The organism is Virgibacillus sp. M23 (assembly GCF_034190895.1).
Taxonomy (GTDB): Bacteria; Bacillota; Bacilli; order Bacillales; family Amphibacillaceae; genus Virgibacillus; species Virgibacillus salarius.
Genome location: NZ_JAWDHA010000019.1, coordinates 1 through 57,671 on the forward strand (window position 1 = coordinate 1; position 57,671 = coordinate 57,671).

Below are 57,671 nucleotides of genomic sequence, written 5' to 3' on the forward strand. Positions count from 1 at the left end.
TTCATAGTGAGACCTCTCCTTGGTATTTATTAATTTCGGGGTCAATGCGCATTGACACCCTGTACTATACCAAGGGGGCTCTTTTTTGTTCAACCCTCAAATTTCTTCATTACAGGAATGCTCCTATATCATTTTTTTACATCTTAACATACATACAGTATGTATGTAAACGAGAAATAAAGTGAACCTTCAAAATTAATAAAATACTATTTTTATCCCAATCGGAAGAAAATATAGTACATACTATATGTTAGTAACAGGTCTAACGTATTAATAAACGACGTGCTTTACCTCCGTATCGTTTATCTGATCTAGGTTCTCCTATACCAAGTAAATTTCTCAAATATACTGGATAACATTAAAAGAACGAAAAATTGATGATATCCGTTTTTTTCATTATACTTAGTGGAAATGAAAGGAGATTACAAAATGGAACAAATAAAGCTTAAATCTGACGTTTTTTCTATTTTGAAGGATAAAATTCAACTCATACAAAAGAATGAACGTGCTATATATTTAGTTGGACCAATTCAACTACCTGTAAATCTAGATGGAGAGACAACTGTATTCCAGTGGTATTGCTGGCTAAATTATGATCAAATTACAGAGGACTATGAAGAAATCATTAAAAAATTAGCTTCCTCTAATTTGGCTGACTTCCAACAATCCAGTGTTTTAGTATATGGGGATTTCGCTAATGCTGAAAATGCCTTAATTCGTATGCATTCCATCTGTCATACTGGCGATATTTTTGGAAGCAAACGCTGTGATTGTGGCTTTCAATTAAAGGAATCCATGAAGCGAATTAAAGAAAATGGTGCAGGCGCACTATTCTACTTATCGAACCATGAAGGAAGAGGAATTGGCTTATTTAGTAAAGCAATGGCTTACCTCCTTCAAGAAAACGGCTATGATACCGTTGAAGCCAATGAAGCTCTTGGTTTTGTTAATGACTCTAGAGATTATGATGACGCTATTCTAGTCTTGAAAAAATTACGTAACAAATCAGTTACCTTAATTACAAATAACCCGAAAAAGCTTGAAGCGTTAGAAAAAGCTGGGCTACCAGTCTCAGGGAGAACCCCATTATGGGGTGATGTTTCTGAATACAACCGTAAATACTTACAAACGAAAGTGACAAAGTCAGGGCATTTGCAAGCAGAGGGGAATTGCTTCAATGACTAATCATGAATTTTATATGGATATTGCATTAAACAACGCCCGAGCTACGAAAGGACAAACGGACCCAAACCCTCTAGTGGGGTCCGTCATTGTTAATCATAATCGAATAGTTGGCCTAGGCACGCATTTGCAAGCTGGGGAGCCACATGCGGAAATTCATGCATTGCGAATGGCTGGAGAGCAGGCAAGGGGTGGAACGATTTATGTTACACTTGAACCATGCTCACACCATGGTCGAACAGGTCCTTGTGCCGAAGCAATTGTACAAGCAGGGATTAAAAAGGTTGTTATTGCAACCCTAGATCCAAATCCAATTGTTTCTGGAAATGGAGTTTCTATTTTAAAAAAAGCAGGTATCGAAGTGGAAATCGGTATTCGTGAAGCAGAAGCAATTAAAATGAACGAAGTATTTAATACGTATATTGTACAAAAGAGACCTTTTATTACTTTGAAAACTGGAATCACTTTAGATGGAAAAGTTGCTAGTCATACGCTTAGCAGTAAATGGATTACATCTGAAGAAGCCAGGAAGGATGTTCATCAACTACGAACCGAACATATGGCGATTCTTACAGGAATAAATACCGTATTAAAGGATAATCCCGCGCTAACAGCAAGGATTCCAAATGGTCGTAACCCTCTAAGAATTGTTATGGATTCTTCCTTGAGAATTCCTTTAGATTATCAGATTGTTCAGGATAAGCAGGCAAACACTTGGATTTTTACAACCAAAAATCATGATAGACATAAGCGAAAAGAATTAGAAGGATTTGGTGTTACTGTTATTAACACAGGCGATTCAACCGTTGTTGATCCAGGGAAAGTCATAACATATCTAGGGGAACATGGTATATCATCATTACTAATTGAAGCTGGAGGAGTAATCAATGCCTCCTTTATTGAAAATAGATTGGTAGATAAAACGATTATTTATATGGCTCCAAAATTAATCGGTGGAAAACATGCTCCAACTTTTCTTGAAGGGACTGGCATAGATAAGATGGAACATGCAATTGAACTGAAGGATATAGAAATAACACAGATTGGTAAAGACTTTAAATGGACGGGATATCCTGCCTACAGGGATATGAGGGATGTATAATGAACTTTGGATTTGATATTGATGATACGTTACTTAATTTACGAGAACATGCCTTTAACTTGTATAGAGAGAAATTAAATAAACATGTACCTATTAAGGAATTCTATCGTTTAACCAGGGTAGAAATTCACGAACCTTTTGGACTTACAGATAAAGAAGGAAAAGAATTGTGGAGAAGCTCGTTAGAATCTATTTATTATACGGATTGTCCTATCTTTCCAGGAGCATTAGAAACAGTAAAATGGCTTAAGCGTGAGGGACATGATATATATTATATTACCGCCCGTCCTTCTCAACATGGCGAACGAACAAAAAAATGGTTAAGCGAACGTGATTTCCCTATCGATGATGGTAACTTTTATTATGGAATGAAGGATCATGAAAAAATAACCATCATTAACGAATTAAATCTCGATTACTACGTAGATGACAAGCCAACTGTCCTTAAGACATTGTTAGATAGTGACACAACGCTTCTATTAAAAGATCAGTCCTATAATAGGAATTTTACAGAGGCTATTCGACTATATGATTGGTACGAATTGAAGGAGTTATTGGATACACTACCGTAAATTTATACGAGGTACACTCACTGTCGCTATAACGCTTTTTTACATTGATCGTGATGAAAAAAAATGATAAAATTCATTTAGAAGATTGATCAATAATTAATTATACATTTCGATTACGATATAGCAAACATCGAACTTGTCAGTAAAGAAAGGAGTATGCATATTATGAAGAAAAGATCACTTGAATTTTTATCTTTAGGATATGGATACTCTACTGCTGTTTTTTTCTAAGATACATTTCCTAGGGTGGAGTGTGTCTAAATGCCTTTTAGAGAAAACTGCAGATACTAATAAACATGACGAGGTCGATAAAAATGAAAAATAAAATAACTAGAAAAAACCCAGCAAACATGCCGGAACCAGTCGGTAATTACACTCATATAACCAAAATACCTAGGAACTCGGAACTTTATGTAAGCTCCGGACAGGTCGGAGTAGATCAGAATGGTTCATTCCCAGAAAGTTTGAACGCACAGATTAACAATACATTTCATAACATTAAAACATTACTAGAATCTGAACAGCTAGAAGCAAATAATATTATAAAAGTAAATGTTTGGGCAACTGAAAAAATTGATTGGGATTACCTGTATTCCGAATGGGGAGAATTATTCGGTAACAATTACCCTGCAATGACTATCGGGTACATTACAGAATTAGGTTTGCCAGAAATAAAAATAGAACTAGAAATTTGGGCAGCTAAAGTATAAAAATAACGACACACTTCATTCTTGCGAACCCCCTTTTGAAGAATTATCTCAAAAGAGGGTTCCTTTTATATTAAACTATAAAGGATCATCTCATTAATCATTATTACAAAAGGGTGATCCGAAACTAGTACGAGATACTGCTATAACAAATTCCTCTCTAATTCTTTCATTTCATAGAAGTATCCACGCTTATCCATTAGCTCCGTAAAGGTTCCTTTTTCTACTACTCGTCCTTGATCCATCACAATGATTTGATCCATACGTTCCATACCAGTTAAACGATGACTGATCAAAACAACTGTATCATCTGCTGCTTGTTGAAAAAGGTGGTTATATACAATCTGCTCTGTTACAGCATCAAGTGAAGAAGTAGGTTCATCCAACAACCAAAAACATCCCCTTTTAAGCATTGCTCTTGCAATTGCTAATCGTTGTTTCTCTCCGCCAGATAAATTTTCTCCTTTTTCAAATACATGACTATCTAAATCAAAATGATCTAATTGAACTTTCTTAAGCATGGCATGCATCTCATTCTCTGTTACTCCATCATTCGCTAATTGCAGATTATCTCTAATCGTACCATAAAAGAAATGATTTTCTTGGAGAACGACACTTGCAGCCTCCCAGATACTCTCCTGTTGGATCTGGTCGAAATTCGTATTATTCATGGATAGTTTACCTGTATCTGTCGTGACCAACTTTAATAGTAGCTGTAGTATGGTTGATTTTCCGGAACCACTTGGACCAACTATTGCTGTTTTGGAACCAGCTGAAAGCTGCAAATCTACTTCATGTACAGCTGGTCGCCCTTCATTTAAAAACGTATAGGATACACCTTTCATGTTGATAGTAGGTGCAGTTACGATTTGCTGAAATAAACTTGATTCCACCATTTTTTTATCCTTTTTCTCAACTATAGAAAATAATCGATTCGCTGCTCGTCTACTATCATTAAAATGAATCGGAAATACAGCCATGGGTGATACATCTTCAAATACAGTAATAGAAAGCATAACCAACATAGCTAATAACACACCATCTAACTGTCCTTGCCCAATCAAATAGGCGCCAACAGCCAAAACGCTCCACGTTACCAGTAATGAAACAAAATTATTAATTGACTGATTATACAAGGTGTTAATCCCCTCATGCTCCTGTTCCATGATATAAGTATTAGATGTCTCTAAAAGTTGATTTCGCTTATTATCCATTTGCTGATAAATTTTCAAATCACGAAATCCATACAGAAACTCGGTTACTTCTGTTGATAACTTTGCTCGCTCATCTCGTACTTGGCTGTTGATTGTTTGTTGACGTATAGCAAAAATAGCAGGTATTACAACTGCTGTGAGTAATAGTCCAATGAACAGAATAATGGCTATATGGATAGAGTAAAAGCATGTAAAGAAAATTGTGCTAAGAAACACGAGCCCTAAAACAATTGGTGGGTAGACCACACGCAGGAAGAAATTTTGTAGACTCTCTACATCCCCAACAATTCTTGCCAAAAGATCCCCACTACGATACTTATTAAATATACCCGGTGCTAATGGCTCTAATTTTTGATAAAAAGTCATTCTCAAATTACTAAGCATCGTAAATGTACCCCGATGGGAAACAAACCGTTCTCCATATCTACTGAACGCTCGAATAAAACTAAGCAATTTTACAGAAGCAATCAGAATCATTAACGTATAAAACGGCGGCTGTAATGCTGCTTTTGAAATTAAATATCCGCTAGCCGAGAACAGTAATACCGTAGCTAGACCAGCAATAAACCCTAAAAAAATGGAAAGGAGAATATCTCTTTTTTCCTTCATCATAAGCCTGGTCACAATTACTAGATCTCTCATTCAGCCTTCCCTCCCCGTTGTACAGATACCATTGTTCGGTATCCGGGAACCGTTTGTACTAATTGTTCATGTGTTCCTTCTGCAATAAGCATTCCATCATCAAGAAACAGGATCTTATCCGCATCTTTAATCGTGTGCAATCGATGAGCTACTGTAATAATCGTGGCGGTTCTCGCAAGCTTTTCAATGGAAGACTGCAAGATTCGTTCTGTCTTTAAATCTAATCCAACGGTCGGTTCATCAAATAGTACAATAGATGGTTGCTTTAAAAAGGCTCTTGCTAAGGCTAGACGTTGCTTTTCTCCCCCAGACAAGCCTCTTCCACCTTCTCCTACTACTGTGTCATAGCCATGCTCAAATGAAGCGATTGTATCCGAAATACCTGCCTGTTCTGCTGCTTCTTCTATTTCTTGTTTTGTTGGTTGTTGATGGTTACTTCCAATAGCAATATTATCTGTAATTGTCCCCGAAAAAATATATGGATCCTGTGAAATATAGCTAAGTCTATGAAACCAGTCTTCCTCTTTATATTTAGTTAAAGGCACACCATCAATAGCTATACCACCTCCGTGCGTTGGGATAATACCTGCAATCATATGCAAGAGCGTCGTCTTTCCAGATCCTGTTTTACCAACAATCGCATTCTTGGTTATTGGTGAAAAGCTTGTATTAATTTGTCTTAATGCAAATTGATCTTCTCCATATTGAAAGCCCGCATTTATTAATTCCAGTTTTACTGGGATATCTGTTTTCGGAATCGGCTTATCTCCCCAGTGAACAGCTGGTCCATCCACTAACTCTTCTTCAATTTTTCTTATAGCTCCCATACTGCTTCTTCCATTATGGAAAGCCGTTCCTAGCTCACGTAGTGCTGTGAAAAATTCAGGAGCTAGTACGAGCACGTAAAATGCCGTAAAAAAAGATATTCCATCAAAAATAATTAGTTGCAGCGCAACTTCCAATGCGATGATCCCGATTGCCAACATAGAAATCAGCTCTAACATAAAAGATGATGCAAAGGCTACTTTTAAAATATCCATCGTAGCATCCCGAAACCCTAAACTGCTTTGTTGAATAGCTTCTTTTTGCTGCTTAGCTTTGCCAAATAATTTTAGAGTAACAAGACCTTGAAGCGTGTCTAAAAACCGACCTGAAAATACAGCCAATTTCTCCATTTGTTCTTCTGACTTTTTCTTTGTTTGCATCCCAATTATAACCATGAATAATGGGATAAATGGGAATGTAATAAGCATAATTAAACCAGTATTTACATGCTGGGTAAATACAACTATTAATATCATAACTGGAATAATTGAAGAGCGAATCACTTGAGGGATATATTGACTAAAATAGCTATCTATCTCATCAGTGGCGTCCATGGTGACACTAACCTTTTGACCTGCCTGCCCCTTAAGTGAAGCCTGAACAGGGTTTTCTGTATAATTCGCAAGCAATATATATCGAAAATATCTTTTTGCATTTGCTCCCAGTCGAACACCGACCCTACCGCTCAGGTAAGTAAACATAGTCCTTACGAAGAGAATGATGAGTAATCCTCCCAATAATGGGAGGATTTCTCGAAAGGTTAGATCATCCAGAAAGACACCATCGATTATGCTGACGAGTAGATAAGCTTGTCCAATAATTGCTCCACACGTTATGAAAGCAAACACCAATAAATAGATCATGCTAAATTTTTTGCTATTTAAAAATTCTTTTACATCGCGCATTATTTAGCTCCTGTTCAACAGAATCTTTTGTAGCTCCTCATTTCTTTCCCTTCACATAATCTGCATTAAATAAGAATAAGCGCATGAGTAAAATTAGCGAAGGAATTAGCAAAAATAAGCCTAAGATAAATACGACAATCAATGCAATCCCTGTTGCTTCATGCGTCGCATTTTCGTAAATCGTAATATAAGGATCCAAAATATATGGAAGATGACTAGCACCATATCCAAAAAAGGCAAAGAAGAATTGCAGCATCACACTTATAAATGCTAATCCATAACGTTTTCCTTCATAAATTAACCACATGGCAATCATAAAGAACCCAACGGATAGACCGAACATCCACCACAAATCAAACATATTCTGATAATGACGTTCATTATGCTGACCTAAAGCAATAAATGTAGTCAGCGCAGCAATAATGGTCGGTGTAGCCCAGAATAATGCGTATTTACGAACAAGCTTTAACGCTGCCTGGTCGTTCGCCCTTGCTGCATAAAATGTTAGAAACGCTGCGCTAATAAATAGCACGGATACAATAGCAAGAAATACAACGCTCCATGAATAAGGACTTGTAAATAATGCAAGATAGTCTAAAGAAACAACACCATTCTCTTCTAAAATAAAACCACCTTCAGACATCGTTAGAGCAGTAGATAATGATGCCGGAATTAATAAACCCGTTGCTCCATATAAGAACATATACACATTGCTTTTTTTAGATCCGTAATTTTCAAAGGCATAAAAGGAGCCACGTATGGCTAGCAATATTATAGCAATACTTCCTGGAACTAACAGTGAAGTTCCATAATAGTAAGCCGAGTCAGGGAAGAACCCGACGATGCCCACAAAGAAAAAAACAAAGAATACATTGGTTACTTCCCAGACAGGGGACAGATATCTTGAAATCAATTGGTTGATAATATGATCTTTTTTTGTGATTTTTGCGTAATACGCAAAAAAGCCAGCGCCAAAATCGACAGATGCAACAATAAGATAACCATATAAAAAGATCCACAATACGGTAATCCCAATTATTTCATAACTCATGTGTTATCACCCTTTTCTATCGTCGGGTATTTCTTCTCTAGTTCTTCTTCAGCCGGATTATTTTTAAAAAGCTTCCTTAATACAATAACACCTAGTACTCCTAATACGATATATAATCCAAGAAATAGTAGAAACATCAAACCTACATATGGAGATGTCGTTGCCGCATCCTCTACTAACATATAACCCCGTAATATCCACGGCTGTCTGCCTTCTTCTGCAAATATCCAACCGAATTCAATAGCGAGCATCGCTAATGGTCCACTAGCTACGAGTAGCCATAGCATCCATTTATTATGTTCATTCCACCGTTTAATTTTCCACGATAAAATATATAGTAAGGACACTCCTAATAAGAAGAATCCGATTACCACCATAAAGTCAAACATATAGTGAATCCATAAAGGTGGACGTTCCTCTTCAGGGAATTCTTCAAGTCCGGTTACCTCACTCTGAAAATCCCCATAAGCTAGGAAACTTAAAAGCCCAGGGAAACGAAGTACACCAGCAGGTGTATTCTCATCACCTAACCAACCAAACAGGACAAGATCTGCTCCTTCCTCTGTTTCAAAATGCCATTCTGCAGCTGCCAATTTTTCGGGCTGATGCTCTGCCAAAAATTTTGCGGACACATCTCCAGCAATTGCTGTCAAAATTGAAAAGAGAAAGGTTAATGTAACCGTTAATTTTAGTGCTTTTTTATGATATTCTGTTCTTTTCTTCCGTAGCATACTGAATGCAGCGATTGCTGCAAGAATTGCAGCCACTGTCAAATAAGCAGAAGTTAAAACATGAAATACCTTTGAAGGCATAGCAGGATTAAACATAGCATCGATTGGATTTATGGCCGCAAAACCACCTGCTCCTGTCGTAAAGCCTTCAGGTGTATTCATAAATGCATTTACTGAAGTAATAAATACAGCAGAAAGTGCACCTCCAATTACAATTGGAAGAGAAAACCACCAGTGGGTCATCGGATTTTTAAATCGATCCCACGTATAAAGGTATATTCCTAAAAAGATGGCTTCAAAGAAAAATGCAAATACTTCCATAAAAAGCGGTAAGCTAATAACATTTCCAGCTACTTGCATAAATTGCGGCCAAAGCAATGATAGCTGGAGTCCTATAGCTGTACCTGTTACAACACCAATTGCTACAGGAATAACGAATCCGCGTGTCCAGCGCCGTGCTAGCATTGAATAGTGTGGATCATTCTTTTTAATTCCAATAAATTCAGCAATAGATATCATTAATGGTACTCCGACACCAAGAGTAGCGAAGATAATGTGAAATACGAGTGTTAGTGAAGTTAAAAGTCGACTCACTAGCACCGGATCCATATCCATCATAATTCGGTTTTTCCTCCTTTATTCATGCAAGCTCTCAACTTGCTCAGTACTGATCAAGCGAATATCTATTCATATACATCCTTATCCTTAGACTGATTTAAGCATGTTATTGTTATCCACTTTACTGCTAGTATAAACTATTCTTATATAGAAAAAAGATGATTACCATGACAAAACATTGACAAACCAAAGACAAAATTATGTCTGTCTACATTTAGATAATTCCCTATTGTAGACAAATTACACCTCAAACTGAGATTTTTCATTGCAAAAATGATGAAAAACCCCTACACACAAGTTAAATGTATGCAGGGAATCAATAGTTCATAGCTTATTTTAACTCCTCTTTATCTAAGCGCTGAAAGAATTTTTCATTATGAAGTACTTGTGAATTGGTTGGATTATATTTTTTTGTTATGACATGATTATGATAGGCATCTTTTTTATTCCCTAATTGCCAGTTACAATAGCACATCTGTAAATGAGGATACCAAGTGGAAAATGCTGTATTTGTAAATCCGCTATCATTTTCAGGTTCTAATGTAAGTGCCAAAGCATACCAAATATTTGCCTTTTTGAATAATCCGTTTTCTTTAAAATGGTCCCCTACCCTACATGAAACCTCAGGGCGCGGCAAGTCAAATTTTAATGTTTGTAATAAAGCCTCCAATTCTTTATCTGACTCCTGTTTCGCTTTAAAACAGTCAGCCATATAGATGCATGCACGTATTTCATCCTCCACCCATCCTTGCTTTGTATTTAAGAAGCGCTGATAGTACGTAATTGCCTCATCTATTCGCTCGTGATCCTTTAGCTCATTAGCATAGTAAAACATATCCCTTGGAGTAAACGCTTTGCCCTTTTCCAATTGCCTTTCATAAATTTTTAAATTGCGATCCCCCTTGTTCGAAGTATTATTCTTCTCATATTTCCGGTGAGTTACAGCTATTTGTGAAGGAATAATATTTCCGCCTACCTGTAAATACTCATGGACTACTCCAAACCATTTAAATTGATTACTTCTTTTTACAAGCCGATTTCTTCGATATTTAAAAGTAGGATTTCCTTGTTCATCAAATGCAGTGTGATAATACATGGAAACTGCATCTATGCCATCATGGAGCTCTTTTTTTAGTTCTTTTAACTTTTCCATATCCTCAGGAAGCAAAATATCATCTGCATCTAACCACATGATAAAATCCTTCGTTGCATAGCTAAAGGCTTTATTCCGTGCAGCTGAGAAGTCTTCGATCCATTCAAAATCATAGACTTTGCTTGTATAACTGGAAGCTATCGCTTTAGTATTATCCTTTGATCCAGTATCTAGAATAATTATTTCGTCACAGACCGATTCCACACTTCTTAAGCATTGTTCTAATATTTCTTCTTCATCCTTTACTATCATGCATAAACTAATTGTTTTCATTCATTTCACCACCTTATCTAGCTACCATTACTATATGATTTATATCCATGCAATTGTTCATAACGCTCCTACAGCATCTAATACTTTCATTCTCAGAATTTCTGTTATATTCTATAAGAAGAACGAAGAATCTTAAGTTTGGGGCGATATAAATGACAATGAAAAAAACCTTAACTCTTGCTGGCTCTGATTCTAGCGGTGGTGCTGGAATTCAGGCGGATCTGAAGACATTCCAAGAGCATGATGTTTACGGTATGACAGCACTTACCTCAATCGTGACAATGAATCCTGATGGTTGGAGCCACCATGTTTCACCCATTGATGTTAATATTGTAGAAAAGCAATTGGATACCATTCTATCCGTTGGCGTTGATGCTATGAAAACGGGTATGCTAGGTTCTGTTGATATTATTGAATTAGGTGCAAGAAAGATTGAAGAATATCAACTGCGTAATTATGTTCTTGATCCTGTGATGGTATGTAAGGGAGATGACGAGGTCCTTCAGCCAGAGAACACGGACGCAATGCGCGAACTTTTACTACCACATGCAATTGTCACAACACCAAATTTATTTGAAGCAGGACAACTTGCACAAACAGGACCGATTAAAACAGTTGATGGTATGAAAGAGGCTGCTGTAAAAATCCATGAACTAGGTGCTAAAAATGTCATTATTAAAGGTGGAAAAGCATTTGATTACGAAAAAGCGTTAGACCTTTTTTATGATGGAAACTCCTTTACACTTTTGGAAAAGGATAAGATTAATACAACTTATAATCATGGTGCTGGTTGCACATTTGCTGCTGCTATTACAGCAAATTTGGCTAAAGGAAAATCCGTTGAAGATGCTGTCAGAGATGCAAAGGACTTTGTAACAGCAGCAATTACTTCTGGATGGAAATTGAATGCATATGTAGGACCGGTTATGCATGGAGCCTATAATAAATAATGTAATAAAAATGCCATGGAGCTACTAGTCTCCATGGCATTTCTTGTATTCCATTAAGTCTATAGCGTAATTAAAGTCATCCATGCCAACAGACAATTTGGAATAAACTATAACTGACTATTAAATAGATTGAGCATAATCAAGGCTACGCTCCCTGAAATTTTTAGTTACTTTCTATATCTATAGCTATATCGATCGATTCATCTTCCACGTTAATTGTTTTCATGGTGTCTTTTTTTCCAAATTCCATTGACTTTACCAATAAATTTCTTTCCATAATTCCCCGAAATTGAGTAATAACTTCCCTTACATTGTCTGAAGCATCGAAGATAAGGTGTACACGTTTATCAACTGGTAAATTCAATTCTTTTCGATATAGCTGTACAGCACGAATAATTTCTCTGGCCATTCCCTCTTGTTGAAGTTCCTTCGTTATTTGCGTATTTAAATATACAGCATAGCTTTCATTTGTAGCCATCTCTATTCCCTCTTTTGTTACCTGTTGAATTAAAAGATCTTCTGCTTCTAACTGTAAAATCTCCCCTGATAAAAGCCTTACCTGGAAATCACCTTCCGCAATCTTTTTTGCTTCTTCCGTAGATAATTGCTGCAACCGTTTTTGGACCTCCCCAATTTTCTTGCCTAACTTCGGACCAGCAACTGGAAAATTCAATTTAACTTCATATCGAACAGAAGCTATTGGTTGATTTAGTACATTAACCTGCTTCACATTTATTTCATCCTTGATAATATCTTGATAGTTCATTAAATAATTCGTTTGGATATCGGCACCTACTATTAATAATTCCGACAGTGGTTGTTTTGTTTTCATACCTGACGTATTTCGAGCATGACGTGCTAATTCAACTACCTGTAGGACACCACCCATTTCTTTCTCCAATTGTTTATTAAGTAAGTTTTTATCGACGTTAGGAAAATCTGCAACATGGACACTATTACCAGTAAGATTAACATGTACATCTTCTGTAATGAACGGCATAAATGGTGCAAGTAGACGACTAGTTGTCGTCAAAATTTCATATAGCGTATGGTAAGCTGCAAGTTTTGAATTGTCCATTCCCTTACCCCAGAAACGATCTCTGGAACGGCGAATATACCAATTACTCACCTGTTCAACAAATACAGCTAGCTCTCTTGTAGCAGAAGTAAAGTCATAGCTATCTATATATAATTGTGATTCTGTTATGGCTGTCTGTAGACGAGAAAGGATCCAGTTATCAAGTATGGATCTCTCTCCAGCTTGGTGCAAGCTTGGATTAAACTGATCAATCTTCGCATATAACGTATAAAATGAATAAACATTCATCCATGTATCAACCATTTTCGACTTCGCTAAAGCAACAATATTTGAAGAAAAACGCTTATTATTCCACGGAGCACTATCCGCCAATAATGACCAGCGCAATGCATCAGCGCCATATGTTTCCACAAGTTCGATTGGGTTTATAACGTTTCCCTTACTCTTTGACATTTTTCTTCCGTCTTCATCTAAAATATGCCCTAACGATAATACACGTTTATAGGAAGGCTTCCCTGTAAATAAGGAAGATACCGTCAATAGACTATAAAACCAACCCCGCGTTTGGTCAACTCCCTCAGCAATTACATCCGCTGGAAATTGCTTCTCAAAAAGCTCCCTATTCTCAAAGGGATAATGATATTGAGCAAACGGCATGGAGCCACTATCAAACCAAACATCAATCACTTCACTTGTTCGATACATACTACCCTTACATTTCGGACAGTTTAGCGTAATTTTATCAACATATGGTTTGTGTAGCTCCAGATCATCTGGAATAGCTTTTTCTGCATGTTCTCTTAATGCTTGAACACTTTCTGGCACAAACTCGTGCTGACAGCTATCACAAATCCACACATTTAAAGGAGTGCCCCAATAACGATTTCTCCCTAAATTCCAATCCACCATATTTTCTAGGAATTTACCGAATCGCCCGTACTTCATATGCTCTGGATACCAATCGATGGATTCATTGTTCTGTAGAATAATATCTTTGATAGCAGTAGTCTTTACAAACCATCCTTCCATAGCATAGTAAATAAGGGGTGAATCGCAACGCCAACAATGTGGGTAGCTATGCTCATATTTCTCTTTTGCAAATAAGCGTCCCTTATCTGCCAGCATTTTTATGATGGATACATCACTGTCCTTGGCAAATTTCCCCGCTAGTGGTTTAACAGACTCTTTATACCTTCCAGCCTGATCGATTACATGAACAAAATCCAAACCATTTCGCTGAACAGCCTGATAATCATCCTCCCCATGAGCAGGAGCTAAATGAACGATCCCGGTACCACTATCTTTAGCTACAAAATCAGCACCAATCACTACATACCCTTTCGATACTTCTACATAAGGAAAGAGCGGTTCATACGATAAACCAACAAACTCTACCCCCGTATGTTGACTCACGATCTGGTAGTCAGCTGTGAACACTTGATCGACAAGAGCTTCTGCAACAATATAAACCTTATTATTCTGTTCTACTTTTACATAGTTCATTTCTGGGTTTACAGCTAAAGCAATATTGGCCGGCAATGTCCACGGAGTTGTCGTCCAGCCTAAGAAGTATTCATTCCTAGTATCTTTTATTTTGAATTTCGCTGTTACGGATAGATCTTTTACGTCCTTATAACCCTGAGCCACTTCATGCGAACTTAACGATGTTTGACAGCTAGGACAGTATGGCGTTACCCGATGTCCTTGATAGAGCAGCCCTTTTTTATGAATCGTTGCAAGGATATACCATACACTTTCAATATAATTATTATGCAATGTTACATACGGATCATCCATGTCGACCCAATATCCAATAGCTTCCGTAAAGGAACGCCATTGTTTTTCATAATCAAATACACTTTCCTTACACGCTTCGATGAATGCCTCCACCCCATATGCTTCAATCTCCTGTTTACCAGATATTCCAATTTTTTTCTCAACACCTAGTTCTACTGGTAAACCATGCGTATCCCAACCAGCTTTCCGCACCACTTGATATCCTTGCATCGTTTTATACCTTGCTACTACATCCTTAACAACTCTACCAAGGACATGACCAGCATGGGGTAACCCATTAGCGGTAGGCGGACCTTCATAGAAAACAAACGATTCATTGCCATCTCTGTTTCGAATGGATTCCTGAAAGATCCCTTCCTCATTCCACCATTCCTTTATTCTTTTCTCCCTTTCTATCGCTGTCTCTTTATGCACAGATTCGTTCATAAACTCACTCCATTTCAATGATTACTATTATACGGTTCGTATCGTCATCCTTTTATATACATAAAAAAACCCGCCCCTAGATATAGATAGGGACGAGTTTCCACCCGTGTTACCACCCTGATTCCAGATAATGTATATGCAATACAATTATCTAGCACTCATCAACGTACTATCATACGCGCCCCTTTTAACGGCGGGTCCCCGGGAAAACTTAAATGAATATTCAGCCTTCCTTCTCAGAGAGGATATTCAGCATAATGGGAACATTGGTTTGCAGCAAATCACCAACTCTCTAAAGATCCACATTTATACCTACTCATTCTCGTCAACGAATGTAACCGTTTGTTTATAATATGCTTAGCATAAAGTAAAGCGTTCCTAATGTCAAACATATTTACGGTTTCATACAACTGGTTCCATACTTGGAATAAAATGAAACTTCCATCCTTGGGGATTTTTGTTTATCCCCCATGGTTTGGTAGTACCACAAGGGTATGACCTAAAGGCTTTTGAATCAATCGGACATTTACTGGCAGCCTATCCCTCGCTTACCAATAATTGTTTCACTTTATTGCTTGAAGCTGGAATCTTACGGCCGCTTATATGTGGAATAAATCTAACTATCGTATGCTTAACCTGAATGCATATGTAAAAACCTTATTGCTCTACTTATCACAGTTGGTACAACGGATACATGATTCTCATCCGTCAATTCATAAAATACCGTTGTTAATCCTTTTGATCTTAGCTCTTCCAGTCGAATAGCGAGATCACGTGCATCATTTACCATATGATCTTTTTCTAATTCACCAACAGCAAGAAACACCCGCTTTTCACTTATATCGGTATTAGCGGCCCAGTTCTTTACTAGCTCCAATATGACGCGATTTCCCCACCATATTGAAGGACTTGTTATCATAAAGGTTTGAAATGCAGACGTTCCTGAAAATAAAACATACAATGCAAATAATCCTCCCAAAGAATGACCAAATAATGTTTGTTTCTGTCGATCAATGGAAACGTGTTGCTCTATACATGGCTGTAATTCCTGCGTAATAAAATGAAAGAACTCCTCTGCTCCACCATTTTCAGACCATGCACTACCATCAGGCTTGGGTGGTAAATTTTCCACAGAAGTAGGTGGCGTAAAATCGTACACTCTAAATTCAGATGCAAAAGCGGCATCAACCGGATAACCAATGCCTACAATAACAGCCGGAATCACTTTTGTTTTTTCTGATCGAGCAGATTGTACTTTCACCGTCTCATGAAATGTATGAAAAAAAGCATTCCCATCCAAAACATAGATAATTGGATAACCAGATTCCGGAGCTGGCTGTTTTGGTATAGAGATGTAAATATCGTATCGCCTACCGTACCTCGAAGTCATCGACCATTTCTCTGCTCCAGATGTAATTACAGGCGATGTTTTATATTCTTTCAACCTATTTCCCCCTTACATTTATTTATGCTTGTATACTATCATATCCAAAACATACTGGGGAATTATCGTATGGGTCTATCATTACTCTTGCATCAATTTCAAAGACTTCCTTTAATACTTCGTTTGTAATGATATCTGAAGGACTTCCAACAGAAATAACTTCACCAGACTTCATTGCCACAATCTCATTTGAAAACCTAGCAGCATGATTAATATCATGTAATACCATTACAATTGTACAACCATGCTCTTTATTAAGCCGTTGTACAATCTGTAGGACTTCCAATTGGTGAGCTAAATCAAGGTACGTTGTCGGTTCATCTAGTAATAGTACTTCCGTTTCCTGAGCTAGTGCCATCGCCAACCAAACCTTCTGCCTTTGACCACCTGATAGATTACCTATTTTACGGTCACGGAAGGATGTAGTGGAGGTAATATCCATTGCCCATTCAATAACCTTACGATCTTCCTTTGTTAATTTATTGACATTTTTCCGATGTGGATAACGTCCATATGTGATAAGCTCTTCCACCTTCAGTTCACCAGGGGCAGTAGGATTTTGCGAAAGCATAGCTAGATGTTTGGCAATTTTCTTTGTTGGTATATGATTAAGTTCTTTGCCTTGTAAGAATACTTTTCCATTACGCTGCTTTAAAATTCTTCCCATTGTTTTTAATAAGGTTGATTTCCCACAGCCATTTGGTCCAATAATTGTCGTGATTTCACCAGTCTTCACCTGTAAATGAAGATCTCTGAACACCGTATGTCTTTCATAACCAGTCTCCAATGCCTCCGCCTGCAAAATACTCATTTGCCTTCCCCTCCCTATGTTTTCGTTTTTACTAATAAATATAGAAAATACGGTACACCGATAATCGATATCACGATACCAACAGGCAACTCTGCTGGGGCAAAAACCGTTTTTGCTATAAAATCTGATACGATGACAAGTAGTACACCAAGTAATCCACATATAGGAATCACATATCTATGCTGTAGTCCAACGAGTCTTCTTGCTATATGTGGAGCCATAAGCCCTACAAAACCTATACTTCCAGATACAGAAACACAAGCGCTGACAAGAGCAACACTACTTATTAGAAGTAGTATTTTCTCTTTCTCTACGGAAACACCTAAGCTTTTTAAATTTGATTCTTCTAATTGAAATAAATCTAATAAATAAGCCTTTTTATAGATGATTGGGATAAATAAAATAATCCAAGGAATCATAGATAGAATATAAATCCAATTAGCGTTGTATATTGTTCCAGAAATCCATACCGTTGCCATCTCAAAGTCAGATGCTTTCATTTTTAACGAAATATAAAGGGAAAATGCTCCAAAACCTGATCCAATAGCTATTCCCGTAAGCAGAAGACGTTGGGAATCTAATTTTCCATTTTTCCAAGCGAAGAGAAAGATAATCGTAGCCGCTATAAGACCACCAATTAACCCAAAGAGTGGCTGCATCATAATAGCTAACAATCCCGTATCCGTTATCTTATCTTTAAAGAAAAACATAAACAATACAATCGCCGCTCCAGCACCGGCATTTATACCAAGTATCCCTGGGTCAGCTAAACCATTTCTAGTAATCCCTTGAATAACTGCACCAGCTATACCGAGTCCAAACCCAACTAAACCAGCAATAACAATTCGTGGTAGTCGAAAATCAAAAATAACTAAATCATAATCTTCTGTAGGGTTAATACGTAAAATGGTTCGAAAAACATTTGATACCGTAATATCAAACGATCCATTTGTAATGCTTATGTAAATCGCCACTAATATCGAAACTGAAATAAGCAATAATGTTGTAATATATCGACGTCTATCTGCTTTATGCATGCTTCTCTCCTCCCCTACTACGAATTAAATAAAGGAAGAAAGGGATTCCAATAAAAGCAGTGATAACACCAATTGGCGTTTCAAACGGATAATTGATAAATCTACTTAACACATCACATAACGCCAAGAATCCGCCGCCAATTACGCCAGCACAAGGAATGATCCAGCGATAATCTATACCAACTAAGAATCTAGTGATATGAGGAATGATTAGACCTACAAAACCTATCTTTCCAACTAGTGCTACGGCGGTACCTGTCAGCATAACAACAGCTATAACAGTCATCGCTTTAACAAGCTTCGTTCGTTGTCCCAAGTTAACAGATACGTCTTCACCTAATGACAAGATAGTAATTGATTTTGCTAAAAATATAATGATCAAGATTCCTACTATGCCAAAAGGAATTGCGATTTTTAACATGGATGGATCAATCTGATGAAGTCGTGCATTATACCAAAAGCTCACATTTTGCGACACTTGAAAATAGGTGGAAATGGCCGATGATATACTGCTTAAAAACGTACCAATAACGGTGCCAATAATAGCTAATCTCACAGGTGACAACCCATTCCGTAAAAGTGAACCAAAGCCAAATACAATTCCTGCTCCTAATAAGGAACCAAGCATAGAATAAAGGATCATTTGTAACGATGACATACCTGGCATCCACACCATACAAATAGTGATTACAAAAGCTGATCCATCGGTAACTCCCATAATGGAAGGGGATGCAAGATAGTTTCTTGTCATCCCCTGCATAACCGCTCCCGATATCGCTAGAAAGGCACCTACTATTAATGCACCAAGAGCTCTAGGTATACGTGACGCTATGATTATTGCATGATCGACATTTTCTGGATCATAGTTAATAATTGCATCCCAAACGGTAGTTAAAGCAATCGATTTTGTCCCCAAAACCACTGATAAACAAGTAATAAGTATAATCCAAAGGGGTGCAGTCATTAATATAACTACGTGCACTTTATTTGTTTTTCCCATAACTTCCAACGCACCTTATGCTTTATTCGACTAAATCTACTATATAGCTTCTTCATAGACTGACCAGTATTTTCTTCTCAGTAAATAATAAGAAAATAGGATCAGGGTTACTTTCTGCTAATTAGATTATTACCCACACTATATAATTGAGAATGATTATTAATTTCATTTAAAATGATATGGGATTAACCCCCTTTTGTCAACTGATTTTTAATAAATATGACTCCATTCCATATTAATGGACAACATAATGAGAAATAAAAAAAACGGAGCAAAATTCGCTCATTCCTTATCACTAAATGCTCAGATTTACGCTTCCTCTAGTAGCTATTATGGAATAATAGCTACTGCTTGACCACCACTCCGGCTGCCCACTTCCCTTTCCGTGGGGTTTGTCCTTCAGCTAACTTTTTTAGCAAAACCCGCTCAAAAAAGTGGATCTTCAGGTCAAACATTTCCCACAGGAGTTGAAGTGGCCGGCCTTCGCTATTATCAGGCTCTACAACGCTAGCATGAAGTAACACAGCTGCTTTTATACTCACAGATAGCGATTTTCACTTTACCCATTGTAAAAAAAGTCAACCTATTTCTTATGACAAGAATTGTTGCACCTTCTCATAGCGGAGACTAATTACGTAGACTCCTGCGGGAATTGCGCGAGCCGAAAATTCACTTTGCAACGTGTTCTTCTTTGCAAAGTTAGTTGAGGCCGTTCCGCCGAAAGCGAAGTAATTAGTCGGAGCATTGCCAATATACATCTAACATTCAAAATAACTACTTGGCTTAACGCAGTCATTGCACTGATTTTATACTTTCTTAACTTATAAAAAAGGATGAAGGTTTATACCCTTTCATCCGCAGTCCGTTGAGATACTTTTCCCGTTCTTTTTATTCAAGGAGCGAAAAGCAATATAGAATCTTCACCTTCCGCGAAGCAACACGTCAGCTTAACGTCTTTGCATATGTACTGAACGATTCTCCTTTTTCCAAATTGCAAATATACGTGTACAGGCTTTTAAGTAATACATCATTTTACCTGTATATAAAATAATATTCGTAGAATGATAGATCGCAAGCGTTTTACAAATTGCCTTTCCCCCTACTGTAAAAGCAGCGATAATACTTGTTAATACAACAGATATAATAATAAACCATATGGAACCTTCGGAAGTTTGAACCAGTTTAGCCAGTTGGAATACGACAGCCGTAGAAGCTGCCCCACTAACGATTCCTGAAATATCACCGACAACATCATTAAAAAGACTTGAAAATAAAGGGGCTTTCTTTGCAATAAATGCTGCTTCCTTTGCTCCCTTGACTTTCTTAGCAGCCATAGCATGAAAATGATTCTCTTGTGAAGTTGCTGCAGCTAAGCCAATCGTATCGCCAATAATTCCTATCATAATAAAGACAAACACAATGAGTAGACTAAGAAATAATCCTGAACCTTCTTGAAATAATGTTGAAATCAACGCAAACAAAAAAGCCATTCCAAATGTTAAAAAGCTAATATTACTACTCCATTGCAGTGATTCACGCATAAGCCTGAACATCTCAAATTTGCTCCTTTTTCTAATAAATTGCGGCAAAGGGGGCGCTCTTCCGGCTACCACCCCGGAAGAGCAATTTGAAATACCTGAACTACCAATCATTAATTTGTCTCTAAGACAAATTAATTAACCTAAGAAACAAATATTTTATACAACTAATAATGTTGCATATATGAAACTTATACTATTTTCAGAAAAAAAGCAAGCGTTTTAGCTCCTTTATTAAGAAAAAATCTTTCCACCTCTTTAAATAGAAACTTCAATTAGTGAATTTTGTTTACCCCCCACTAATTGGTAGTACCACAAGGATATGACCTAAAAGCCCTAGAACCAACCGGACATTTACTGGCAGTTACTGCCAGTTATATGTGGGGAAAATTTCGTATTCCTCGGATTGCAGTTCGGAGTATCTTCATTTTTTATCTTTTAGACTAAGGCAACAACTCTTATCCATTGGCCACTACATACGTATCCGTTTTAGCTTCATGGATAAACAAACACGGCTCAGCCGCTGTTACCATAACTAGCTCATGCATCGCACGTGTACAGGCTGTGTAAAATACTGTTCGGTCTGATTCCGTATAGTGATTCGTTGATGCATCTGGGATAATAACCGCATCAAATTCAATCCCCTTCGCTAGATAAACAGGTATAATAAGTATTCCTTTCTTAAAGGAATATGTCTCCTCATCCACTCGAGTAACAGAAATAGATGGGCTGAGTAAGTTATAGATAGCCACACATTCATTTTTTGTTTTACAAATAAAAGCAATCGTTTCGTACCCAATTTTTAAAAGTTCATTTAGTGAGGTAAGTAGGACCTCTTTTTCTGTCTTGTTAAGATACAGCAGCTTAGGTTTATTTCCTTGCCTTTCAAATGGTTCAATTACTTCTTTTCCTGGAGCAAAACACGTTGTAAATTCAACAATCTGCTTGGTAGAACGATAACTTTTTGTTAATGTTATCCGTTCAGTATTATCCTCGCCCATTGCTTGTAGCGGATTATCCCTTGATGTATGGACATTAATTGCTTGATTGATATCCCCTAATAAAGTCATCCTCGTATAAGGGAACATATGCTTTATATAAGCAAATTGAAACTCGGAAAGGTCCTGTGCTTCATCCACGAATAAATGGCGAACAGCACGGTCTGTCTCATCACCAAGGAGTTGACTTTTGAAGTAAGCGTATGGAGCAGCATCCTCCCAAGTCAAAAAGTTTTTTGATAAATTACTTGCCGTTTGGGAGGAAAATGACGTCCAGTCTTCTGGTAGCTCATCTGACTCCCAGCACGTGTAGAACCTCTTATAAGTAGCTAAAACGTTTACGAAGGCTAACTGTTTTATTTGCCTTTTTAATGAATCGAACATCTTGGCTACTACAACCTTCCTTAATATTAACTCTTCATCAACTGCACTATCCCCATCCTGCTCCTGAGCTTCATAATACGCTTTCACATATGCGGCTTTATCTAGCAGTCCTATTTTCTCTTCAACCCAATCTTTATTCAGTTCTTCTTTTTGAAATTGATAAAGCTCTTTCAATAGCCACTTAACGGTTAACTCTATTCGATTTGGCAAGGATATATTTGGATCCATCGTATAGAAATATTCCTTCACCTTCTCCTTCGGTATTAAAATACGTTTACGAAATGAAATATTTTTAAATTGTACTCCTTCCGCATGAAGGTCAGCTATATATGCGTCAAGTAGATGCTTATATGCTATTGTTGATTTATATTTAATATTGTTTAATCGAAAATGACGGTTAGCATCTTCTTGATAAGTGAGCAAATATTCCATTTGTGCAAAAGGAGATTCAATACTCATTGCCTCCCCAACCTTATCTTGTAAATAATCAAAAAAAGTTAATTGCTTCACATTAGTCTCTCCTAGTTCAGGAAGCACATTATTTATATAGCTCGTAAATAGTGGATTAGGTGAAAATAAAACCACATTCTCAGGGGTTAATTCACTACGATAACGATACATTAAGTATGCAATACGCTGTAGCGCTGCTGATGTTTTACCACTTCCAGCTACTCCCTGTACAAGTAAAAGCTTGCTCTTTTCATTGCGAATGATTTTATTTTGTTCTTTCTGTATAGTAGCAACTATACTTTTCATTGTAGAGCTAGCATTATTTCCCAACGCCTCCTGAAGCAACTGATCTCCAATAGTCAATCCGGTATCGAACATTCCCTTTATTTCACCATTTCGTATAATAAATTGCCTTTTTAATGATATATTCCCCATCACCATACCATCCAACGTTTGATAGGCAGCTTTACCTAAGGTGTAATCATAATATAGGCTTGATATGGGTGCACGCCAATCATAGATTAAGAAATCTTCCTCCTCTCTGTCCATAAGAGAGGAAATACCAATATATAGCTGTTCTGCTGTCTTTTCATCATCTTCTTTAAAGTCAATTCTTCCAAAATATGGGCTATTTTTTAATTGTTTTAGCGTTTGAAGTTCTTTAGCCATGCTTCCATGAATTTTTTCCTTTTGAGCTAATAGCTCAGCTTGTTGTTTGATGCTAGCTTCTGTTTCAATTACATCATCTGGTTCATCCAAGTTAACTGTCACATCGTCCCAAAATGTTTTACGAAGGTCGATAACACTATCTTTCAATTCCGAAGTCTTTGAAAGTAGTTTTTCTTCCTTTTTATAAATTTCTTCCATCACCTTTTCTACTCTTTGTTGCTCAACCACCCAATCACCATGTTTCGAACTCATTTAACCAACCCCATTCAACTATTTTACTCATTTGTGTTGACTTCACAAAAAATAATTGATATAATATAATTGGATAAAAATATTGTATAAATTATTTTTTGCATAGCCTGTTAAGCATATCATGTTCTATTCATAGATGCAACAGGTGTTTTTGAATTACGTATTTCCCCATATTATCCTATTCATTGTAATACTACATAGATAGTATTCTTTTTTTTATTTTTTTAAACTATCCGTATCCTTTTATGCCGTTTTTTCGTTAATACATGTGAAAGGGGAGATTGAAAAAGGAGTGTTTTCCATGGATAACGATTTTCAACAAGCTTGGAATAAGTGTGTAGCTTCTATTTGGAAGGCTTGTTTGCACTTCACACAGAACACCCATGATGCAGAAGATCTCATGCAAACAACTTGGGTAAAATCCTATGTGAATTGGAAGAAACATCAACCTACATCACTAAAAAAAGCTTATTTTTCTACAATTGCCAGAAACACATGGATTGATGAGCTACGTAAAAAAAAGCTACCAATAATCCCATACGAGGATTACGAAAAACAAATTGCCGATTCGACAAGTGATATACTTTCGCAAAATCTTGTGCATCTATTAAATCAGTTAGTATCCAAATTGACTATAAACCAACAAATCTTTTTCTTACTCGCAGATGTTTGTAAATGCAGCCTCAAAGAAATTGCTCAATTGACAAATGTAAGCATTGGAGCCGTTAAGGCAAATCTTTTTCGAGCACGACAAAAAGTAAAGGATGAGGTTCGAAAAAGTTTAGATTTTGATTCACCAATAGATGAAGATCAGGTGTTACGTATCCAATTATACACCTATGCATTACAAAACGATGATGTTCAACTACTAGCAAACTTACTGACAGATAACGCTTCTGTTCGCACCTTATATGCTCAACGACAACATACACCAAATACCATGGAAAATAAAATGGCTGCTTAACATATTTCTGAATAAGGAACAGCCTTTACCTCATTCAATTACTCCTCTTAAACGATAAAGGCAGGTGTTAACGTATGAACGTACCAATTCCTTATGTTGTAGAACAATCAGATCACGGAGAACGGAGCTATGATATTTATTCACGGTTATTAAAAGATCGTATTGTATTTATCGGTTCTGAAATTGATGATACACTCGCCAACGCAGTAACTGCACAATTACTATTTTTAGCCTCTCAAGATCCAAAAAAAGATATTTCAATGTACATTAACAGCCCAGGCGGTTCTGTATCAGCCGGTTTTTCGATTTTAGACACGATGAACCATATTAAACCTGATGTTCAAACTATTTGTACAGGTATGGCAGCATCTTTTGGCGCCGTGCTACTTATAGGAGGAACAAAAGGGAAAAGAATTGCACTCCCTCACTCAGAGGTTATGATACACCAACCGCACGGTGGGATGAAGGGCCAAGCCAGTGATATGAATATCTATGCTAATCGCATTATTAAGCAACGGCGAGAAATCAATCAATTAATTGCCGATCGTTCCGGCCAGCCATATGAAAAAATAGCACAAGATACAGAACGTGATTTCTTCATGAGCGCTAAGGAAGCAAAAGAATACGGTATTGTCGATACTATATTAGGAGCTTAATTTGGAAAACACTTTTCGATGGGGAACACATTCCTATGAAACGGTATTACGGATCATTATATATTAACATTACTCAAAAGGGTGCGAGTGAACGAAGCTCCAAACGATATGAATCGGAAGATACGAAGTTATTTCCAGAAAGTCGTTCGAACCTTTATCGTTCATTTTTTTGAAATGGTGATGATTCTCATCCTATGGAAAACACGTTAATAACGTAGAGGCATAAGGGGTGACTCCTGCGAAAATACAACACGAGTCATCCCTCTGCTATTTCCTTTTACGATGAAAGAATAACATGATTACTAGGCTTTATATATACTAGTTTTTTATCCCTCAGCTTGGGAGGAACCTTAAGCCGCTTTATTACATTTATGCTTTTAATAATTTCGCATTAATTGCTACGATTATAGTACTTAAACTCATTAGCACTGCACCAACCGCTGGACTAAGAACAATTCCAATCGGCGCGAGCACGCCAGCAGCTAGCGGAATAGAAAATATATTATAACCTGTTGCCCACCATAGATTTTGCACCATTTTTCGGTACGTTTTCCGTGATAAATCCATTAGTTCTACCACATCATTTGGATTACTTTTTACAAGAACAACATCAGCAGTCTCCATAGCTACGTCTGTTCCTGCACCAATTGCAATTCCTAAATCCGCAGTTGCTAATGCAGGTGCATCGTTGACACCATCTCCAGTCATAGCAACTTTCCAACCCTTTTCCTTAATTTTTTTCACTTGGTTCGCTTTATCATCTGGCAATACTTCAGCATAAACCTCTTCTATTCCTAATTGTTTAGCAACCCAATCTGCCACCTTCTGATTATCTCCAGTTAGCATAATAGAATGAATACCCTGTTTCTTCAACGATCTAACCGCCTCTTTTGCTGTATCCCTTACCATATCAGCAAGCGCAATCATACCGATTAATTCCTCTTCAACCAGCACAAATACTACGGTCTTACCTTCTTCCGACATTTTACTAAACAGCTTCCGATCAAATGTTAGATAATTATCAAGTACATATTTGGGACTGACAACGTTAATCGTTTTGCCATCTACTTTTCCCTGAATCCCTTTGCCAGTAATCGATTCAAAATCATTTACCTTGTTTAATGAGATAGCTTTATCTTTGGCTGCTCCAATAATTCCGGCTGCAATTGGATGCTCTGAATTCTGCTCAACACTCGCAGCATAAGCAAGTACCTCATCTTTTTGATACCCTTTATCTGCAATAATATCTGTAACACCAAATTCTCCCTTGGTTAACGTACCAGTCTTATCAAAGACAACCGCATTTAAATTCCTTGCACCTTCAAAGTTAGCTCGATTACGAATGAGTAGCCCCTTTTTTGCAGAGATGGATGTTGAAACTGCAACGACTAAAGGTGCAGCTAGCCCTAAAGCATGTGGACAAGTAGTAACCATAACCGTAACCATTCGCTCAATGGCTATATCATAAGAGTACCCAAGCAGCAGCCAAATAACTAATGTAGCTAACCCTGCAAATAAGGCAAGATAAAATAACCATTTGGCAGCTCGATTAGTGAGGTCCTGCGTTTTCGATTTTGATCCCTGCGCTTCTTTCACCATCGTAACAACTTGAGATAAAAATGACGCTTCTCCCGTCTTCTCCACTTGAATAGTTAGCGACCCTTCTTTATTTACAGAACCACCTATTACTTCGTCACCTTTTACTTTTTCAACGGGTACTGACTCACCAGTAAGCATGGATTCATCTACTGCAGATTTTCCATCAAGGATGGTACCGTCTACAGGTATCTTTTCTCCAGGCTTAACAAGTACACGATCACGACTTGCCAATTCAGACAATGGTACATCTTCTATTTCATCATTTTCATCTAGTTTATGTGCTTCATTAGGCATTAACTTGACTAATTGCTCAAGAGCATTGGACGCGCCCATCACCGAACGCATTTCTACCCAATGACCAAGTAGCATGATATCAATTAATGTTGCTAACTCCCAAAAGAAGTCTTTACCTTCCCAACCAAAGACCGTTAGAGAGCTATACCCGTAAGCAACTAAAATGGCTAAGCCAATAAGCATCATCATTCCAGGATTACGATCTTTTAATTCACGGATGCCACCTGTGATAAACGGCCAACCGCCATAGAAGAAAATAACTGTTGCTAGCGCAAATAGAATATATTGATCAGATGGAAATCGCCAATTCACACCAATAAATCCCTGAATCATTGGAGATAACACTAGAATTGGAATAGTGATAATCAATGATATAAAAAATCGTTTCTTAAAATCATTTACCATGTCACCGTGGTCATGATGACCGTGATGGCTGTGCTCTTCACGATGATGCTTGTGCATGTGCTTATCTTGATTGCTTTCTCGATCTACATGTGTATGATGATGCTCATGATTATGGTGTTGATGTTTTTGTTTCATAAAATACCCTCCTCACTCTTATCATTTGCTTAGTTATTATTTCCAATACAAATATACTATACCCCCCTATAGTAATTGTAAAACCATAAAAATAATCCCGCTAAAAAAGCGGGATAACCATGTTTCAAATTATCTTTTGTTACTGCTTGGCATGGAACGGAGTAATACCCCAGTTATCAAGGTATTCCTGTAATCGTTGTATATCCTGATAGGAATGAACGAGACCAATATGACCATCCGGACGAAGCAAATACATCGCTTCTTTCTGTAATCCTTTTTGCTCCGCAATTGAATCAAAACTAAAAGTATGAAGAGGTAATCCACGCTTCTTACAAAAATTCAATAATTGAGCAGAAGCTGACCCGTATACGTGAACCTGCCAATCCATGGTTTGTAATGTTTGATAGTTATCTCCAGTAAATGGAAGCCGTTGTCCTGACTCTACTCCCATATACTTGCCACTACTTAGTGGACTTTGAGTGTATTCAATTTGCGTTTGTGAAATAATTTTAAATAGCTGCTCTTTAATACGCATGGAATGATCTACAAGGGGTATAAGCCTTGGGACAATTTGTTTTCGTAATAATCGATTGATAAAACTGCCAGAAACCACACTTGTAAAAGCACGATCCGTGGTATTTACCAAGCGTTCGGCAAAAGCCCTCCGCTCTACTTCATACGAATGAAGTAACTCTTCCTTCGCCTTTCCGTGTACGACAGAAGCAAGCTTCCAGCCGAGATTAACCGCATCGCCAATTCCAGTATTCATTCCCTGACCACCAGCAGGAGAGTGAATATGTGCAGCATCACCGACAAGAAATGCTCTACCCTTAGTAAAATGACTAGCGACCCTATGATGAACGTTATATGTAGAAAACCAATTAACCTGTTTTATGTCCAACTGATAAGCCTCTTCCATGAAGGATACTAGCTTATCAACATCGTCACGACTATTAACAAGCTGTTTTGGAAATATACCAATCGCCCTCGTTGTATTCTTACTACGAACAGGTAAAAGTACAACAAATTCCTCTCCTCTAAAACAAAGCGATATTCGTTGCGAGTCTATCGGTCTACCTGTAGCTTTAATATCCATGACGTAAAATAGCTGTTCGTAAGTTCCCCCAGGAAAATCTGTGTTGATTTGATGCCGAACTGCACTTCCAGCACCGTCACAACCACAGATATAAGCAAATTCTTCTTCCAAAGCATGACCAGCCTGAAGCATTTTTGCTTTTACACATTTTTGATCTTCTTGAAAAGAAAGAAGCTCTGTGTTCCAGTCGACAGTTATACCAAATTCGTTTAGTTTTTCAAGAAGTAGTTTTTCATGCTCATCCTGCGGAAAACTGTATGGAGATGTAAATGGGCTTAACCCTGTTCCTAAACTACCAACATGCATACGAGCTCTTTTTTTCCCATCCACATGTAGCTGCATTTCCTTTATTTTAATACTTTCATTAATGATTGCACCGGAAATGCCAAGCTGATTGTAAAACTCTAACGTTCTAGGCATCACGGCCATTGCCCTAGAAGAAGTACCTGGTCCATCTGCTTTGTCAATAATTTTAATTGGAACCCCAAACTTAGTCATACTTAAAGCCAATACAAGTCCTGTTGGACCCGCACCGACAATCAAAATAGGATTCATCTTCGTCTTCCTCCCTTAAAATAGCACCTTATAATCTAGTCATACCTTCACATCCATGTCACCTTGTACCGCTAATAATCAATATAGCTAACGATACATTGAAACTTCAATCAGTGGGGGTTTTGCTGTCCTCAACTGCTTGTTCGTACCACAAGGGTATGACCTAAAGCCTTTGAACCAATCGGACATTTACTGGTAGTCGATCCCCCACTTATCCATATTGGTTTCACTTTATTGCTTGAAGTGGGGCTTACTGCCAATTATATGTGGGATAACCGTCTACATGCTTTAAATCAGGAAGCTCCCATATCGACTCATAACCCTTCCTAAACTTAATGCAGAAGAATTATCTAGAACGTATTCCAATCCAAATAAAGTCTAAATCTCTTGGTGCAATAGGCATAAGCCTCTGTACGAATTAAACCTGTTATACCATTCTTAACAGCTAAAAATTGCATTGGAACAAAAATTGCTGATACTAAAAAATTTGTGCCAATCTTTTTCCAAGACCTTGTAGCACAGCAGGAGGTCGTTCAACAAACGATTCAAGCGTTTTCCCTTCCAGCTTCTCTACGACTACGAATTCTCTATTAAACGATTTCCCCTTATGAACAACCCTTGGTCAGGAAGTTAGATTATTTAATGTATTATTTATACGTTCTAAGGAAAATACGTTTCTTGGATCAATCCCAAATATTCTTTTACATTTCTACCCAAAATCATTACTCTGCTCATCTACCATTCTCGTAATACGTACAACCACTGCCTGACGCTTCGTTTGCACAAACGAAACATCACTTGCCTGATCTTCGTAGCTAGGCGTTAATTTAGTAATATATTGAATTGGCTCATGAAATAAGAATTGTAAGTACATCAATTTTCCTTTCTATACAATCCTATTTCGATAGCTGTACTAATTTTTCCTGCTTTGATGCAGAGACATGATTTTAACTACCTACTCTACTATCGCTTGTTTTGTAGGATTACGACTAAATTCAAATAGGGTTTTAACTTGATCTACGGTATTTCGACCGACAGAAAGAACTGGCAGCTGATCCTCTGCGAAAAAGTCTATCCCTTTCGTTTCAATACCAGTACTCTCCTCTCCACCAACAATTTCACAACGAATAAATAGTTTATAATAGTGATAGGGTTGTGGCGGATGAGAGTGCTTATTCATATCTAACAACGCAAGCAATTTTGTTGGCACGACATGATACCCTGATTCTTCCCATATTTCCTTCACAATGTTCTCATTAGGTGATAACCCCACTTCGCAAAAGCCTCCAGGCAGTGACCATTTATCATCCATTTTTTCTCTAACCATTAATATTTTTTCTTCTTTAAATACTGCACCCCTCACATCAAGTTTAGGTGTTTGATATCCTTTTTCATATGCAAATAAGTTCGATAATTGCTGCATCTCTATTTCCGAATAACTCTCTATTATTTCTTTACTTATTTGCTGTAGCTCTTCATAGCGCTCTCGATCATATATATCCTTCGTGAAAGTTAAACCAGCTTGGGATAGAGATTGTAATCTTCTTGCCCAATCTAACCATTGGTAACTCATCGGAACCTCTCTCCTCTATTCATCAATTTCCTTTTCTACAGTTTATCAAAATAACAAATCCTTGAAAGGAATTTGTTTATTATATAAGAAGTTGGGCAACGTAAGTGTTAGTGATGAAATAACATGATGAACTTAGCTAGAGAATTTACTGCGATCCATTCTCTAATTTCATCTTTAGGAGGTAAAAATAATGGGGCATGAACAGCATCAGGAGCTTATTCGCGCATTACATGAATGCATGACAGCATGCAATCATTGCTATGACGCCTGCTTGCAGGAGGAAGATATCAAAATGATGACCAACTGTATACGTTTAGATCGAGAATGCGCAGATATTTGCAGCTATCTGGAGCAAGCAATCTGCAAAGGGACACCATTTTCTGCTGCGTTAACCTCTGTCTGTGCAGAAATTTGCGAAGCCTGTGGAAACGAATGCAAAAAGCATGCACACGATCATTGTCAGAGATGTGCAGATGCATGCTTTGCATGTGCGGATGCTTGTAAATCAGCTTAAAGAAGAATGCTAATTTAAAGACAAGAGGCTGGGACAAAACACAACTTCTTTACTCAAAATACGAATTAATCAATAGGAGTATTATCGCTGCACCGTGAAAATATACGCGCTTTCCGCGGCACGGCCTCAGCTAACTTGGTAAAGAAAAACACGTTACCAAGTGGATCTTCGGACACGTGCTTATATCAGGTGCTAAATGAATGATTCTAATCAAAAAACGGACGATAATTAATTCTTTTGTCTCAGTCTCCTACTTCGCTCATTTATCACTTCAAAGTTATATGCTTAGTCCAACTCCTATTTACATCTACTTAATCTTGAACCACCCATTTATAACCTACCCCCCAAACAGTCTGCAAATAGTCATCTATGGAAAACCCAGCCTGTCTTATTTTTTCACGCATATTGCGCACATGAGAATCAACGGTCCTTCCTTCCGTATCGGAATGATAACCCCAAATTAATTCAATAAATTGCTCCCGTGTAAATACCTTATTAGGGTGTTTCATTAAGTGACCAATCATAAAAAATTCTTTGGGCGTCAGCTTAATCACCTGATTACCATAGCTTAATTCAAACCGTTCCTCTTCCCAGCGTAGACCATCAACCTCTATTACATTTTTTGGTACTGTACGACGTAATAACGCTTCTATTCTAGCTAATAACTCCTGTGCATTAAAGGGCTTTGTTACATAATCATCAGCTCCTAAACGAAGCCCTCTAACAATATCCTCTTGCTGATCTCGTGCAGTTATCATGATAATCGGTATATCAGAAAATTTTCTGATAGATTGGCAAAGCTCCCAACCATCTATCTCAGGCATCATGATGTCCAACAGAATAATATCAAAATTTTCTTTTTCTAAATGCTCTAGTGCCTTTGTAGCATCTTGCGCCTTTGTACAGATATATTTGTGTGGCTTCAAGTACAACGCTAATAAATCCAACATCCTTTGTTCATCATCTATTAAAAGTACATTCTTCAATAACCTCACCCTTTGGTACTTTAATGATTACCTTTGTTCCAACGTCTTGTTCACTGTATATTTGGATGATACCATCATGAGCCTCAACAATTTCTTTGGCAATGGCAAGACCTAATCCACTACCACCATTTTTTCGAGAACGGGATTTTTCAACACGATATAAGCGATCAAACACATAAGGCAAATCCGTTTTCGGTATGCCTTCACCTTGATCACGAACGATAATCTCAATATACCTATCACTGTCCTTTACTTCTAGTTTAATTTCCCCACCTTTTACCGAATACTTGTTGGCATTATCTAAAATATTTAATAGAACTTGCTGAAAGCGATTTGGATCTATGTAGCATGAAATATGATTGGGACAACGTACAAACAGCGCGACATCTTTTTTCTCTAGCACAGGTGTTATGAAGTCGACAATAGATGTTACAAGCTGCTTTAAAAAGACTTTCTCACGCCTTATAGGAAAAGAATGTTGATCCATTTTCGCTAATTCAAATAAATGTTTGATTAAAATAGATAGGTTTTCCGTCTCTTCACGAATAATACTAATATATTCTTTTAAATCTGCATCTGTTAACGCCTGACTATAAACTATATCCGCATACCCTTTCATATACGTTAGTGGTGTCCGTAATTCATGAGAGATGCTTGCTAGGAATTCATTTCTTTCATTCTTCAACCGGTCTAAATCATTGGATAAGCTTGTGATCGCCTGTGCTAATTCACCCAGTTCATCCCTTCTTTCTGTATGTAATCCAATAAAATGATTCCCTTCACTTAGCTGTTCTGTAGCACGCTTTATTTTCATCAATGGCAGTGTAATAAATCGAGAAAGAATAAAAATGGTAATAATCGTTAAAACCACCGTAATGATACCAATAAATAAAAATTGATTACTTAAATGATCTAAGACCCGCTTGACTTGATTGGTATGAGCGAACATAAAAACATGCCCGCGATGCTCTTTATTTATCGTGATGGGACTATCCGTAGCAATAAACTGTCTATCCTTCCATCTGTCTTCAATGACAACACCTTCTGAAGGTATGGAATCATAGTTCGTACGCTCAATAACCTCTGTCATTTCCGACTGAACTGGATCTGAATGAACTAGAATCTTTCCTGCTTCATCAGTAATGATAACGACAAACTCAGATGCAGATTCCATTAACCCAACGTGTTCAAGCGTTGTTGCCTCAAAGTTGTCCTCTAACACTTCACTATGTGTATTACCTCGTGCAAGTAAATTATTGATTATTTCTTCAATACGCTCACTGGCTAAATTCATGTAGAGAATAAAATAGAGCAAGCCTTCTATTATTAAAATAACGAAAAAGAAAAGCATACCTATTTTTAGAGAAAGCTTATTAACCATATTAACCGCCTTTCAAAATCGGTAATAGCTGTATCTGTAATACAGTCTCTGTATACTTATTATAATCTATAAATTTTTTCATTATATTACCTCCCCCATATATTAAACACTTCTATTCAGTGTATTAAAAAATTATTGATTTTCTGTGCAGACGAGCTATGCAGCTAATATTTTACATTTTTTGTATATAATATGTCATATAAACTGCAAAAAATCTGCAAATTTACTGGGTAAATTAATAGAGACATATCACTAACAAGAAGGGGGTAGTCTCATGAACAAGCGGAAATGGGGATTGGCAATTGGTATATTTATTGTAGCAATGACACTATCAGCATGTGGAAGTACACAGGAAAATAACGATGGTCCTACTGAAAACGCGGATCCAGAAACGGAATCCGGATTAAGTGATCACGATCAAATGGAACATTCTAGCTCTGAATACGTACCAAAAGGCTTACAAACAGCAAAAAACCCAACATATGAGGTTGGCAGCAAAGCAATAATTGAAACAGATCATATGGAAGGAATGAAAGGTGCTGAAGCAACCATTTCTGGTGCATATGATACTACTGTATATACCATCACCTATACCCCGACTAATGGCGGAAAAAAAGTAGAGAACCATAAATGGGTGATACATGAGGAGCTAATGAACCCTGGAGCTAAGCGGCTGGAATCTGGATCAGAAGTAAAAGTAGAAGCTTCTCATATGAAAGGAATGGATGGAGCTACTGCCACCATCGATTCAGCTAAAGATACAACTGTATACATGGTTGATTATATATCTAACACAAGTGGTGAAGAAGTTAAAAACCATAAATGGGTAACTGAGGATGAGCTTTCTCCCGCCAACTAAAGAATCACGTACCTATTAAATAAAATTACCATATGTAAAATAAGATTCAGCAGATAAACAGCTGAATCTTATTTGTTATATTGTTATTAGTTAAACCAAGCCTTATCCAATTGTTGATAATAATCATCCAGTTCCTTCTTTAACCGATAATAGATGATTCTTTCCGAGATATTCAAGACTTCTTCATTACCGTTTGCTTTATCGACTTTAAGCTGATATGGCGTAATTTCTCTTAATAACCGGATAAATCGATAATAATCTGTTGTATCAAAAACGAACTTCATTTGTTTCTCCATTACCATACTCCTTATTTATCAACCAATTCTTTCTTCTATAGTAAAAGGAACATATGGAACTGTTGTGTAATTCATATGGAATTTATGTGGAGATTCTAAAATTTCATTTCTTTAAACTAACTAATTGCATCCTTATCTAGCTTATAAAATTGTCTTTTTGAGGATTTTAAAACAACAGAGCAAATTATTAACCCAAGTACTAATAAAACGATAGATCCAGTTATCATCACTGGTCGAATTGCAATTAACTCTGCTATCAAACCAAAAGCTCCTGTCAAAAAAATAATAAAAAAAGCTTCTACTATACTAAATATACTACTAAATCTACCCATTAAATCAACTGGTACATTATTTTGATAAAAGGTCATGAAACCTGTGTTAGCAAAAGATAGTGCAAACATGATGACGAAAAAACCTATAGCAGCCATACCATAATTAGTTGAAAAAGCAAAGATAAGATAACCGATGGCAGTGACCAAAACTCCTAAACCTATTAAATAATAATTTTTCACCCAGTTCGCTATTACACTATTCACGATTGAACCAATAATAAATCCGACACCAGCTATACTTACAAGTAAACCATATTCACTCTCACTAAAAGACAACGCATCTGTCGCCAAAGCAGCTTCTAATGAGTCAATAGCAGTCATCAAAACAGTAACCCCACTAAACAGCAAATAAACAGTAACAATGTACATCGATGTCTTACTAAAAGTCACAACTGTTTTCCAATCTGATTTAATCATTTGCCATGATACACTAGCTACCTCTGGGTTATTTTTCGCATCAACATTAGGTAATATTAATAAGATTACTGCTGATAGTAGAAGAAAAACACCATTTAAATGAATAGCTAAAAAAGGTGAACCCAGCAGAAATAGCAATCCAGCTATCGACGGTCCAAGTAAAAATCCACAAGACGAGGTAAAATTTCTTAATGCATTAAAGCGTTGTCGATTCTTTTTAGGAATTAACTTCGTAAAGTAAACCATTGATGTATGACCGAAAATAGAATCTGCAATATTAATGACAAAAACGATTCCATACATAATCCAGAGCTTGGATATAAAGGGAAGTATTAAAATCAATATCCCTCTACATATATCTAAATTAATCATTAGCTTCCGTTTGTTCAGACGATCAATATAACTACCCGCCCAAAAACTTGAAAAAATAGAAGCAATCGGTTTTAGCATATATAGAATTGAAACGGCCAATGGTGAACCTGTCCATTCAAGCACAATTAAATTAAGTGCAATTAAATATATCCAGCCACCAAGATTCGATATACCTATACCTAACAATAGTAATAAAGGATTCCTCCATTCACGCAACGCAACCACCATTTTGAATCCCCCCAGTTTTATTTAAAACAAAAAAAGTGGCAGTGCCTCCGCTAGCTTAAAACTTTAAAGAACTTCTAAAATACAGGCACTGTAACTAAACTCTGATGTAAATAAAAAATCTCACCTCCCAAGACAGTCATCTTGGGGGCGAGATTTGGAATCCAAAATCGCGGTGCCACCCCATTTTATTCCTGTGTCGCCACAGAAATCTTATCAAGTACGGCAGCTAAACAACATAGCATGCTTATACCCTATCCCTATAACGGGAGATCCCGTCACACGATCCTTTCCTATAATAAAAAAATAGGAAATTCCCATGCGCAGCTCGGAGCCTTGTTTCAATGGACTCGATACTCCTTCGTTTTCAGCTAAGCGAAAGGTCTCTGTTTAAGCTCTTATCCATCTACTCTTCTCATCATTGCCTTTATATAAAATATTTCTATTATCTTACTGAATTATAGAGGCTTTGTAAATACTTCACGTTAAGAAAATGAATGACTTACAAATTCCTGTCCTTTCATTTTCCTTTCACAAAAAGTGAGTAGCGTTCTCTTCAATTCAAGAAAAACCTTGGTTACTAAATAGCTAAAAGGATTTTCTAACTCTCATAATAAGCTTAGCCGGTAAACACATCTTCTGCTGGGTAACGAATGGATGATTTCTTTCTTTGTCTAGCGAATACAAATGCCAGCGTTAATGGTCCGATTCGACCAATAAACATCATTATGATAATGACACATTTTCCAAATGATGTTAAATCACCTGTCAACCCCATCGACAAACCTACCGTACCAAAAGCGGAAATGACTTCAAATACAATTACTAGGAACGGTGCTTTCTCCGTAATGCTTAATATAAAAACAGCGACAAAGATTACTAATATACTAATAATCATTATCGATAAAGCACGTAAAATAACATGTGGCTTAATGGTTCGATCAAAAGCCGTTGTCTCATTCTTTCCTCTTAAGTAGGACAACGTTGCTAAAATCATTACGATAAAGGTGGTTACCTTAATACCACTGCCTGTTGAACCACTACCAGCTCCAATAAACATGAGCATCATTAACACTAAAATAGATGGTACAGTCATTTCAGCAATATCCAGTGAATTAAAACCTGCCGTTCTTGGAGTAACTGCTTGAAAATAAGATCCCCATAGCTTATCCATTAACGGTAGATTACCAATTGTAGCTGGGTTGGAATACTCTAACACAAATAAAGTAAATAATGCTACGATATTGATGATCAATGTTCCAACAATCATTAGCTTCGAATGTAAGGATAATTTCTGAAAACCCTTCTTATCCCATATATCCACTAGCACCGTAAATCCAAGTCCTCCTGTGATAAATAGTCCTGTTATAACAACATTAATCATAGGGTCCCCCACAAATGAAGAAAGACTATCAGACCATAAAGAAAAACCTGCATTATTAAAGGCGGATATGCTATGAAAAAGGCTTTGATGTAAACCTTGCTCCCAGCCGAATTCTGGAACCCAACGAATCGTTAGCAAGAGAAAGGCGATAGCCTCAATAGAGATAGAAAATATAAATAATAGCTTCACTAATCGAAGCAGTCCTCCTAGCGATGTTTCATTTAAGCTTAATGATTCCTGTGTTAGCTTTCGTTGATGAAGTCCGACTTTTTTTCGAAGCATCATTAATATTAAAACAGAAAATGTCATTAATCCTAAGCCACCAATTTGCATGAGCGTCATAATAACCAGCTCTCCAAAAATGGTAAAAGCATTTCCGGTATCCACAACGACTAAACCTGTCACAGTAATAGCTGATGTAGCAGTAAACAAGGCATCTAACCAGGATATCGGAACTTCAGTTGCTATTGGTGTTTTTAAAAGTACCGTGCCAATGATGATAAATACCAAGAATCCCAACGCCAGAATTTGCGGTGGACTTAAATGAATAATACTACCTCGCAGCGGATGTAACGAAATGATTTTCCTCATCTTCTACATACCTCTATTTTCAAATCGTTTAATATCATTCTTATGTCCCATTACAACCAATATATCATCTTGATATATGAAATCGTTCGGTAGTGGTGATATATTTACTTCATCTCTTCGCTTTACTGCTAAAATTGTGCAGCCATATTTTTTCCTGACATCAAGCTGTACAAGTGTATTATTACTAATTTTTTTAGTAGCTACTAATTCCACAATACTATATTCCTTCGACAGTTCAATATAATCAATTATTTTTTCAGAATCAAGTTGGTGAGCAATCCGCATGGCCATCTCTTTTTCAGGCTGTATAATACGGTCTGCTCCAATCTTTTCTAATACTTTAAAATGTTGTATATTTTGCGCCTTCACCCATACCTGCTTAATACCCATTTCCTTCAATAACAATGTGCATAAAATGCTTGGTTGAATATGCTCGCCTATGGCTACAATCGCAAAATCAAAATTTCGAAGACCAAGTGATTTTAACGTTCTTTCATCTGTTGCGTTAGCCACTGCAGCATGAGAAGAAAATTCCTTAAGCGAATCGACAATAGACTCATTTGCATCAATAGCTAATACCTCATGTCCTAATTGATATAATTCTTTGCATACGTTGCTGCCAAATCTCCCTAGACCAATGACTGCAAATTGTTTCCTTTTCAACATTCATCCTTCTTTCTCTATATCCTTTATGTAAAACCCATTCGCTGTCACCTCAAAAGGATGTTCAAAGCTTGATTAAATCAGTTTGTTACTTCATAAGTGCTGAAGAAGCACAAAGCATATACAACATAGATTCTATTTATCATCGCTGTTTGAACATACAATACGTTATCAACGAAAAAAAGACCATTACAAACAGAATGGTCTAAAGGATGACCCTTGGACCTTTCTCCCCAGATTTAACAAAACGCTTACGAGGTTAGCTGTCGGATTAGGGACTGAGAGTATCCCTTCTTAACTAGTAAGATTCACCCCAAGATAGGAATTTATCCTATCAAAAATGGTTCCCCCGCTCAAAGGATTCAGCGAATAAAAGGCATTAGGATATATTAATTTTCCACCCAATATAAATCATAATAGATATGTTATAATCTACGCCGATTATAAGGTGTTGTCAATAGAATTTTTGAATGTCATCGCAATAAAAATTACCGATCATTTAAACTTGAACAACTCAAGAAATCATATAGATGGGTTTATTATTTTGCATTCATTAACCGTAATGAATTTAACACAACAATAAGCGTCGCTCCCATATCTGCAAATATCGCAATCCACAGAGTCAACCAGCCTGGAATAACTAAAAGCAATGCAACTAATTTTAAAACGAAAGCGAAGATTATATTTTGTTTAATTATCTTCAACGTTTTTTTGCTTAACGCCATTGTATAGGGAAGCTTATCTAAATCATCCGACATCAACGCAATATCTGCTGTTTCCAATGCTGTATCTGCTCCTGCCCCGCCCATAGCAATACCGATATTAGCTGCTGCTAATGCGGGAGCGTCATTAACACCATCACCTACCATTGCAACACTTCCATATTGCTCACGAACCTGCTTAATCGCTACTAGTTTATCTTGAGGCATAAGTTCTGCTTTTGTCTCTGTTATACCAATTTGTTGAGCAATAGCTTTTCCGGTAGCTTGATTATCACCTGTTAGCATTACCGTACACTTGCCTAATTGAACAAGTCTTTCAATGATGGAAGGACTGTCTTTTCGTATTTGGTCGGCAACAGCGATTAATCCTTCAATCCTCGCTGGTGTTCCAAGTAGCATAACTGTTTTTCCTTCTGATTGGAGTTGTTGGATTTTTTGTTCTGTCTCAACTGGTAGCTTTATCATATCTTTAAATAAAGCTGGACTACCTATTATATATTGCTTACCTTGGACTACTGCTCTTGCCCCTTTTCCAGTAAACGATCGAAAATCAGTTGCATCCCATGTTTCTACCCTTTCTTCCTTCGCCTTACGTATAATCGCTGAAGCAAGCGGATGCTGCGAATATGATTCAATCGCCGCTGCAAATGCAAGCACATCACCATCAGTCATGGCTCCAATTGATACTACTTCTGTTACGACAGGTTTCCCTTCTGTAAGTGTACCAGTCTTATCAAAAGCAATTACTTGGAGTTTACCGGCCTCTTCTAGATGAATACCGCCTTTTATTAAAACACCTTTACGGGCTGCATTACCGATTGCTGTTACAATTGCTACTGGTGTTGATATAACTAATGCACATGGACAACCTACAACAAGGACTGCTAAACCACTGTATATCCATTCTGACCATACCCCTCCAAATAATAATGGAGGTACAATAGCAATTAGCAATGCAATAATAAGAATTACTGGAGTGTAATACCTCGCAAATCGGTCAACAAACTGTTGGGACGGAGCACGCTCTGCTTGTGCCTCCTCCACCAAATGAATAATCTTGGCAATTGTTGTATCTTCTGCAAATTTTGTTACGCGAATTTCCAGCGACCCTTCTTCATTTAACGTACCTGCGAATACTTCCTCTCCAACTGATTTATATACGGGTATCGATTCACCCGTTATAGCAGCTTGATTAATGGATGATTCTCCCGATACTACTTCCCCATCCATAGCAATCTTTTGTCCTGGTTTAATAACCATAATATCACCAATCTGCACATCCTCAACATCTATTTCAATCAAGGAGCCTCCACGTTTAATAGTAGCACGGTTAGGAGCAATATCCATTAGTGATTGAATGGATTTCCTTGCTTTATCCATTGAATATCCTTCTAGCGCTTCACTTAAAGCGAAAAGAAAGACAACAACGGCACCTTCTGCCCACTCCCCAATTATGGCTGCACCAATAATAGCGACTGTCATTAATGTCTTCATATCAAATTGCAGCTTGACAAGATTTTTAAATCCAATTATGAATAAATGATAACCACCGGTTAAAATCGCTACAGCGAACATTCCAACAGTTAAAGGGTTGTTTTCTCCTAGCTGGAAGAACAGTGTATATCCGATAATTGTAAAAAGCAGAGAAAGCATAGAGGCTATATTGTCACGTTTTTTCCAGAACGGCCGTTTGGGTTTCGTTCGTTGTCGCTCTGGGTATAATTTAATCCCATCGAACGCCCCTGCTTTTTCTAATTGCGCAATAGAAGCTGCTCCTTGTACCGTAATTTTGGATGCACCAAAATTAAGCTGCACATCATCTACACTATCAATAGCACGAATATTCTTTTCGAACTTTGCGGCACAATTCGTGCAGGATAAGCCTTCTAAACGATAGACCTGTTTATTCTCCACTTCCAACACCTTCTTTTGCATGCACAATAGCAATTGTTACTAATTGATGAATATGTTCATCCTCCAACGAATAAAAAACCAACTTTCCTTCTTTCCGATATTTTGCTAATCCCATATTCCGTAATAGCCTTAAATGATGAGAGGCTGTTGCCTTAGTACAGCCTATGATATGAGCAACATCACAAACACATAATTCTTTTTCTAGTGTAAGTGCATACGCAATTTTTAAACGTGTTGCATCAGCAAGTGCTTTAAAAATCTGCTCCACGCCTTCTACTTTATTTATTTTTGGCTGCATTCGATTTACCTTATTCTCATCAAAACAAAACGTTTCACATGTATCATTAGTGGAATTTACACGTTTTTCCGTAACCATTAAGAACACCTCATTCAAATAATCATTTGATTGTTTGACTATAGTGTATGGAAACAATACCTGTTTTGTCAATTATACTTTTTAACAATTTTTCATAAAGTATTTGACAACTTTGTGAACAAGGTGAATAATATAAGTATAAGGAGGATGAGCGAGATGGAAATAAATGAAAAAATGCTAAATGCCGTTAAGTACGTAGGGGCAACTGTATTATTCATTGGAATTGCACTATTTGCATATGGATTTTTCGTAAGCGGATACAGTGTGGTTACCGGCATTGGCATTGGCACAATCATGGGGGCAGTGTTTATCTTTCTAATGGGTATATTCTTCGTAGCAACAGAAGAAGTAATAAAGAAACGAACAAAGAAGATCGAGATTAGTAAATCCTACCATAAATAAAAGGAGTGTCTATCATGACACTCCTTTTATAGTTATAACTGATTTTTTAGGCACCTGATCTACCCTAATATGCTCAGGTATCAATAGCCGTTATTCTTATACATAACCCCAAATCATTGCCAATAGCGTACCAAATACCGTAAGTACAGCAATGATAATACCGTAGTACACACTTGTATAAATCGCACCTTTATCTTCAGATTCACCAGCGTGCATAAATACGACTAATTGCAATGCTGCTTGGGCAAATGCGGTAATAAGCAGGATCGTCAACCCAAGAGCAAATGACATATCCAAGATATATACTAACAGCGCGACGCTAGTCAAAATCAACGAGAAAACAAAGCCCATCACATGCTTAATCGGGAATAATTCTTTCATTTACATCATTCCTTTCAAATAAACGAAGCTGAATATAAAAATCCAAACAACGTCTAGGAAATGCCAGTAAAGAGAGAAAATAAATGATTTATTAGCTGTTTCTGGAGTCAGTCCTCGTTTAATCACTTGAATCATTATCATAATTCCCCAAAACAACCCAAATGTTACGTGCGCGCCGTGTGTACCTAATGTCGTTAATAAAATAGATGTGAATGCACTAGTCTGTATACCAGCACCTTCATGGACATAATGAATAAACTCATACACTTCAAAGCTCAAGAAAGCAGCACCAAGTACTAATGTAATGATGAAAAATGTCATCATTGCCTTCTGTCTACCGAGACGCATAGCATGAACACCTAAACCAATTGTAAAACTACTAGTTAATAATAGAAGCGTTTCTGCAAGAACTGGGGAGATTTCAAATATCTCGGCACCTGTTGGTCCAGCTCCTGTACGACCTTCCAACGTAAAATAGGAAGCAAATAGTGTTCCAAACAACATGATTTCTGCTCCAATAAATATCCAGAAACCTAATATATTCATACGTCCTTGCTCTGTACTATATTCAAGCGGTTGCGTGTTATCCTTATTCATTTCTAGCACCCCGCAATTCCGATTCAGTTCTATCAATTTCCGCAACGGAAATATGATGCCCATGATCTTTCTCAAATGAGCGATGAAGCATACATGCAAATATACCAATCAATGAAACTACCGCTGTAATCCACATGCTAAATACAAAGGCAAATCCAAAGATGAAGAAAAACACACTCATAACAAATGGTACACCACTATTATTAGGCATATGAATTTCTTTATATCCACCTTTAAATAATGTATGACCATTTTTCTTGGAATCCCAGAATGCCTGACTAGAATTTACTTGTGGTGTAATGGCAAAGTTGTACTCAGGTACTGGATTATGTGTTGCCCATTCTAATGAACGTGCATTCCATGGATCATCGCCAATATCTCTTGATGCATAACGTGTACTATAGTAAATATTGTATACAATGAGGATAAACCCAACTGCAAGACCTAAAGCTCCAATGAATGAGAGCATATTCCAAAATCCGAAGCCAGTAGATTCAGAGTACGTGTACATACGACGAGCTTGCCCATCTAATCCAGAAATAAACATTGGGAAGAAGGCAAGGCAAGTTCCGCCAGCAATAAAACCAAACGCCCATCTACCAATTCGTTCATTTAACATAAACCCAAACATCTTCGGCCACCAGTACGTAAGACCAGCAATCATCGCAAAGACAACACCAGGTATAATTACTAAGTGGAAGTGTGCTACTAAAAACATCGTATTATGATATTGATAATCAGCAGCTGACATTCCAAGCATTACACCGGTCACACCACCTATGGTAAAGATCGGAATAAACCCTAACGAATACAACATAGGTACAGTAAACTGAATTTTTCCTTTCCACATGGTTAACAACCAGTTAAAGATCTTAATTCCAGTCGGGATCGCAATAGCCATAGTAGTAATGGAGAAGATACTATTAACCATTGCTCCTTGACCCATTGTAAAGAAATGGTGTACCCATACGACAAAGGAAAGTAAGGAAATAATGACCATGGAAGCGACCATGGAATTGTAACCATATAAATTCCTTCGAGAGAAAGTAGAGATTACCTCACTATAAATACCGAAAGCTGGCAGAATCAAAATATAAACCTCTGGATGTCCCCAAACCCAAAACAGGTTAGCCCAGAGCATATCCATTCCGCCATCTGTCGTTGTAAAGAAATTCGTTGCAAACAAACGATCCATAGTTCCCATCGCTAATGCAACGGTAAGAACTGGGAAGGCAAATACAATAATGACGTTTGTAATTAACCCTGACCATGTAAACATCGGCATTTTCATAAGCGTCATACCAGGTGCACGCATTTTAAGGATCGTCACAATAAAGTTAATACCTGTTATTAACGTACCAAGCCCGGATATTTGCAGAGCTAGCATGTAATAATTTGTCCCGACAGACGGACTTAGCTCATCTCCAGCAAGTGGAAAATAAGACGTCCAACCTGAGCTTGGTGATCCACCAATGACAAAGGAAAGGTTAAATAACATTGCACCCATAAAGTACAGCCAAAAACTAACTGCATTTAATCGAGGAAAAGCAACATCCCTTGCACCAATCTGTAACGGTATAACAAAGTTCATTAATGCAATGATAAATGCCATTGCCATAAAGATAATCATAACGATGCCATGTGTGGTGAATATTTCATTATAATGCTGCGCGTCCAGCAGTGCGTTCTCTGGAACAGCTGTCTGTGCTCGCATCATTAATGCATCTACCCCACCTCTAAATAGCATTAGCAAGGCGGATATTAAATACATAATTCCAATTTTTTTATGGTCAACGGTTGTAATCCATTCCCGCCATAGATACCCCCATTTTTTAAAATAGGTAAGACCAACTACGATTGCTATTGAAGTGAGGACAATAGCAACCATAGCAGCATATATCGCAGGACTTGGATGTGGGATCATAAAACGTTCAAAAAAGTCCATTTTTCTTACTCCTTTCCGGATAACCCGATGTACTAAATCTTAATGATGATCTTCTGTGTGCTCATTTGTCTCATCTGCATGACCGGAATCCGAATTGTGTTGTTCATGTTCATCCTGCTCTACACTAGAATCACCTTCATGTTCACTATGATCATCTTCCGAGGTAGAACCATGATTATGTCCACCATGATGACCTTCTGGCGGAGGCATAAATTCTAGGTGAGTTCCAGTAAATGTTAATTGACCCAGGTGCCCTGGCTCCAGCAATTCATCAAATTTATCTTCAGTAAGTGGGTCTGCAGTTTGTTTAACTTCATCAACCCATTCATCAAATTCTTTTTGAGGCATTGCTTCTACACTAAATGAATTCTCAGCGAATCCTTCACCACTAAAGTTTGCATTTCTACCCATATATTCACCTGGTACATCTGCACCTAAATGAAGGGTAGTAATCATATCAGACATAGCATATTTTTGACCACCAAGTTGTGGTATCCAAAAACTAGTTATCGGCCCATATGAATAGAGTCTAAATTCAAGCGGTCTATCTGTTGGTACATATAGATAATTTACTGTTTCAATGTCCTGTTCAGGATAACTAAAATGCCATTTCCAATCGGATGAAGATGCATATACAACTAAAGGTTCATCATTCTCGTATCCTTCTGGAGTTGCTTCCACTTTGTAGTTACTCTGGACGGAGATAATGGATAAAACAATTACAATTAGTACTGGAATCCCTACTATTAGTGATTCAACAATAATATTTCCTTTAATATACGGTGGTTCATATGAATCTGGTTGTTTAGATGCACGATATTTAAATAGTATATATACTAGCATTGCAAATACTACAATTACGATCACAGCCATAATTGCTATTGATATCCAAATGACATTGGCTTGTGTTTGCGCCTGTGGCCCTTTTGGATCCAAAACTAACAATGGCTCACAACCTGTTAGCACCGCTAATAATGTGAATAGCGATGCTAGTATCGCCCATTTAATCTTCATAAAGAGATACCCTCCCCTGCATGTTGTTGATATGAAATGTATTGAAATATTTTTGTTACATACTTCACAAAATCCATTCATCTATCTTAATACCATATACGGTGAAAAACAATAGAATGTGCTGGTTGTCAGAAAATGTTCACGGAGTTTGGTACAAAAAAATGAACATTAATTGAATAAAATATGTCAATACGTAAAAGGAAATATTAAGTTACCTTCTCTTTCCTAGCTAAGCTAGCATGGAACTATATAGAAATACGGTATATAATAGAGCAAAATCGAATCATGAAGTTGTCCTATCTGCGAATTATTCCTTAGAGAGGGAAATAACATGCGAAATTATTATCCTTTACAACCACCAATCTTTGAAAAGAGCCTAGGAAACCCAAACTATCAATATCAAGAATATTTACCTAGTAAGCTTTTATCTGATTATGTTGTATGTTACTGGTCTGTCCATTACCATCCGTTAGATACCTATCCATTACATCGAATTGTTCCAGACGGCTGTATCGATATTATATTCGACCTTCAATCAACTTCCTTCGCAAAGGGCTCCTTTGCTGTCGGCTTAATGACCACATTTGAAACAATGAAACTCAGGCAAAAACAAAACCTGTTAGGAATTCGTTTTTATGCAGATACGGCACGCCGATTTATTATGTATCCTCCCGCCGAATTAATGGATACCCAAGTACTTCTTGAGGATATATGGGGGCAGGAGGCTTCGCTTTTGCAGGAAGATTTGCTATTGTCGAAAAACCTTCCAGAGAAAATTAACAAAATTGAAATGAAGTTAGTAAAGCTTTTATCAAAAAATACACATCGCACAGATTTATTACTAGAAACAAGTATGCAATACTTGTTTACAAATCTGGGCATCTTCCCCATACGCACACTAGCAGAAAAGACCCATTTTAGTGAAAGAACGATTAGAAGGGTCTTCAAGAAGGAATTAGGTGTCAGTCCTAAAGCATTTTCTAATATTATTCGATTTCAAAGTTCATTAAAAGAACTACATGATAATCCCTCATCGTTATCTAACATAGCAGCAAATTATGGTTATTACGATCAATCGCATTATATTCATCAATTCAAACGTCATTACGGCCAGTCACCGAAGCAGATTCTATTAAAATAAAGGAAGACTTCAATCCTTGGGAATTTTATTTATTCCCCAAGGATTGGTAGTACCACAAGGGTGTGCCCTAAAGGCTCTAGAACCAATCGGACATTTACTGGCAATTGATTCCACACTTAGCCTTATTGGTTTCACTTTATTCCCTGAAGTAGGGGGCTTACTGCCAGTTATATGCGGGGTAAAACTTAGATTCGATTGTCCGTTTTTTACAATAACGTACATTCATTCTTATGCTATTATGTGTTTACCATAATATAAAGGAGTGAACACGATGACAAAAAAAATGGATATAAGTTCTTTCAAGCTCGCTCAACATTTCATGAAAAATCATGCAAGACCACTTGAACGAGCACTTTATGAATACGAGTTTGAAGCTACTAATTATAAAAAAGCACTCCAAGAATTAATTGCTTTTCAAAATCCAGATGGAGGTTTTGGTCATGGACTGGAACCAGATCTTCGCTGTAATGAATCCTCTGCATTAGCAACGACATATGCACTTGGAATACTTGGGGAATTACCTGCATTCGAGGAAAAAAAGAATGTTGTTTGCCAAGCACTTGACTACTTTATCACTTCTTATCAAGATGATCATACGGGATGGGATATAATTCCAGTCGAGGCAGAGCGATCCCCACGTGCAATCTGGTGGCAATATGGTGTATTCTCCGACAATTGGGGTAATCCAAATGCAGATATTGTAGGTTTCTTCATACAATATCGGGACCTAGTAACTTACGAAAAACTTGATATGCTCATTGATTATGCAATTCAGCATTTATTAGAGACCTGTGATTTAGCAGAGATGCATGAACTTTTCTGTTACCTTCGCTTATACGAACAGCTTAAGCTAAATACGAAGAAACGTACAAAAATCGAGGATAGGCTACAGCGCTTTATTAATAATTGTGTCATTGCAGATCCTGCAAAGAGAGAAGGATATGTGGCAGGACCATTACAAATTATTGATTCGCCCAAATCAACACATTATCGTAAATTCGCCAATATACTTCCAATGGAACTAGATCATCTAATAGGTCAACAGGCAACCGATGGCGCATGGGCACCTAACTGGGAATGGCACCAATATGAAAACGATTGGCCCATAGCAGAAAAAGAATGGAAAGGCATACTCACATTACAAGCATTACGAATATTAAGGAATTTTAAGTATCTTCCTATATAATTTGTTCTGGAGGTAGGAAATATGAAACCATCTATAACTGTTCTTACATTGGGCGTAGATGATCTAGAACGCTCACTTCAATTCTATCGGGACGGCCTTGGACTACCTACAGAAGGCATTGTTGGTAGTGAGTTTGAGCATGGGGCAGTTGCTTTTTTTGAATTGCAGGCAGGAATAAAGCTCGCTATCTGGAAACGAACGGATATTGCACACGAAGCCAAGATAGAACTAGGTGAACCGAGTTCAACAGAATGTACAATTGGACATAATACTAAAAGTCGTGAAGAGGTTGATGAAGTTATGGAACAAGCTAAAAATGCAGGTGCTATCATAACAGACCCTGCTCACGATACATTTTGGGGTGGTTATTCTGGTCACTTTCAAGATCCTGATGGGCACCTTTGGGAAATTGTTTGGAATCCAGCATGGGAATTGGAATATAACCGATATGAGTAAATTTATGGCAGAGCTAAGAGCTGTCCAATGACAGCTCTATACCTAAACATGAAATTATTCCTTTCCGTGTGCATTCTTAAATTTCAGTGGCATCATTAGGCAATTTCTTTACATGTTGTAGAAATTCGAGCACTTGTTGTGCTTCTTGACGAGGATATGTAAAATCATATACGTTTGCCACCAGCTGTGATGTTTTTTCAAACAACTCACACATCACAAACAATGCTCGCCAGCATGAATCATTGTTCCCTTCAGGATATGTTTGTAATAACTGATACCACGTATCTTCCTGCAAGTATCGCTTTAAATATTTACCGTTTTTTCCAACACTTATCTTAAAGTTTGTTTCTATTCCGACATGCCACTCTAACATTTTACGTAGCATCGATCGAACAAGATTCATATGATCCATCGCATAAAGCATTTCGCAACGCCATAACCCTTTTGCCACATAAGTTGTTACCCACCAAAATTCGTTGCAACAGTCAGCGAAGAATGCAGCTGTTGGTGGCTTTACCCAATAATCCTGATCGGTTGGAAATGGTAGTTCTGAGATACGATTATCTTTATCTAACACTATCTTCGTTAACGAATCTTCATTTAGATAAATTTCCATCTCCTCAATGGGTACTAATGTAAGATCAATTCGATTACCATCGGTAAATAACATTAAATAGGAAAATCGATTTCCCAATTCTGGAGGAAACAGCTTCATATCTTCAGGTGTTTGCATAATTATCCGTTCACCAAACACATCAATCCAACCTGTGTCTTTCATAAAAGATTGTATGTCATTTACTAAAAAAGCAATATCATAATCCATAAATGGATCGACTGGTGCATTCGCATTTGTACGCGAACCATTCATTCCTACAGCACGTATACGATTATCCGCTTTAGCAACAGCTAATACTAGATTCATTATTTGATCCACAGAACGCAACTTATCTCCTCCATTCTAAAATACTTTAAGTATAACATCTTCGTTTAAATAGTTAGAAAATATGGAAAAAAGAAGTTTAGTAGTGGTATAATAGTCTCAGTTTAATTTTTTGGATTCTATCACTCGGAGGTACATAATATGATCGAAAAAGTAAACAGAGCAAAAGAAATACTAAACCAAGTTATTATCGGACAAGAAAAAGTCGTTCATCTTATCTTTGTTTCATTATTGGCAAAGGGACACATCTTGCTGGAGAGTACGCCTGGTTCTGGTAAAACAAAACTTGCTAAGTCCTTTTCCAAAATAAGTAATGTGGATTTCAAGCGTGTTCAATTTACCCCAGATGTTTTGCCTAGCGACATTACTGGTATCCAATTCTTTAATCCAAAGTCACAGTCATTTGAAATGAGGATTGGCCCCATCCAGACCAATGTATTACTAGTGGATGAAATTAATCGTGCCACTCCTCGTACTCAATCAAGTCTATTGGAAGTCATGGAAGAACAACAAACTACCATTGAGGGAGAAACCATTCATATAAATTCTCCTTTTCTCGTAATTGCAACACAGAATCCAATTGAATCGAATCAAGGTACTTTCCCGTTACCCGAGGCCCAATTAGATCGTTTTTTAATGAAGATTCCTTTACAATACCCAACAGCAGATCAGGAGAAAAGCATTTTGTCTACAAATCAGTTGAATGACCCAATTGACAATATTCAACCTTTGTTACAAGCAGAAGAAATAATTAAGATGCAACGGGAAATTATGCACGTAGAAGTATCAGATGTCGTGAAGGATTACTTATTAGAGATTATTCAGGAAACGAGAACCCACCCTGATAGTATACTAGGTGCAAGCACACGTGGAGCACTAGCCTTTATGCGAGCAGCCCAAGCACATGCTTATTTACAAGCTCGAAATTTTGTTAATCCTCAGGATATAAAAGAGTTGGCACCATATATACTTTCACATCGAATGATGCTTACACTAGAAGGATCGATTAAAAAATCTAGCCAAGATGTTCTGTACGAAATCTTAGGACAGGTTAAAGTACCTGTGGAATTGGAGTCTCACTAATTATGCAATGGCAAATAAACACTACTGATAACAAAGTGAAAATACGAGGACTGTTAATTATTTTAACTCTCATACTGGTTATCCTAAGTGTTTGGATAAAACAGCCTTTTATCTTCATGTTCGCTGGAATGATCTTATTGCTTATCTTTCTCGGATTGATCTATGATAGGAATATTGCAAAGGGACTTATCATAGAGAATCCTAAAAGAACACTCCGCTTAACAGAGGGAGAAGAAGCCACTATTGAAATTGTACTAAAAAACAAGTCTTTCCTTCCCTATTTTAACGGTACATTCGAGATGCAAACAAACCAAAAGGTAGCTGGAACAAACAAGGAAATAGCAGCAGAAAGAATGAGACGCATTTCCTTTCGTGTGCCCTTTGTATTAAAAGGGAAAAGTTCTGTTAAGCTAGCTATACCGATTAAAGCGATGGAACGTGGTGTCACAGGTGTTTCTAATGTTGGTATCGTATTTCCTCACCTCCTGAATTTTGAAGCTATACACTTGACGTACCTTCAAAAATATCAAACAGAGATTATTATCTATCCAACCCCATTGCCCGTACATGGAATGGAAAGCTTTAAACAGATGACATTCGGAAACCAGGCGACCTTATTGTCGCCATTTGAGGATCTCCTTCACCCGCTCGGCACTAGGGATTATATACCGTCAGATTCCTTTTCTCGAGTACATTGGAAGGCATCAGCCAAAAGAAACAAATTACAAACTAAAATATATGAACGCAACCGTAATATTTCATGGACCATTTTTGTCAATATTTCCTTGACTTCGCAAATTGGCAATCGCTATACCAGTGGAGATCTAGAGTCCATCATTTCAAAAGCAGCTTTCCTTTGCCAAAGTATTACCGAGCAAGGGTATCCTTTCTCCATTTATATTAATTTGAAACAGTATGGGAATAAACCCTACCATGTTGAGTTAAATCAAGGTAATAATCAGCTAAAAAAAGTATGGGAAATGCTTGCCCGTGTAGATGGAGTAACTTCTAATATAATGAAAATGGAGGAAGTGCTGCATCAGGCTACAACAAAAATGGCAGATTCAAATTTAATTGTCTTCGTTGGTGAAATCACATCAGCTAGTGAATTACTCATTCGAAAATGGAATACACAAGGCAAGAGGTGTTATTTTATTGCAGGTTCAGAGGAGAGTAACACCCTCCAACAAATTCCCAAATGAGGGGTTTTAAAACATGTGGATAAAAACTAAAATGACAAAATACTATCAGTTATTCTATGAAGGAATTCTTTTGTACTTTATTTTAGTCCCTTTTTTTGTACAGTCTGCTTTTCCCGTCCCTTCATGGAGTTTCATTATTGCGGTAGTACTGCTCATCATCATTCAGACTACACTTAGTAAATTTATGAACAATCAAATCTTCTTTATTGTTTCAATCAGTATAAACTGGGCAATATTAGTGTTGATATTTTCGTATCCTATTTTAATTAGCCTTGCTTTTTCGCTATATATGACGTGGAGATTTTTCAAACATCAACAAGTCCCTGATGTACAAAACCAGATTCATATAATCACATGGTTAGCTTTCTTTTTTCTGATTGATTCCGTTTGGTTTTTTGACACTACTCACTTCTGGATGGCAGCTGTACTATTATTCATTCTAATTGCTGGGTATGTTTCAAGTCATATTCAAGCCAGTCAGCAGCAGTCCCTCAGTTCCTTACAATATATCGTCGGAATTTTCATTGCAATTTCAATCATCAGCGTTACCTTGTTCTTTATGTTTTATGGAGTAGTACCAGTAATTACCTTCCTTTGGTTTGGTATAAGCCAAGTAATTGTTTTCATCGGTACTATCTTCGCAAATGGTATAGACATAGCCGGATTCGACCCTGAATTCTTTCAAAACAACAAAAAAGAAAATTACGAAGAAATGGTAGCAAAAATGGCAGAAGAGGATAATCCGTTCGAAGCATTAAAAAATTTAGCAGCTGACGGAGGGCAATCATCTTACCCTTGGCTTTGGCTAATCGGCGTAACTTTGGGAGCAATTTTAGTTATTTCCCTGTTTTTATACTATCGTAAGAAACCTGTTTTTACGTACAAACAGGAAAATATACCGCCGTTTACCTCCACTCCTTTAGATAGTAAAGAGAAAAATGCAAATAAAAAGAAAGGTCGATTTCTGACGCCATTTCGTACAAATTCACTTGATCAAGTTCGTCAGCAGATACTAAAATTTGAAAAAAAAGCACAGAAAAAAGGTATTGGAAGAAAGCCGACCGAAACAATCGAAGAATGGTTTCAACGTTTAGGCGTACAGCATGCACCACTTTATCTTTATCAAGCCGTACGGTATGGCGGTAATCATTTAACAGATAAAGAAAGAAAAACATTTGAAGCGCATTTACAGAAGCTTCAATCAGATCTGGCTTTAGACTAATCTTTGTCAACAATCTGTTTTGCAGCTCCTATAGGAACAAAAATCGACAGAAACGAGTATAAAAGTGCCCAAACACAGCGAAGCGGTTCCGGAAATATACTTCGCATTCCTCTGGCGGCTGTCAGCCCTCCCCTTGCTAGACAATACATCGCAAGCAGAAAAAAGCGCTCGTCTTTTCTAGGAGTCTACATATAGTTCCGGGCTAGTACATTGTGTTTTGGAATGGACCATTTTAGTTATGTCCCGTTCCCTTTTCAAAAAAAGCTGTTAAAATACTAGATTTGAATTGGTTATACACAAGCACTATTATTTTCTACAGTAAGCTCATGCTAAGGACGACATCTTCTGCTTGCAAAATATTATTTTTCTGTTGCTTTCTACTTCTGATATGACTGGTTATAGCTATTGGTAGCCTTTAAATTAACTATTATTTCTATATTCAGTTATACGAACATGGGGTGCTATGACATCTGGATAGAATGAATCTATGTCAAAAAGCTCTTCCAGATGATAGATTCCATTCAATCCTTTCATAGTGTATAGTTTTTCTGTAAGCTTAGCTGCTATCTTAGCAGTTAACAAAGCTTCTTGCCGACCTTGAATGCTACACTCCGCTTTCACTCTTTTACCACTAACCTCTCCAAATGCATCGATTTTCAATGCATATAACTCCTTTCCCCATCTGATTTTACTGAAAAGCCATACCATCACTTTTCGTATAGATTGATATTTTATTAAACGAAATATTCCTACTCGTTTAAGTAACATGATTACATACGTTATAACTTTGGAATCAAAGCATAGTCGAGTAGATACAGTGGGTATCTGCAAGGTATAAGGAAGGGAATTTTGATCTGAAAAATAAAAACGATATCCCTTTCTTTCTCCAAGCTCCTTACCAAAATATGTAGTTTTCCCACTGCTAAATGTGTCCACATTGACCTTTTCCCAATTTGAATAAACCTGAAATCTTGTATTCAGATTATCTATTGTCCATTCAATCGCTGCCCTACCATGTCGATCTCCCAATCCTAGCATGACATATATATCCATTTCCTCTGTATTATCTAGGTAGCTTTTTGTATGACGAGCTAATAGATTTGTAAGTCCTGGGGCTAAACCAACGCTTAACACTGCAGCTGTTTTATGATTCATTGCTTCTGTTTGTAGTTCTTCGATACGCGATAGGAATGAATGATTTGCAGAAATATCAATATAATCTACGTTATTTGCAAAGCAAGCCTGTATGAAACCTGTATCTTTTTGATCAAGGCACATTACTACTATCCTTACTGTTTCAAATAAATCTGATGGTAACGACTTTGTTATATCTAATTCAAGAGGTATCACCGAGCCATTTGTTGTACTGCAAAATTCTCTTGCTTTACTAAAGCTTCTTCCAGCGGCGATTACTTTGTCAGGATATAAATTCCCCAGCTGTTGGCAAATCAATCTTCCTACATGGCCATACCCACCTACGACAAGTATATGGTCCTTCATATTGTTTCTTCCTTTCTCTTTTATAAAATGGCTAGATATGAATTACAATGAGTACTGTTCCAAGGAACATCATTGTTATGGTTATCCAAGTATACTTGGTAACTGAATCAATCCCTCTAAAAATTACTGTGGTTAGGAATATAGTTAGTATTGGTTCAGCAGCCGCAATAACACTTACATATGAAACCTGCATTCTTTGAGTTGCTAGGAAGAAGAACAACGGACCTATACTTGTTAATACACCAGAAATAAGGTAGTAAGGATTAATTACCCTAACATTTTTCTTTATATTAGTAATAAACTCTCCACGAATGGATTGATAACAAATAACGAAAACTAAAGAAGCCAGTGTCCCCACCCATACACCAAAAAAAGCATCATTCATTTCGATTAAACCTTGTTTTCTAATTCCTTGGCCAACTCCGAAGATCAAGGCAGAGAATACCGCTAATCCAAATCCCATATACGAATACCTTTTTGGATCGCGTTGGTGTTTCGATGCTTCTATCCTATTCAATCGAAACCCCTCATTTAATACTCCCGCAAGTAATAGAACCATACCAATTCCCGGTAATAATGTAATCTCTTCATTAAGAAAAATGAGAGCAAATATAGTTGTAAAAATAGGAGTAGAATTTCGAATAGCAGAAGCCTTCGATGGACCAATATAGGAAATACTTGAAAACAATGTTAGCCTACCTATTCCAGTAGTACACAATCCCGCAAGTAAAAAGAAGAAGAAAGCTTCCCATGAAAAATGAAAGTCCCACCCCCTTAACCCCATTACAATGAAACAAAGAACACCTAATAAAATTACATTTATCAGAACTGTTATAAACAAGCCGTTATCACTATGAGGAGCTCGCTTTATTCCTTTCTTTACAACTACATTGTTAACAGCAAACATAAAGGCTGATAAAATAGCAAAAATAACACCCATAGTATACTCCTCCTTTAAAAATAAGATTGAATTAAAAGACACACCATGTAGTCTTAAAATGGACCCGCAAGTTTTTTAGTTTAGCTTCTAAACTAAATGTTTAAAAAAATTGCAATCAGCAGTTTTTGATTGCCACTGATTGCTCGTGACTATTCACCATCATTTTCTTCGTTTAATATACTCGTAAATGTTTTTACACATTTTTCAAAAATGGCGATTTCGTCTGAACTTAATTGTTCTCTCAGCTTTCGATAAAAATTCTGATGCAGTCTCCTATGTGCCTGATATGCTACTACTCCCTTTTCTGTTAATGAAATCTCTACAGCCCTTGAATCCTCAGGGTGTGGGGTTCGACACACAATCCCCTTCTTCTCTAAACGCCCTACAACCTGTGTAATTGCACCTTTTGTCACTCCCAGTCGATCAGCCAATTGACTCATTAGTATATTTCTGTCTTCTCCAATTGCATCTACTGCATGAATCTCACTTGGAGTCAAAGTACCCGCATCACTGAAGGTTCGAGGATTACGTTCCAGGCGTCGAAGTTGAAAGATTAACTTACCAATACTATGGCTACTATCCTCTAATTGCTTATAATTATTATTCTTCATACCAATTAGTATAGATACTAAACTAAATAAATGCAACTATTACCCATAATTATATTTTTAAAGGTCATGTTAATAATCACAAAGTGAGAACCTAGTTTTTGTCTAGCCTATCTAACCTAAAACCCTAAACCAACGTCTCCCATAATACTACAACTAGGCTTGCGTTTGAGAACCAATCGTGGTAATCTGGATGTACTATGATTAAAGGAGTGAAGGTTATTTATGTTTTTATCTGCTGTGCTTCAACTTGCTATTGCCTAAATACGGGATACGTATGCCCATTTTTAGCAAGCCAATCGCAAGTTACAAGCAGCGGATAAACACCTGAACTCATTGGATAACCATGGTGTATACTTTTTAAGTATTTACCATTTATACACTGGGCAGGGCGTCCATACGCTCTGTCCAGTTTTTGTTTCTTATGGTATATCCCTCCTTGTACTTGCTGGCTTTTAGATAAAATTAACAAGGAGCGAAAGGTATTATGAGTTTATTAGATGTAAATGCTTTGACACATGGTTACGGAGATAAAATAGTATTAAAAGATGTATCATTTCGCCTGTTAAAAGGGGAACATATCGGGTTAGTTGGACCAAATGGCGCAGGCAAATCTACCCTCTTTCAACTGTTAACTGGAGAATTAATTGCTGATGAGGGAACCATCGAATGGCATCCTAAAGCACATATCGGTAATCTCGAGCAACATATTCATTTAACTTCTGGAACTAGTATTCGTCTATTTCTACAAGGAGCATTTCAAACATTATTTGATGCAGAGAAGGAAATGGAAGACCTTAGTGAACAAATGGCGAATCCTCATACTGATAATTTGGATAACATATTGAAACGGTATAGTGAACTACAAACCTTGCTCGATCAACATGATTTTTATACCATTCCAGCTTCTATCGAAGAAGTTGCTGCAGGACTCGGACTAACCCAATTAGGACTAGATAGAGATGTGAGTATGTT

Annotated in this window: 50 protein-coding genes, 1 riboswitch and 2 other annotated features (1 of these 53 running past the window's edge); of the genes, 17 read left to right on the plus strand and 33 right to left on the minus strand. The window is 37.2% G+C overall.

What is annotated here, in order from left to right; genetic code table 11:
- Window positions 1–429: 429 nt before the first annotated feature.
- The 4 genes from RVS70_RS09680 to RVS70_RS09695 all read left to right on the plus strand — a co-directional run bounded on the left by RVS70_RS09680 (window position 430) and on the right by RVS70_RS09695 (window position 3,566).
- Entirely contained in the window at window positions 430–1,185 is a 756-nt protein-coding gene (locus RVS70_RS09680) for a GTP cyclohydrolase II (protein WP_026680311.1), read from the plus strand.
- On the plus strand, window positions 1,178–2,284 hold the full coding sequence (ribD, locus tag RVS70_RS09685) for a bifunctional diaminohydroxyphosphoribosylaminopyrimidine deaminase/5-amino-6-(5-phosphoribosylamino)uracil reductase RibD (RefSeq protein ID WP_121604391.1): 1,107 nt from the start codon (window positions 1,178–1,180) through the stop codon (window positions 2,282–2,284). Before RVS70_RS09680 ends, ribD begins: the two co-directional genes overlap by 8 nt.
- On the plus strand, window positions 2,284–2,856 hold the full coding sequence (locus tag RVS70_RS09690) for a 5' nucleotidase, NT5C type (RefSeq protein WP_026680309.1): 573 nt from the start codon (window positions 2,284–2,286) through the stop codon (window positions 2,854–2,856). The genes ribD and RVS70_RS09690 overlap by 1 nt, the downstream gene beginning before the upstream one ends.
- A gap of 314 nt (window positions 2,857–3,170) precedes the next feature.
- The gene (locus RVS70_RS09695; protein ID WP_026680308.1) at window positions 3,171–3,566 is read left to right on the plus strand and encodes a RidA family protein; all 396 of its coding nucleotides are present in this window, start codon (window positions 3,171–3,173) and stop codon (window positions 3,564–3,566) included.
- A 140-nt stretch (window positions 3,567–3,706) separates the two neighbouring features.
- Here the strand turns inward: RVS70_RS09695 and cydC are convergent, their stop codons facing one another.
- The 5 genes from cydC to RVS70_RS09720 all read right to left on the minus strand — a co-directional run bounded on the left by cydC (window position 3,707) and on the right by RVS70_RS09720 (window position 10,975).
- Window positions 3,707–5,419, minus strand: coding sequence for a thiol reductant ABC exporter subunit CydC (cydC, locus tag RVS70_RS09700; protein ID WP_121604390.1), 1,713 nt, complete (start codon window positions 5,417–5,419; stop codon window positions 3,707–3,709).
- On the minus strand, window positions 5,416–7,149 hold the full coding sequence (cydD, locus tag RVS70_RS09705) for a thiol reductant ABC exporter subunit CydD (RefSeq protein ID WP_321133092.1): 1,734 nt from the start codon (window positions 7,147–7,149) through the stop codon (window positions 5,416–5,418). Before cydD ends, cydC begins: the two co-directional genes overlap by 4 nt.
- A 37-nt stretch (window positions 7,150–7,186) precedes the next feature.
- Window positions 7,187–8,200 carry a cytochrome d ubiquinol oxidase subunit II gene (locus RVS70_RS09710; RefSeq protein WP_026680306.1) on the minus strand — a complete coding sequence of 338 codons (1,014 nt, stop codon included), beginning with the start codon at window positions 8,198–8,200 and terminating at the stop codon, window positions 7,187–7,189.
- Complete coding sequence (locus RVS70_RS09715; RefSeq protein WP_034678641.1) at window positions 8,197–9,549, minus strand: cytochrome ubiquinol oxidase subunit I; 1,353 nt, start codon at window positions 9,547–9,549, stop codon at window positions 8,197–8,199. The genes RVS70_RS09710 and RVS70_RS09715 overlap by 4 nt, the downstream gene beginning before the upstream one ends.
- Before the next feature lie 331 nt (window positions 9,550–9,880).
- Window positions 9,881–10,975, minus strand: coding sequence for a glycosyltransferase family 2 protein (locus RVS70_RS09720; protein ID WP_166530411.1), 1,095 nt, complete (start codon window positions 10,973–10,975; stop codon window positions 9,881–9,883).
- 152 nt (window positions 10,976–11,127) lie between these two features.
- Between RVS70_RS09720 and pdxK the strand changes: the two genes are divergently transcribed.
- Window positions 11,128–11,925, plus strand: coding sequence for a pyridoxine/pyridoxal/pyridoxamine kinase (gene pdxK / locus RVS70_RS09725; protein ID WP_026680303.1), 798 nt, complete (start codon window positions 11,128–11,130; stop codon window positions 11,923–11,925).
- A gap of 163 nt (window positions 11,926–12,088) precedes the next feature.
- On the opposite strand, the gene ileS is transcribed toward pdxK, so the two are convergent.
- From ileS to helD, 8 genes are all read right to left on the minus strand, one after another.
- Window positions 12,089–15,187, minus strand: coding sequence for an isoleucine--tRNA ligase (ileS, locus tag RVS70_RS09730; protein WP_321133094.1), 3,099 nt, complete (start codon window positions 15,185–15,187; stop codon window positions 12,089–12,091).
- 85 nt (window positions 15,188–15,272) lie between these two features.
- Window positions 15,273–15,525 (minus strand) — a binding site (T-box leader).
- 293 nt (window positions 15,526–15,818) lie between these two features.
- A complete protein-coding gene (locus RVS70_RS09735; protein ID WP_051388267.1) occupies window positions 15,819–16,577 on the minus strand; it encodes an alpha/beta hydrolase in 759 nt (252 codons plus the stop codon).
- A gap of 76 nt (window positions 16,578–16,653) precedes the next feature.
- Complete coding sequence (locus tag RVS70_RS09740) at window positions 16,654–17,442, minus strand: ABC transporter ATP-binding protein (protein WP_026680300.1); 789 nt, start codon at window positions 17,440–17,442, stop codon at window positions 16,654–16,656.
- 14 nt (window positions 17,443–17,456) lie between these two features.
- A complete protein-coding gene (locus tag RVS70_RS09745) occupies window positions 17,457–18,479 on the minus strand; it encodes a FecCD family ABC transporter permease (protein ID WP_026680299.1) in 1,023 nt (340 codons plus the stop codon).
- Complete coding sequence (locus tag RVS70_RS09750) at window positions 18,472–19,479, minus strand: FecCD family ABC transporter permease (protein ID WP_205389465.1); 1,008 nt, start codon at window positions 19,477–19,479, stop codon at window positions 18,472–18,474. Before RVS70_RS09750 ends, RVS70_RS09745 begins: the two co-directional genes overlap by 8 nt.
- Before the next feature lie 344 nt (window positions 19,480–19,823).
- A complete protein-coding gene (locus RVS70_RS09755) occupies window positions 19,824–20,021 on the minus strand; it encodes a hypothetical protein (protein ID WP_121603754.1) in 198 nt (65 codons plus the stop codon).
- Between the two features lie 405 nt (window positions 20,022–20,426).
- On the minus strand, window positions 20,427–21,032 hold the full coding sequence (locus RVS70_RS09760) for a hypothetical protein (RefSeq protein ID WP_205389464.1): 606 nt from the start codon (window positions 21,030–21,032) through the stop codon (window positions 20,427–20,429).
- 443 nt (window positions 21,033–21,475) lie between these two features.
- Window positions 21,476–23,770, minus strand: a complete 2,295-nt coding sequence (gene helD / locus RVS70_RS09765) for an RNA polymerase recycling motor HelD (RefSeq protein ID WP_321133097.1) — start codon at window positions 23,768–23,770, stop codon at window positions 21,476–21,478.
- A 301-nt stretch (window positions 23,771–24,071) separates the two neighbouring features.
- On the opposite strand from helD, the gene RVS70_RS09770 reads away from it, so the two are divergent.
- Complete coding sequence (locus tag RVS70_RS09770) at window positions 24,072–24,734, plus strand: RNA polymerase sigma factor (protein ID WP_281949614.1); 663 nt, start codon at window positions 24,072–24,074, stop codon at window positions 24,732–24,734.
- 74 nt (window positions 24,735–24,808) lie between these two features.
- On the plus strand, window positions 24,809–25,390 hold the full coding sequence (locus RVS70_RS09775; RefSeq protein WP_026683057.1) for an ATP-dependent Clp protease proteolytic subunit: 582 nt from the start codon (window positions 24,809–24,811) through the stop codon (window positions 25,388–25,390).
- A gap of 369 nt (window positions 25,391–25,759) precedes the next feature.
- Here RVS70_RS09775 and RVS70_RS09780 read toward each other — a convergent pair whose 3' ends face one another.
- From RVS70_RS09780 to RVS70_RS09795, 4 genes are all read right to left on the minus strand, one after another.
- On the minus strand, window positions 25,760–27,823 hold the full coding sequence (locus tag RVS70_RS09780) for a heavy metal translocating P-type ATPase (protein WP_414617172.1): 2,064 nt from the start codon (window positions 27,821–27,823) through the stop codon (window positions 25,760–25,762).
- 139 nt (window positions 27,824–27,962) lie between these two features.
- Complete coding sequence (locus RVS70_RS09785; protein WP_321133103.1) at window positions 27,963–29,474, minus strand: FAD-dependent monooxygenase; 1,512 nt, start codon at window positions 29,472–29,474, stop codon at window positions 27,963–27,965.
- Window positions 29,475–30,183: 709 nt separating this feature from the next.
- Window positions 30,184–30,348 (minus strand): hypothetical protein, encoded by a 165-nt coding sequence (locus RVS70_RS09790; RefSeq protein ID WP_321133105.1) that lies wholly within the window; start codon window positions 30,346–30,348, stop codon window positions 30,184–30,186.
- Between the two features lie 81 nt (window positions 30,349–30,429).
- A complete protein-coding gene (locus tag RVS70_RS09795) occupies window positions 30,430–31,047 on the minus strand; it encodes an NUDIX hydrolase (RefSeq protein ID WP_026683053.1) in 618 nt (205 codons plus the stop codon).
- 190 nt (window positions 31,048–31,237) lie between these two features.
- On the opposite strand from RVS70_RS09795, the gene RVS70_RS09800 reads away from it, so the two are divergent.
- A complete protein-coding gene (locus tag RVS70_RS09800) occupies window positions 31,238–31,561 on the plus strand; it encodes a four-helix bundle copper-binding protein (protein WP_321133107.1) in 324 nt (107 codons plus the stop codon).
- Between the two features lie 311 nt (window positions 31,562–31,872).
- On the opposite strand, the gene RVS70_RS09805 is transcribed toward RVS70_RS09800, so the two are convergent.
- The gene (locus RVS70_RS09805; protein WP_321133109.1) at window positions 31,873–32,547 is read right to left on the minus strand and encodes a response regulator transcription factor; all 675 of its coding nucleotides are present in this window, start codon (window positions 32,545–32,547) and stop codon (window positions 31,873–31,875) included.
- Window positions 32,522–33,928, minus strand: coding sequence for an ATP-binding protein (locus RVS70_RS09810; RefSeq protein WP_205389461.1), 1,407 nt, complete (start codon window positions 33,926–33,928; stop codon window positions 32,522–32,524). Before RVS70_RS09810 ends, RVS70_RS09805 begins: the two co-directional genes overlap by 26 nt.
- Window positions 33,929–34,202: 274 nt before the next feature.
- On the opposite strand from RVS70_RS09810, the gene RVS70_RS09815 reads away from it, so the two are divergent.
- Complete coding sequence (locus RVS70_RS09815; protein WP_321133112.1) at window positions 34,203–34,787, plus strand: YdhK family protein; 585 nt, start codon at window positions 34,203–34,205, stop codon at window positions 34,785–34,787.
- 86 nt (window positions 34,788–34,873) lie between these two features.
- Here RVS70_RS09815 and RVS70_RS09820 read toward each other — a convergent pair whose 3' ends face one another.
- From RVS70_RS09820 to RVS70_RS09845, 6 genes are all read right to left on the minus strand, one after another.
- Window positions 34,874–35,083 (minus strand): hypothetical protein, encoded by a 210-nt coding sequence (locus tag RVS70_RS09820; RefSeq protein WP_026680072.1) that lies wholly within the window; start codon window positions 35,081–35,083, stop codon window positions 34,874–34,876.
- A 116-nt stretch (window positions 35,084–35,199) separates the two neighbouring features.
- On the minus strand, window positions 35,200–36,432 hold the full coding sequence (locus tag RVS70_RS09825) for an MFS transporter (protein ID WP_205389459.1): 1,233 nt from the start codon (window positions 36,430–36,432) through the stop codon (window positions 35,200–35,202).
- Window positions 36,433–36,572: 140 nt separating this feature from the next.
- Window positions 36,573–36,860 (minus strand) — a binding site (T-box leader).
- Between the two features lie 188 nt (window positions 36,861–37,048).
- Window positions 37,049–38,404 carry a TrkH family potassium uptake protein gene (locus RVS70_RS09830; RefSeq protein WP_205389458.1) on the minus strand — a complete coding sequence of 452 codons (1,356 nt, stop codon included), beginning with the start codon at window positions 38,402–38,404 and terminating at the stop codon, window positions 37,049–37,051.
- Window positions 38,405–38,407: 3 nt separating this feature from the next.
- A complete protein-coding gene (locus RVS70_RS09835) occupies window positions 38,408–39,067 on the minus strand; it encodes a potassium channel family protein (protein ID WP_414617173.1) in 660 nt (219 codons plus the stop codon).
- A gap of 233 nt (window positions 39,068–39,300) precedes the next feature.
- A riboswitch (cyclic di-AMP (ydaO/yuaA leader) is annotated at window positions 39,301–39,445 on the minus strand.
- Window positions 39,446–39,606: 161 nt separating this feature from the next.
- Window positions 39,607–41,724, minus strand: coding sequence for a heavy metal translocating P-type ATPase (locus tag RVS70_RS09840; RefSeq protein WP_321133118.1), 2,118 nt, complete (start codon window positions 41,722–41,724; stop codon window positions 39,607–39,609).
- Entirely contained in the window at window positions 41,693–42,079 is a 387-nt protein-coding gene (locus RVS70_RS09845; protein WP_321133121.1) for a metalloregulator ArsR/SmtB family transcription factor, read from the minus strand. The genes RVS70_RS09840 and RVS70_RS09845 overlap by 32 nt, the downstream gene beginning before the upstream one ends.
- A gap of 156 nt (window positions 42,080–42,235) precedes the next feature.
- Between RVS70_RS09845 and RVS70_RS09850 the strand changes: the two genes are divergently transcribed.
- Entirely contained in the window at window positions 42,236–42,481 is a 246-nt protein-coding gene (locus RVS70_RS09850; protein ID WP_026680066.1) for a hypothetical protein, read from the plus strand.
- A gap of 96 nt (window positions 42,482–42,577) precedes the next feature.
- Here the strand turns inward: RVS70_RS09850 and qoxD are convergent, their stop codons facing one another.
- From qoxD to qoxA, 4 genes are read right to left on the minus strand one after another with little or no spacing between them, the layout of a single operon-like run.
- On the minus strand, window positions 42,578–42,862 hold the full coding sequence (qoxD, locus tag RVS70_RS09855; protein ID WP_026680065.1) for a cytochrome aa3 quinol oxidase subunit IV: 285 nt from the start codon (window positions 42,860–42,862) through the stop codon (window positions 42,578–42,580).
- A complete protein-coding gene (qoxC, locus tag RVS70_RS09860; RefSeq protein WP_026680064.1) occupies window positions 42,863–43,459 on the minus strand; it encodes a cytochrome aa3 quinol oxidase subunit III in 597 nt (198 codons plus the stop codon).
- Window positions 43,452–45,404, minus strand: coding sequence for a cytochrome aa3 quinol oxidase subunit I (gene qoxB / locus RVS70_RS09865; protein WP_321133125.1), 1,953 nt, complete (start codon window positions 45,402–45,404; stop codon window positions 43,452–43,454). Before qoxB ends, qoxC begins: the two co-directional genes overlap by 8 nt.
- Before the next feature lie 39 nt (window positions 45,405–45,443).
- Window positions 45,444–46,418, minus strand: a complete 975-nt coding sequence (gene qoxA, locus RVS70_RS09870) for a cytochrome aa3 quinol oxidase subunit II (protein ID WP_321133127.1) — start codon at window positions 46,416–46,418, stop codon at window positions 45,444–45,446.
- A gap of 331 nt (window positions 46,419–46,749) precedes the next feature.
- On the opposite strand from qoxA, the gene RVS70_RS09875 reads away from it, so the two are divergent.
- From RVS70_RS09875 to RVS70_RS09885, 3 genes are all read left to right on the plus strand, one after another.
- Window positions 46,750–47,559 (plus strand): helix-turn-helix transcriptional regulator, encoded by an 810-nt coding sequence (locus tag RVS70_RS09875; RefSeq protein WP_281949622.1) that lies wholly within the window; start codon window positions 46,750–46,752, stop codon window positions 47,557–47,559.
- A gap of 271 nt (window positions 47,560–47,830) precedes the next feature.
- Window positions 47,831–48,745, plus strand: a complete 915-nt coding sequence (locus tag RVS70_RS09880; protein WP_121605836.1) for a hypothetical protein — start codon at window positions 47,831–47,833, stop codon at window positions 48,743–48,745.
- A gap of 21 nt (window positions 48,746–48,766) precedes the next feature.
- Window positions 48,767–49,201, plus strand: coding sequence for a VOC family protein (locus RVS70_RS09885; RefSeq protein WP_026680060.1), 435 nt, complete (start codon window positions 48,767–48,769; stop codon window positions 49,199–49,201).
- Between the two features lie 76 nt (window positions 49,202–49,277).
- Here the strand turns inward: RVS70_RS09885 and RVS70_RS09890 are convergent, their stop codons facing one another.
- Entirely contained in the window at window positions 49,278–50,144 is an 867-nt protein-coding gene (locus RVS70_RS09890; RefSeq protein ID WP_026680059.1) for an aminoglycoside 6-adenylyltransferase, read from the minus strand.
- 138 nt (window positions 50,145–50,282) lie between these two features.
- On the opposite strand from RVS70_RS09890, the gene RVS70_RS09895 reads away from it, so the two are divergent.
- From RVS70_RS09895 to RVS70_RS09905, 3 genes are read left to right on the plus strand one after another with little or no spacing between them, the layout of a single operon-like run.
- Window positions 50,283–51,224 (plus strand): AAA family ATPase, encoded by a 942-nt coding sequence (locus RVS70_RS09895; RefSeq protein WP_205389457.1) that lies wholly within the window; start codon window positions 50,283–50,285, stop codon window positions 51,222–51,224.
- 2 nt (window positions 51,225–51,226) lie between these two features.
- The gene (locus RVS70_RS09900) at window positions 51,227–52,426 is read left to right on the plus strand and encodes a DUF58 domain-containing protein (protein WP_026680057.1); all 1,200 of its coding nucleotides are present in this window, start codon (window positions 51,227–51,229) and stop codon (window positions 52,424–52,426) included.
- 13 nt (window positions 52,427–52,439) lie between these two features.
- Entirely contained in the window at window positions 52,440–53,648 is a 1,209-nt protein-coding gene (locus tag RVS70_RS09905) for a DUF4129 domain-containing protein (protein ID WP_321133134.1), read from the plus strand.
- A 420-nt stretch (window positions 53,649–54,068) separates the two neighbouring features.
- Here the strand turns inward: RVS70_RS09905 and RVS70_RS09910 are convergent, their stop codons facing one another.
- The 3 genes from RVS70_RS09910 to RVS70_RS09920 form a co-directional block, all read right to left on the minus strand.
- The gene (locus tag RVS70_RS09910; protein ID WP_321133136.1) at window positions 54,069–55,148 is read right to left on the minus strand and encodes a saccharopine dehydrogenase family protein; all 1,080 of its coding nucleotides are present in this window, start codon (window positions 55,146–55,148) and stop codon (window positions 54,069–54,071) included.
- Between the two features lie 31 nt (window positions 55,149–55,179).
- The gene (locus RVS70_RS09915; RefSeq protein WP_026680054.1) at window positions 55,180–56,088 is read right to left on the minus strand and encodes a DMT family transporter; all 909 of its coding nucleotides are present in this window, start codon (window positions 56,086–56,088) and stop codon (window positions 55,180–55,182) included.
- Between the two features lie 149 nt (window positions 56,089–56,237).
- Complete coding sequence (locus RVS70_RS09920; RefSeq protein WP_318279715.1) at window positions 56,238–56,735, minus strand: MarR family winged helix-turn-helix transcriptional regulator; 498 nt, start codon at window positions 56,733–56,735, stop codon at window positions 56,238–56,240.
- Window positions 56,736–57,183: 448 nt separating this feature from the next.
- Between RVS70_RS09920 and RVS70_RS09925 the strand changes: the two genes are divergently transcribed.
- On the plus strand, window positions 57,184–57,671 hold the 5' end (the start) of the coding sequence (locus RVS70_RS09925) for an ABC-F family ATP-binding cassette domain-containing protein (RefSeq protein WP_026680052.1). 1,057 nt of this gene lie beyond the right edge of the window; the window shows 488 of its 1,545 coding nt (coding positions 1–488); its start codon is at window positions 57,184–57,186; its stop codon lies beyond the right edge, outside the window.

Bases quoted from the DNA above. Each gene is read 5' to 3' on its own strand.
- RVS70_RS09680 (WP_026680311.1), top strand. From the start codon at position 430: ATGGAACAAATAAAGCTTAAATCTGACGTTTTTTCTATTTTGAAGGAT.
- ribD (WP_121604391.1), top strand. From the start codon at position 1,178: ATGACTAATCATGAATTTTATATGGATATTGCATTAAACAACGCCCGA.
- RVS70_RS09690 (WP_026680309.1), top strand. From the start codon at position 2,284: ATGAACTTTGGATTTGATATTGATGATACGTTACTTAATTTACGAGAA.
- RVS70_RS09695 (WP_026680308.1), top strand. From the start codon at position 3,171: ATGAAAAATAAAATAACTAGAAAAAACCCAGCAAACATGCCGGAACCA.
- cydC (WP_121604390.1), bottom strand. From the start codon at position 5,419: ATGAGAGATCTAGTAATTGTGACCAGGCTTATGATGAAGGAAAAAAGA.
- cydD (WP_321133092.1), bottom strand. From the start codon at position 7,149: ATGCGCGATGTAAAAGAATTTTTAAATAGCAAAAAATTTAGCATGATC.
- RVS70_RS09710 (WP_026680306.1), bottom strand. From the start codon at position 8,200: ATGAGTTATGAAATAATTGGGATTACCGTATTGTGGATCTTTTTATAT.
- RVS70_RS09715 (WP_034678641.1), bottom strand. From the start codon at position 9,549: ATGATGGATATGGATCCGGTGCTAGTGAGTCGACTTTTAACTTCACTA.
- RVS70_RS09720 (WP_166530411.1), bottom strand. From the start codon at position 10,975: ATGAAAACAATTAGTTTATGCATGATAGTAAAGGATGAAGAAGAAATA.
- pdxK (WP_026680303.1), top strand. From the start codon at position 11,128: ATGACAATGAAAAAAACCTTAACTCTTGCTGGCTCTGATTCTAGCGGT.
- ileS (WP_321133094.1), bottom strand. From the start codon at position 15,187: ATGAACGAATCTGTGCATAAAGAGACAGCGATAGAAAGGGAGAAAAGA.
- RVS70_RS09735 (WP_051388267.1), bottom strand. From the start codon at position 16,577: ATGACTTCGAGGTACGGTAGGCGATACGATATTTACATCTCTATACCA.
- RVS70_RS09740 (WP_026680300.1), bottom strand. From the start codon at position 17,442: ATGAGTATTTTGCAGGCGGAGGCATTGGAGACTGGTTATGAAAGACAT.
- RVS70_RS09745 (WP_026680299.1), bottom strand. From the start codon at position 18,479: ATGCATAAAGCAGATAGACGTCGATATATTACAACATTATTGCTTATT.
- RVS70_RS09750 (WP_205389465.1), bottom strand. From the start codon at position 19,479: ATGGGAAAAACAAATAAAGTGCACGTAGTTATATTAATGACTGCACCC.
- RVS70_RS09760 (WP_205389464.1), bottom strand. From the start codon at position 21,032: ATGTTCAGGCTTATGCGTGAATCACTGCAATGGAGTAGTAATATTAGC.
- helD (WP_321133097.1), bottom strand. From the start codon at position 23,770: ATGAGTTCGAAACATGGTGATTGGGTGGTTGAGCAACAAAGAGTAGAA.
- RVS70_RS09770 (WP_281949614.1), top strand. From the start codon at position 24,072: ATGGATAACGATTTTCAACAAGCTTGGAATAAGTGTGTAGCTTCTATT.
- RVS70_RS09775 (WP_026683057.1), top strand. From the start codon at position 24,809: ATGAACGTACCAATTCCTTATGTTGTAGAACAATCAGATCACGGAGAA.
- RVS70_RS09780 (WP_414617172.1), bottom strand. From the start codon at position 27,823: ATGAAACAAAAACATCAACACCATAATCATGAGCATCATCATACACAT.
- RVS70_RS09785 (WP_321133103.1), bottom strand. From the start codon at position 29,474: ATGAATCCTATTTTGATTGTCGGTGCGGGTCCAACAGGACTTGTATTG.
- RVS70_RS09790 (WP_321133105.1), bottom strand. From the start codon at position 30,348: ATGTACTTACAATTCTTATTTCATGAGCCAATTCAATATATTACTAAA.
- RVS70_RS09795 (WP_026683053.1), bottom strand. From the start codon at position 31,047: ATGAGTTACCAATGGTTAGATTGGGCAAGAAGATTACAATCTCTATCC.
- RVS70_RS09800 (WP_321133107.1), top strand. From the start codon at position 31,238: ATGGGGCATGAACAGCATCAGGAGCTTATTCGCGCATTACATGAATGC.
- RVS70_RS09810 (WP_205389461.1), bottom strand. From the start codon at position 33,928: ATGGTTAATAAGCTTTCTCTAAAAATAGGTATGCTTTTCTTTTTCGTT.
- RVS70_RS09815 (WP_321133112.1), top strand. From the start codon at position 34,203: ATGAACAAGCGGAAATGGGGATTGGCAATTGGTATATTTATTGTAGCA.
- RVS70_RS09820 (WP_026680072.1), bottom strand. From the start codon at position 35,083: ATGGAGAAACAAATGAAGTTCGTTTTTGATACAACAGATTATTATCGA.
- RVS70_RS09825 (WP_205389459.1), bottom strand. From the start codon at position 36,432: ATGGTGGTTGCGTTGCGTGAATGGAGGAATCCTTTATTACTATTGTTA.
- RVS70_RS09830 (WP_205389458.1), bottom strand. From the start codon at position 38,404: ATGAGGAAAATCATTTCGTTACATCCGCTGCGAGGTAGTATTATTCAT.
- RVS70_RS09840 (WP_321133118.1), bottom strand. From the start codon at position 41,724: ATGCAAAAGAAGGTGTTGGAAGTGGAGAATAAACAGGTCTATCGTTTA.
- RVS70_RS09845 (WP_321133121.1), bottom strand. From the start codon at position 42,079: ATGGTTACGGAAAAACGTGTAAATTCCACTAATGATACATGTGAAACG.
- RVS70_RS09850 (WP_026680066.1), top strand. From the start codon at position 42,236: ATGGAAATAAATGAAAAAATGCTAAATGCCGTTAAGTACGTAGGGGCA.
- qoxD (WP_026680065.1), bottom strand. From the start codon at position 42,862: ATGAAAGAATTATTCCCGATTAAGCATGTGATGGGCTTTGTTTTCTCG.
- qoxC (WP_026680064.1), bottom strand. From the start codon at position 43,459: ATGAATAAGGATAACACGCAACCGCTTGAATATAGTACAGAGCAAGGA.
- qoxB (WP_321133125.1), bottom strand. From the start codon at position 45,404: ATGGACTTTTTTGAACGTTTTATGATCCCACATCCAAGTCCTGCGATA.
- qoxA (WP_321133127.1), bottom strand. From the start codon at position 46,418: ATGAAGATTAAATGGGCGATACTAGCATCGCTATTCACATTATTAGCG.
- RVS70_RS09875 (WP_281949622.1), top strand. From the start codon at position 46,750: ATGCGAAATTATTATCCTTTACAACCACCAATCTTTGAAAAGAGCCTA.
- RVS70_RS09880 (WP_121605836.1), top strand. From the start codon at position 47,831: ATGACAAAAAAAATGGATATAAGTTCTTTCAAGCTCGCTCAACATTTC.
- RVS70_RS09885 (WP_026680060.1), top strand. From the start codon at position 48,767: ATGAAACCATCTATAACTGTTCTTACATTGGGCGTAGATGATCTAGAA.
- RVS70_RS09895 (WP_205389457.1), top strand. From the start codon at position 50,283: ATGATCGAAAAAGTAAACAGAGCAAAAGAAATACTAAACCAAGTTATT.
- RVS70_RS09900 (WP_026680057.1), top strand. From the start codon at position 51,227: ATGCAATGGCAAATAAACACTACTGATAACAAAGTGAAAATACGAGGA.
- RVS70_RS09905 (WP_321133134.1), top strand. From the start codon at position 52,440: ATGTGGATAAAAACTAAAATGACAAAATACTATCAGTTATTCTATGAA.
- RVS70_RS09910 (WP_321133136.1), bottom strand. From the start codon at position 55,148: ATGAAGGACCATATACTTGTCGTAGGTGGGTATGGCCATGTAGGAAGA.
- RVS70_RS09915 (WP_026680054.1), bottom strand. From the start codon at position 56,088: ATGGGTGTTATTTTTGCTATTTTATCAGCCTTTATGTTTGCTGTTAAC.